Source organism: Ekhidna sp., from assembly GCF_964218185.1.
Lineage (GTDB): Bacteria > Bacteroidota > Bacteroidia > Cytophagales > Cyclobacteriaceae > Ekhidna.
The window spans coordinates 1-57,671 of the sequence record NZ_CAXPLV010000003.1; the positions used below are offsets into that span (position 1 = coordinate 1).

A 57,671-nucleotide genomic window follows, 5' to 3' on the forward strand; every position below is an offset into this window, starting at 1 on the left:
GATTTCCATGACCATGGAGCGGGCCACGACGTCACGTCCGGCCAAATCTTTGGCGTTAGGCGCATAACGCTCCATAAAGCGCTCGCCATTTTTGTTGATGAGATAATCGCCTTCACCGCGGCAACCCTCGGTCACCAACACACCAGCGCCGGCGATGCCTGTCGGGTGAAATTGCCACATTTCGATGTCTTGTCAGACTTTACGGGCTTAGGCGATCAGACGGTATCGGTGACGGTGACGGATGATGATGCTGCCGGCTTTACACTGTCACCTATATCGGGGAACACAACAGAAGCTGGCGGTTCAGCCACATTCACAATTGTGCTGGATGTCCAGCCGATTGGCAGTGTCAGTTTGAATGTTTCAAGTAACAATCTGAATGAAGGATCTGTTGATAGTCCATCGATAACATTTACAAATGGCAACTGGGACATGACTCAGTTGGTTACCGTTACCGGAGTGGATGATAATGTTGATGATGGGGATATTTCTTTTAATGTTATTATCTCCATTGATGATGCTTCCAGCGATGATTATTTTGATCCCTTACCTGATCAAATGATATCTGTGACTAATGAAGACGATGATACTTTTGGTGCAATTGCCAGCGCGATAAGTGGTAATACTAGGGAGGAGGGTACAACGGCTACTTTTACGATTGTACTTAATTCAGAACCCACTGATGACGTGGAGTTCGGTTTAAGTTCCAGTGATGTTGCTGAGGGAACGGTGAGTCCATCAAGCATAACATTCACTAATGCAAACTGGAGCGATGAACAGATCGTGACAGTGACAGGAGTTGATGATGCCGTAGACGATGGCGATGTGAACTATTCGATAATCATTGCTCCTGCAACATCCACAGATATTAATTACAATGGATTAGATATTCCTGATATTTCGCTGGCAAACGAAGATGACGAGAATACTCCTCCCGCCATCGTAGGACAGGTTGCAGCTCATTCTACCAATGAAGATACACCGTTCAGTATTGCGCTTAGTGACCTCCTTGTAAACGATCCAGACGACACTTATCCGGAGAGCCATACTTTGATTCTTGAAAATGGAGCGAACTATCAGGTTGATGGGGTAAACATAATTCCTAGTGAAAATTTTTACGGATCACTTCAGGTCAAGGTCAAGGTCAGTGATGGCATAAATGAGTCCAATTTCTATGATTACTCCGTAGATGTGCTGCCGGTGAATGATAAGCCGGATCTGGAAGCAGATGTTTTGATAATTGCGTTTGGAAGCCATGGAGAAGGAAACCTCCTGATAAATGATTCTGATATTGAAAATGACAACCTTGAACTGACTGACATAGACCCATTGCCAGAGGGACTAACGTTTAGTGCAAATGGTGATTATTCATATGAAGGAAGATCGGAGATTGGAGTTTTTGCATTGGATTATGTGGTTTGTGATGATGGGGATCCTTCGGAGTGTTCACAGTCAACATTTACATTGACCATCGAGGATGGTGACCTTGATTCTGATGGAATACCGGATTCCTACGAACTTCAATTTAAAGATGTGGATGATGATGGAACACTAGAATACCTGGACGAAGACTCTGATAATGATGGCATTTTAGACGCAATCGAAGCAGGCAGTGATCCTAGAAATCCCGTAGATACGGATGGCGATGGCATACCGGATTTCGTGGATTTAGATAGTGACAATGATGGAAGATCTGATCTGGAAGAAGGTGTTAATGATTGCGATTACGATGAAATTTTGAATTATGTGGATAGCGATGATTTATGCGATATAAAAGTGGCCGTTGCTATCTCGCCTAATGGAGATGGAAAAAATGATGTGTGGATTATTCAGGGTATTGAGAAATACCCTAATAATAGAGTGATGATTTTTAATCGATGGGGAACCAAAATCTATGAAATAGATGGGTATGATAATGGGAGTAAAGTTTGGGGCGGAGAAATGAACAAGAGTTTGGGGGCAGGCAATGAGGCGGCCTATTCAACCTATTATTTCATAATAGATTTTAAGGATGGGTCCAGACCACTGGCAGGAAATATCCTAATTAGCAGATGATGGTTCGAAAGTTTCTATTTATCATCTTCCTCTTGATCATTGTTCAGTCAATGGCGCAACAACAATATGTGATTTCCCAATACATGTTCAATGGTTTGGTGGTCAATCCCGCCTATGCGGGAATTCACGAATCATGGAGTTTTACCATGATGACCAGGAGCCAGTGGAGTGGGATTCCAGGTGCTCCAACCACACATACCTTTTCCGCCCATGGCCCAATCACAAGAAATAAGGAGTCCTCAGCTGGGTTAATTTTTGTAAAGGATGAGTTTGGAGCCATTTCATTCAATAATGTATTTGGTGTATACACCTATCGAATATCTTTTGACAGAGGGCAGCAACACTTGTCTATGGGATTACAAGGTGGATTTTCAAACTTTCATGTTGAACTTTCACGAGAGGACTTGATTGACCCGGATGATCCTGCCCTGAATAGTGATTACAATTCGACCTTTCCAAATTTTGGAACCGGGATATACTACAGCGATAAAAAATTCTATGCTGGATTATCCGTGCCATTTATCGTTAATAATCGGTTGAACCAGAATGAGCAGGATTTAAGTCGTCAGGTGAGGCATTATTATCTGACAGGCGGAGGAATATTCATGCTAAATCATGACATTAAATATAAACCCAGCTTTATGGTTCGGTATCTGGATGGAGCAGCTCCGGATATAGATATTACCAATAGTTTTCTTTTAAAGGATATCATCTGGACAGGCATCACTTACCGATGGAGTAACTCAATTGATTTCATTCTTGAAATTCAATTCACCGATAATCTCAGGTTCGGATATTCCTATGGGTTGATCACGTCCGAGCTTAGTCAGGTTAGCACAGGATCACATGAGTTGGTAATTAACTACAGAATAAAAAAGCAACATCCAAAAGTCAATCACCCAAGAAGATTTAGATGAAGTTGGTCTATCATATCACGTTTTTTATTCTACTCATTCTTGATGTTCAGGGGCAGCATATTAAGCTTTTGAAAAACCTTGACCCGATCAAAGAGAGGGCCGATCGTCTGTATGAGACAGGCCACTATGAGGAAGCCGCGCTATTGTATGAAAAGGCATTTGAGAAAGACACCTCGGAATTGAGTATCGCCATTGCGACGGGTCAAAGCTATTATCATATCGATCAGTATAAAACATCTGAAAAATGGTTCCAGACTGGTATGAAGGAAGACCACACCGTCGAGGAAGACATCCTGGGTTTTGTTCAGGTATTGATCGCTAATCAGAAGTATGATGAAGCGAAAGAATGGCTTCACCGATACAAGGCGTTGAAAGGGGAGGATATTTTGATCACCAAAAAACTAGATGCCATCAATGAAATCCATTCACACTTCGAAGATTCTACAATCGTGGATTTTCATCCATTGAGCATCAATACAAAATATGCAGAGTTTAGTCCTTTTTATTATAAGAGAGGGATCATATTCTTGTCAGATCATCATTCAAATGATGTCACAAACGTGATGAATTGGAGTGATGAAGAATACATTTCGATCTTCTATACCGAAGAGTTAGAAAGTGGGCGGATGACTGACCCCATTGAGTTTCACAGCGGATTAAACTCTAACTATCATGAGGGACCATTGGTCTTCTTTGACACAAACAAAATCATTTTCACGAGAGCTGGAGTTCCCAAAAAAAAGAAGGATGAAAGTCACCTTGAATTGCATTATGCTGAATATGATGAGGCGCGTGACAGGTGGGTCAACATGGAACCATTGCCGTTTAATAGTAAATATTATTCCGTTGGTCAGCCAGCAATTTCGCAAGATGGCTCTGTTCTGATATTCACCTCAAATATGCCAGGTGGATACGGGGGAGCTGATCTTTATATCTCAAAGAAAGTAGATGGAGAATGGAGCGTGGCAAAAAATCTTGGTTCCTATATTAATTCATCAGGTGATGATATGTTTCCTTTTCTGGTTGATGATCAGTTGGTCTTTGCTTCTGATGGACATGGCGGTCTTGGCGATCTGGATTTGTTTCGAACACCGCTAAATCCCACAACTCACGATGAAGTTAAAAACCTGGGTTATCCCTTTAATTCACCTTATGCTGATTTTGGATTTATCTCAGATCCGCTTGGTAGGTCAGGCTACTTCACCTCCAATAGGAAAAACGGAGGGATGGATGATGATCTGTTCAGGTTTAGAATAAAGTGGTCAAAGATTAGATGCTTGGTGCTGGATGCTGAAAGTCAGAAACCGATTGAAAATGCTATCGCACAATTTATTTCAGGTGAATCCCTTTTAGACACCAGATATACAGACTCTACCGGAATGGTTGACTTTTTGGCAAAACCTGGTGAGGAGCTACTTATTGAATTAAAAAAAGAAGGATATGTATCCAATGCCACCACAATTTTGACCGATGATTTGTTTGCGGGTAAATCTCATGCAACAACTGTACTTTTAGAAAAGAAGGTAGAAGTTGCGGAGAGAGAAATGACCACCAGAGAAAAGCTGGAGCAGCTCTACAATAGAAAGAAGGCCATGATTCAGGTAAATGGTCGTGTATACGAATATCGGGAGATAGGAAATAGTAGCTTCATTGTAAATGCCGATGAGAGCATCTTGCTTTCTCACGATCCCCCCAATCCCGAATTGACATTGGAAGAAAGAGCACGAGCTTCAGTGGCTGCACAGGGACTCCAAATGGAGGAAGTTTACATGGTAAAGAACATCTACTTTGATCTGGCATCTGCTGAGCTTTCGGAAGAGGCAAAAAAGGAATTGAGCAAGGTTGTGAAGATTATGACTGTCGATCAGAAAATTGCCTTTGCAATCAATTCATATACGGATAGCCGTGGTAGTCTTGCAGCCAATGACGAGCTTGCTTTCCGCAGATCGCAGATGATAGCCAGGTATTTTTTGGAGAATGATATTCCAGGTAGTCGATTGATTCTGGATAGCTATGGTGAGCAGGGGCTTTTAAATGATTGCGATGACGATACGGAATGTGAAGAATTGTATCATGCCGTTAATAGACGTGCTGAATTTGAACTTGTAATGCGAAAAATTTATAAAGGAGAATGAGAAGAGTTTGCTTTCAGTTTTTGATTTTACTTGGAGCGATTTCTTTTGGAGTTGGTCAGGAAAATGCGGTGAGCTGCAATGAAGCTGAGATGGCGTTCACCAAATTTAATGATCCCTGTGTCAGTCGTATCGCTTCCAATAACTGCGTGAATCTGGACATTACCGACTCATATGATTTTGAAGGAAAGGAGTTCACCTTCATTTGGGATATGGGGGATGGAACTGTGCTGGAAGGGTTAAATATTGATCACTGCTATAGAAATCCGGGTGCCTATCAGGCTAAGCTGAATCTCAAAGATCCGATAACTAAAGTGATCATTCGTGAAGAAGCGGTTATCGACATTATCATCAAAGGTTCGTTTGAACTAACGTTAGATCAGTTGGAGGATGTACGTACTGAAATTGAGGAGACGACTTCATACGAATTGGATTACCCCGACTCTGCCTATCAGGTGAAGGAAATCTATTGGGATTTTGGAGACGGCATATTCTCATGTGAGCCTAGGCCTGCACACACCTATGCCCAAACCGGAAACTATCAGCGTACATTACTCATAAAATTGACTTCAGCTATTGATAGTTTAGTGCTGTGCGCAACCGATAGTATTGAAGTGAAACTATCAGACCCAACCGCAGGGTTGCTGGTTTCTACCATGAATGGTATAGCGAGTGATTCCCGATTTTTGGAAGACAAACCAAAGTATCGATTATTAAAATCAGATTCCGATCAATACACTGAGGCTACAAGTTTGGCAGAGCTCTTAGATAGCCAATTTCTTCGTGTAATTACATTTCGTGGTAACCTGATTTTCGACTCGGGACAAATCGATGTGTCTGCGGAGGAGGACATTAAAAGCATCCAAAATAAAATCAGTGAAAGAACAATTCAGCTTGCGGAATCTGTGCCATCTAAAATGGATCCTATATTCTTTGAGCTGGATCAAGATGAGCTAAGCAGGAAAAATAAGAAGACCCTGAAGGACAATGCCGAGCTTTTGCTGAATCTGCCGATGCTTAAAATCGGCATAGGCGTGTATACGAGTTCGGGAGGCTCATACAACAAGAGCCTGTCACTATCAATGAAAAGAGCTGATCTGATCAAATCCTTTCTAATGGAAAGTGGAATTGAAGAAAATAGAATTGTCATTTTCAACCCAAACAGTGCAAGAACTTTAATTAACACCTGCATCTCCGGAGATTGCGACTATGTGGATAAAGCTTTGGATAGGAGAGCAGATTTTAAATTTTTGGAGAGCATCCCTTGATGAATAAAGTAAAAACGATATTGTTTACTCTTTTGATTTTGGTGGGAAGCTTTGCGTCTGGTCAGCGGATACCCAATGAGATTGAGAATATAGATTACCTGGTCACTTTTGGTAACGAGGCACCTGCTTCCTGGGGAGATGATGATCACGTTCAGGTTTTCTTTTTCCTGATCCCCGATGAATTTACAGAGCCAATCTATTTGAGAGTTTTTGATCCTGATGTAGGCGGAGAGATTGATGAAATTAAAGGAGAATGGAACTCAGCACATAGGATATCGATCTACGGAGGTCAAGGTGCTCATTCAAATAAAGATGCCAAGAAAGTTGATCCTGTGGGAGAGTATAAAAGTGGCAATCTTCTCGCATCAAAAGTATTTAAGGACAATCCTGAGTTTGATGGAAAGTGGTTTACTTTCGGCCCGTTCAACCCGATTGAAGGAGAGTCAGATCCTACTTTACCAAATGGTCGAATTTTCAAAGTGATCATGGAAGGAGTGAAGGGAGATGATGGAAATCTTTACCAATACTTTTTAAGTGCCGATCCTGATGTGAATGAAGAGGTAGAGGGCTCAAACGCATTTACCTATGAATATTCGTTCCGACTACCCGTAGCAAGTGGAGAGATTAGTCACATCTATCCATTTGTAGACAAGAATGTAATATCCATCACACAGCACAATTTTGATTTTGATTATGACGGGGAATTGGTACTCTATTCCGTGGTGAAAAATCGCCATAAAATCAAAAAGTCGGGAGATCTCAAGTGGGCAAGTTCAGTTCATGAGATCACACCGGAAGAGCAAAATTCAACCATTGAAATTCAGATCATCAAACAAGGAAAGCCGAACAATAATATGGTTTTCTTTCTTCGGAATCAATATGAAGAAGCCATTCGATTTTACGGAATTCCGATCGGGGGCCCACCTAGATATAAATATGTTGTTAACCTGAAATATTACCAGAAAGATGATAACTAGAATCAAAGCTTCTTTCATCGGTATATTTTCATGTCTGGCGCTATCGGCATCTCTCCACCAGTATGACATTCGCCATTTCAATCCTGAAACTGGACTAAACGGGACATACGTGTATACCACCATTCAGGGGCCTCAGGGATACAAATGGGTGGGTACTGACTATGGCCTTACTCGATTTAATGGATTGGATTTCGAGTTGATGGATGGAAATGATTCTACAAAGAAAAACTTCACAACGGCCGCCTACAGCGATCAAGGAGAAATCTATTTTGGCTACTTCAATGGACAGATCAAGCGATTCAATGGTGTAGGTTTTCAAGTCCTGTATAAACCGGAAAATGAACAGAATTCAATTGTGGGTATTGTGAGAAGTAATGATCAGCTAGTTGCACTTACTCAAAACAATGGGCTTCTTCTTATTTCAAAGGATTCTGTAAGATATGCACAGTTTGCCGAGCTTAAAAATCAAAAAGCCAACTTCATTTATGAATTTCAGGATTTCTTGTTGATCGGTACAAACGAGGGATTGTTAGTATTTGAATATCGCCAAGGTACAATTCAGTTTACCGGTCGTATTTCTGGTCTGGAGTATATGTCAGTTCAAACCCTTGAAAAGAGCAAGGAAGTTGATAATGCTTTTTGGGTTGGGACTGATTATGGGGTCTATCACTTGGAGCTGAATGGTGATGGTAGAGGTGGAGAAACATATAAGACCGACTACCTCGAGACAGCCTCAATCACATCAATAAAGGAGACTGCCAATTTTGATCTTTGGATTGGCACAAAGTATAGCGGGCTGGTCAAAATAGACTTTAATCGCAATAACTCAAAGTCTCGACAGTTTACCTACTTCAATCGAAAGGGTGGGTTTCCGGGAGATCAAATTTCAACACTATACAGAGATGCTGATGAGAGTTTATGGATAGGAACGATCGGAGATGGGCTGATTCAGGTTAGAAAAAAAGGTCTCCTCTTTTACAATTTTGAATCGTTCAGGGCACGATCAGTAAACTCCATTTCTGGAAACTCAAGGCATGAATTTTTCTTCGGAACCGATGTGGGACTGATTAAAGGTTTTTATACCGGGCAGTTGGATAGTGTGAATTTTGAGCTGATAGAGCACCGAGCAACCTTAGGCAATAACATTTCAGCAGTTTTTGTAGATAAGAAAGATCAAATCTATTTCGCGGCAGATGATAAAGGGCTTTACGTTTCGGACGCCACGCTGAGGAATTTTAAGAAAATCAATTTCGATCATGGTAAAGGCTCCTTTAAGGTCAGACAAATTTTGAAGGATTCTGAGGATAACTTATGGTTGTCATTACATCAGAAGGGGGTGTATGTGCTTGACTCACAGCATAATGTCATTAATCATTTTTCTACCCGAACAGGATTTTACCACAATGAAATCTATCATATTCATTTTGATAAAAAAGGAAATACATGGTTTGCGGCACATGGTGCGGGATTGGCCATTATGAAACCCGATAGTTCTATTGTCTATATGACCAAAGAAGGTCTATTCCCAGCTCATGATGTCAATGACATTTCGGAAGATGAATACGGAAATATCTGGATTGGAACACATGGAAATGGGATTTATGAATATACAGGTGATGAGTTTGTGCGAGTTTCTACGGAGGAGGGATTATTAAACAACTATTGTAATTCAATCATAAGTGACAAGAACAATCATGTTTGGGCTACCCATCGAACAGGGCTTAGTAGGGTGGATGAGTTTACAGAAGCGGTCTCTACCATTCAAAAAAAGGATGGACTAATGGTGACTGAATTTATCCACAATTCCATTTACAGAGATGTCGATCACAATATCTGGATTGGGAATAGAAATGGAGTCACCTTTTTGAGTACACCGGATGAGATTTTTGAATCACAAATAATTAAGCCGATTATCTCGGATGTTAAAGTGAATTATGCACCGATGGATCTATATCGATTCAGCAAGCAAACTGAGGCGACAGGGAAGGTGCCTGAAGGTCTTGTTTTTCCTTATAACTACAACAACCTCACCTTCGAGTTTATCTCTATCAATCTGAGAAACCCTACTTCAAATCTGTATCAGTTTTGGCTGGAGGGGCAGGAGTCCGAATGGTCCCCAATAACGAATGACAATCACATAACATTCACAAACTTGAAGCCCGGTGATTACACTTTTTATGTTCGTCAGTCTGACAATCCTAATCATTGGGGAGATAATATCGCCAGTCTGAGTTTTCAGGTGAAACCTCCATGGTGGAACACCTGGTGGGCCATTTTACTTTTCATTTTGGTGGGCTCTTTAATGATTTATTCCCTCATAAAATGGCAGACAAGTCGATTGAGAAATCGAATGAACGAAAAAATGCGATTGATTTCAATTACGGAAAGTCAAAATAAGCGGTTGAAGGAATTTTCATTCATCACCTCTCATAATACCCGATCCTCCGTTTCAAACATTATGGGGCTTATCTCTGCGTTGGAATCGGATCCTAGTAATAATGAGTTTATTAAAATGCTTCGGACTTCTTCAGATCGGCTAAACCTAACCATTCGTCACATAAATGATTTGTTGAATTTTGAAAATGATCGGGAGAGTTTGGATCGGGTTCCGTGCAACGTAAAAAACACGATTGAAAACATTTTAAGTGCGAATGATGAACTAATACAAGAAAAGCAAGCTCAAGTTGTAGTGAATGTTTCGGATGATCTTAATGTATTTGGTGCACCTACCTATTTGCAAAGCGCGCTGAATAATTTGATTTCAAATGCGCTTCATTATGGTATTACAGATGAGTCTAAAGTGGTCAGAATTAGTGCTGAAAAGCAAGTTGATGAAGTGGAAATCCAAATCGAGGATCATGGAATTGGGATCGATTTGCAGCGATTTGGTGATAAGCTGTTTAGTCTGGGTGCTCGTTTCCATCAGAAAAAATCTCAGGGTGATGGTTTGGGTATGTTCATATCACGAAACCAGATTGAAGGGATGGAGGGAGAGATCTCTATAAGCAGCCTACCTGGGAAAGGCACAACCGTTCACATTCATCTCAAGAGTGCTGGGTAAAATGCCTTTTGGCAGGGATGTTTCCGTACTTCAGAAAGTCGGTTTAATTCAATTAAAATATAAACACATTGAGTATTTTGGATGTGAAGTATGATGAGTGAGACGAAGGTGTTTTTAATAAGATTTCAACTAGCAGTCTTATTTCTTTTTTTAGTCTTTCATTCTAGTGGTCAGGTCACTTTGAATGAAAATGAGCCAATCTATCAGCTCAATTCAAATTGTTCCGTATTTACCACTCCTGATACCTTGAGTGGACAAGCAGCCTGGAAAGCAATTACAAATAATTCGCTTAAAATCGTCAAAGACCGAACAAATCCTGGTATAAGTAATTCAGCTTATTGGATTCAAATCCCAATCATCAATCAATCTCAGGAGACAAGCTTCTATTTAGAGATAGATTATCCTCAATTGGATTACCTACAGCTTTTTGAGATACAAGAAGATACAGTGTTGAAATTATATGAGACCGGAGATCGGTTTGTTTTTGATCAGCGTCCGGTGAGCTACAGAAATTTCGCTTTTCCTCTCACCATCCCGAAAGGTCAGCAAACGACCTATCTGCTAAATGTGGACAAGAGGCTTTCTGCTTCTCGCTTCCCACTGACCCTTTATAGGGAATCAGCATTTTGGAAGATGTACAATCAAGAAACAATTTTCTATGGATTTTGCTTCGGATTTATAGGTTTGGTAGCTCTCATGTCCCTCATCGTAGGCATCCGCATGAAGATGTACATTTTTATATGGTATGCTCTTTATGTGCTCACGTTTGGTTTGAGATGCTTCGCAAAACTGGGCTATGGGTATCAGTACATCACATTTAACCATCCTGAGTTCAATACCCATTTCTTTCCGTTCACCACTCAGCTGGCGATGTTTTTCCTCATCATGTACATTCAGAGGTACTTCAATTCGGAGAAACACATGCCAGTTTTTAATCGGGTTATGGATGTAATTCTTTTCCTATTTATTTTAAGCTCTTTAGCTTGGGTACTCTTTCCTGGATTCATTATTACTGCCGGTCCAGTTTTGATTTCGATAAGGTATGTAGTCCTGATCCTTACGATCGTTTTTGCCTACAGCAGTGCGATCAACCATCTTAAAATCGATGCATTCAGGTCAAAAATATTTTTGGTTGCATACTCTGTTTTCTTTTTGGGAGTAGTAAGCCAAATACTAATCGAATATGGAGCCATTACTTCTTCTCTAGTACCTGGAGATCCGTTGTTTGCCGGATTTTTCATCGAGGTGGGTGTGCTTTCATATGCTATGATATTTTTAATTCTGGAGATCATCAAAGAGAAGAATGAGCTTTTTAAATCAAACCAAAAACTCAACGAACTGGTAAAGAAGCTGGAGGAAAAATCACAGGAAGAGGAGCAACAGTTTGTAATACTAAAGAGTAAAGCCGTGGTGGATCCGGGTCGTATCCGCTATATACAAGCAGATGATCATTACCTGGAGTTTTATTTGAATGACAAGGATCGACCGGAGGTAGACAGAAATAAACTAAGTGCTATCCTGGAAATTTTGCCGGCACAGTTCGTACAGATACACCGGTCCACTATCGTCAATCTGGAATATGTGAAGACGATCTATGGAAGCTACCTGCTTCTCAAGAATGGAGAGGAATTGAAGCTATCCAGGACATACAAGCCAGAACTGGAGGAACGGCTGGCAAAGTGATTATGCATTTCGCGTTGGCCTTTGTGTCATTCACGACAAAAATTGCGAAATACCGAAATAGAGCTACTTAATTAGGGGTATAAATCAACCACTTAGTTTTTATGCCACTATCCAAATCTACTATTGAGGACAACCTGACCAACCGTGAAATTCAGCTCATCAGATGGCTGAGAAAGGGGTACACTCGAAGTGAAATATCCGACAAGATGGCCATGAGTGTTCATACCTATGATGGCTACCGTAAGAACATAAGAATAAAGCTACAAATCAAGAGCCAGGCGGATTGGGCTCGAGTGCTAATGCAGGTGGCTTGATGATCAGTTAACCGAGTAGAAATTTTCTTTAGCTTTCTCCAAATGAGCCGACTTATCATTGGCTTTTTCATTCATTTCAAAATGATCTTTTGACCACTTGGAATCATAAAAATCGATTTTATATACTTGTGGCTTTTGAAAAAATAACCCAAGAAAATAACGATGAAGAAAGTACTACTGATGATGTGCATCATGACTGGTCTAAGCACAGCAAATGCACAGGAAGAATCCAGCTTTACGGACGATGAGCTCAAAACATATGCGACAGTGATGGTGTGGGCTGAGGTGGAGAAGGAGCGAATGACGGAGACCTACAATGACTGGATCAATAATGATGAGACATTGGAGGCAGCACGCTTTGTGAAAATTAAATCAGCAAAAGGAGATTCGGTTAAGCTTCAGGAGTTTGAGGTAACTGATGATGAACTAACTGCATTTGAGCAGATACAGGCAAGCTATGATAGCATGACCTCATCTTTCAAAGAAGTATACATAGGAAAGATAAAAGAAGATATCGGAGTTGGACTGTATAATTCACTCAAAAAGGAGCTGAAGTCCAACGCTGAAGTGAAGTCGAGATATCAAACCATTTATGATGGACTGTTGGAGGAGACCACCTCTGGCGAAGAAGACGAGACAGAAGAGTAATTAATGAAGGCCCTGATTTATCGGGGCTTTTTTATGCTTTGGTTATAAGCTCTATTCCATCTTTCTTCAATGCAATGAGCTTTTTCTTATACAGGATTCCAACGGATCGTTTAAAGTTTTTCTTGCTCATCTGCAAGAGGGATTGAATCTCCTCAGGGTCACTTTTGTCATGCAGTGGAAGAAAGCCATTGTTTGACTTCAATTCATCCAATATTTGCTGAGCTCCCATTTCCAGGTTTTCCAAGCCTTCTTTTCTAAGGCTCACATCTATTTTTCCATCTTCACGGATGGACTTTATATATCCCTTTATCCGATCGCCTTCCAATACATCATGGAAGAGGTCACTTTCATAAATAAGACCTCTATGGCTGTTGTTGATCACCACGTTTACTCCTAATTCTGTGGTATTAGCAATGAGTAGGTCTACTTCTTCACCTTCTTCAACTGTAATCTCTCGCTTGAAATATTTAGCAATCTTGGCTGTGGCGGCCAGCCTGTCAGTTTTTACATCCAGGAAAAGATAGACCAGACACCAATGGCCTCTTTGCAGTTTGTTGTTTTGCTCTCGAAAGGGCACTAGCAAGTCTTTATCGATCCCCCAGTCCAGAAATGCACCAACACTGCTGGTGTCCTTCACTTTCAGATAAGCAAACTCATTGACCACCGCATATGGTGTCTGTGTAGTGCAGATGATTCGATCTTCAGAGTCACGGTAGACAAATACTTTTAGTTCATCGCCTTCTTTTGTGCCGTGAGGAATGTATTTGGTAGGGAGAAGCACGTCCGTCTCACCGTCTGTAAGAAAAGCTCCGGGGCTTGTGATACGATCTACTTCAAGGGTGTGATATTCTCCAATGGTCATGTGAATGCAAAAATACCTAGTCCCGCATTACCAAAAATGAAAAAAGGTCTCGGATGACCAAGACCTTTTCTATAGATGGCTGTTTGTAATCAGGAGAGTGCTAGCTGTATGTTTAAGTCAAGCTTAACCTCATCACCAACTACTACTCCTCCGGCCTCAGTTACCATATTCCAGGTCAGCCCAAAATCTTTTCGGTTGATTTTACCTTTAATTTCGAATCCCGCTTTTGTGTTGCCATATCCATCTTCCATAGTACCGCCGTATTCCACATCAAGCTCAAGTTCTTTGCTTACATCTTTGATAGTAAGCGGTCCTACAAGCTTATAGTCGTTCCCGTTCTTTTGGAGCCGTCCTTCGAAAGTGATGTTTGGATAATTTTCTACTGAGAAAAAGTCATCGCTCTTTAAATGATTATCCCGATCCTTTACATTGGTGTCGATGCTGTTAACATCGAGGCTGAATGAAACTTCAGCATTATCGAAATCTTCTTGCTCTGTTTCTAAATGTCCTTCAAAGCTCTTGAATGTGCCGGTTACTGTAGAGATCACCAGGTGCTTTACTTTAAATTGAACCTCGCTATGTGTTGGATCAATTTTCCATTGTGTTTTAGTTAAAGTTTCCATTTTTATTCTATATCAATTTTAATATGTATTAACATTAAATGTATATACATATAAATGAATAAAAATGTTTCAAACTCTGCTAAATATTTTTAAATTTTCATTTCGGGGATATCACCTTCTACTACCAATCGGCCAGCAGTGGCATTTTTTATTTCCTCTACTGAGATACCGGGAGCTCGTTCTATTAGTTTGAATCCTTGGGGTGTTATATCTAACACTGCAAGATTGGTTACTACTTTCTTAACACATTTCACTCCCGTAATAGGTAGGGTGCATTCGCTGAGGAGCTTGGATTCTCCTTCTCGATTTGTATGCATCATGGCAACAATGATGTTTTCGGCAGAGGCAACCAGATCCATAGCTCCGCCCATTCCTTTCACCATTTTTCCTGGAATTTTCCAGTTGGCTATGTCCCCATTATCGGCAACTTCCATAGCGCCGAGCACGGTCAGTTGAACATGTTGTCCTCTTATCATTGCAAATGAGGTGGCTGAGTCGAAGATGGACGCTCCTGGCAGTGTGGTCACTGTTTGTTTTCCCGCATTGATTAGGTCAGCATCGACTTGCTCTTCGGTGGGAAAAGGCCCCATTCCAAGTAATCCATTTTCAGATTGAAACTCCACATCGATTCCTTCAGGAATGTAGTTGGCTACCAAAGTAGGGATGCCAATTCCAAGATTTACATACCATCCATCTCTCAGTTCCTGTGCGATTCGTTTCGCTATTCCGTCTTTATCTAACATTTCAATTTGATGATTTGGAGATTAATAGATTTGATGATTTGGCTCTTTTACTTGTTGCAATAATTTTGGAGAGCACTTTTATTATTGAAGTTAATTCACTTCTTAAGTCTTCTGTATTTGGATATGAATCTGATTCCTGACAAATAAGAAGCCAGTATTCAGTTTCATCGGCCTCTTTTGCAGCTATCTTAAGCTTGTGAATGAAGTCAGCTTTACTTTCTGCATTTTGAGATTCCCTAACATTAGCACCAATCGATGTTCCGGATTTAATGAGCTGCCTTGCAATAACATATTTCTTATCACGTTCCAGATTTTCTGAGAATGCGACAATTTTCAAAGCAAACTGAAAACTTAGTTCTACAATAAGATTTTCTTTATCACTTCTCATTTCCAAATCATTTCATTTCCAAATTGATTCATCGAGTAGTTCTCTGTTCAATTCTCTTTTCGTATTGCTCTCCCTGGAAGATACGCTGCACGAATATGCCGGGTGTATGAATGAAGTTGGGATCCAGCTCTCCAGGCTCCACGAGTTCTTCCACTTCTGCAATGGTAATCTTTCCTGCCATTGCCATAGGAGGGTTGAAATTTCTCGCAGTTCCTTTATAAATCAAGTTTCCAGCCTTATCACCTTTCCATGCCTTCACAATGGCGAAATCTGCAGTTAAGGCAGACTCAAGGATGTGTGGCTTGCCATTAAACTCCCTCACTTCCTTCCCCTCAGCTACTTCTGTTCCGTATCCGGCAGGAGTGAAGAAGGCTGGGATGCCTGCACCTCCGGCCCTGCATCTTTCGGCTAGTGAACCTTGTGGTATGAGGTCTACTTCAAGTTCTCCGCTAAGCATCTGCCGCTCAAACTCTGCATTCTCACCAACATAGGATGAGATCATTTTTTTGATTTGTCGCTTATGAAGCAATAGTCCTAAGCCGAAATCATCTACTCCTGCATTGTTGGAAATACAAGTGAGTCCTTTCACTCCTGACTTTACCAGTGCGGCAATTGAATTTTCCGGAATACCGCATAGTCCAAAGCCACCCAGCATAAGGGTCATATTATCTTCTATTTCGCGGATTGCCTCCTCCGCATTAGCTACTACTTTGTTAATCATGATTTGAAGTTAACCAGTATGCAAATTAAAAAGCCATTCGTTGTTGGACGAATGGCTAATAAAATTATTTGATTAAAAAGACTATTCGTCTTTCAGGCATTCAACGGGATTGACCCGAGTCGCTTGTAAAGTTTGATATGCAATTGCCATAAGAGTCAATAGCACGGCAATTACAGCTGGCATTATGACCAGCATAATAGAGATGTTGGTTCGATAAACAAATCCCTCTAGCCAATCACTCATGAACCAATAGGCAACTGGTAACCCAATCAAGAATGCAACGCCGATGAGAATCAAGAATCGATTGCTAATGATTAACCAGATGCTTTGTGTAGATGCGCCCAGTACTTTTCGCACACCTATTTCTTTAAGTTTTGTTTCGATTATAAATCCGACCATTCCAATAAGTCCCAAACAGCTAATGAGAATTGCAATAGCTGCAAATACTTTGATCATGGTGCCGAGCCGTTCTTCTTTTTGATATTGCTCATTGAACAGGTCATCTACAAATCGATAGTTTGGGTCACTTTCAGAGTCAAATTGAGCGAAGACATTTTCAATGTAGTTGAGTGTTTCTCGTAAATTTTCCGAACTAAGCTTTAAACTGATACGACGATACCTATCTCTTGTAAGAAACAATGTAGGAACGATAGGACTATGTAAAGATTCAAAATGAAAGTCTTTCATTACGCCGATGATTCGTCCTTCTGATGGGCCGTAACCTAACTTTTTACCTACAATTTCAGTTGGGTCATTAAATCCAAGTGCTTTTGCTGCCGCCTCGTTAATAATGTAATGTCCTGTGACCATTGTATCAGGCAGTAGATTGGTTTCCATTCCATCTCTAAAATTTTCACCCGCCAAAATGTCAATACCATACGTATCCAGAAAATATTTATCCACAGTAACCACAGGGAGTCTAAAGTTGGTAGCAATGGCAGAGTCTCCTTTAAAGAAACGGGAACCCCAATTATCGGCCAGCCTTCCGGTTGGTATCCTGGAAGAAAAGGTAGCCTTTTCAATTTGGGGGTTTTTCAAAAGCTCATTTCTAAACGTTTCATTATTGTGATCTCCTCTTGGCAAATTCAGCGTGACCATGTATTGCCTGTCAAAACCCGGATCTGAATTTTGAATAAATTTCATTTGACTTTCAATCACACCTATCGAAAACAAAAGTCCAATTGTCACAATATATTGAAACGTAACAAGGAAGGATCTGAAATTCCATTTGCTGGCATTCATAGATTGCTCGCCTTTCAATGCCTGAACCAGATTGATCTTTGAAAGAAAAAGAGCTGGATAAAGTCCGGCCAGACTACCTACCGTGATCAATAGGATCAATAATCCAAAGAAAATATCTGTTTGGATGAAAGGATTGAAAGCCAGTTCCTTGTCCATAAAGTTATTGAGGTAGGGGAGTGCCCATAGGATCAATATTATTGCCAGAGGTAAAGACACGGCGACTACCAACACAGATTCAGATAGAAATTGTTTGATAAGGGAGGACTTAAAAGCTCCAATAACCTTTCGTACTCCCACTTCTTTCATTCTTCTGGAGTAGTGTGATGTGGCAATGTTCATATAATTGACACAGGCGATAAGCAAAAGGAGTACACCAACTATTCCAAATATATAAACCTGTTCAATAGAACCATTTGTTTCATACTCGCCTTCCAGGTTTGATTTCAGGTGGATATCCAGCAATGGTTGAAATTCGAAATCATAGAAGTTCCTAGCATCAACTCCTGAATCAAATTGACCTATGTATTTATCCCAAAATTCTTCATTTGCAGCTTGAGTTAAACGAGGAATATCAGCCCCTGGATTGGTGCGAATAAAGGTCATCCAATTGTAGTTACCACCAACATTATTAGCGGCATCTTCACCCATAATCATTTCCACAAATCGGATAGGCGCTAGATAATCAAAGTGGAAATGCTGCTGGGCAGGCATATCCTCAATTACCGCTGTTACTTTGAAAGGAGCTTCATTGTCATCTCGTGAAAGGGTGACAGTCTCTCCAATAATATTCTTTTCTTCCCAGTCATTACCAAAAATTTTAATGGCTGTAGCTCGTGTTAATACAAGCGAATAGATGTCAGGAAATACAGATTCTTCAGCGCCAGCCAGAAATTCAAAATCAAATATTTCGAATGCATCCGGATCGCAGAAAACGACCTGTTCACTTCTAAAAGTTTGATCTTTATATGCCAGATCTGGAAGAGCCCATGCATAGAATCTTGTTGCATGAGTAATCTCACTGTAATCTTCTTTTAGCCGACTGGCATGTCCGGCAGAAGCAAATGCCCATTGCCGACTTAGATCACCATCTCGAGTATAATTTTTTACTGTGACTCGATAGATGTTTTCGGCATGTTCATGATGCCGATCATAACTGAGTTCATCCTTTATAAAAAGGGCGATGAGCACAAAGGCGGCTATCCCTGTAGATAGGCCTATTACATTGATAACCGTACTGGATTTGTATTTCCAGAGGTTTCTTAGTCCGATTTTAAAGTAGTTTTTAAACATAGTAGTTTCCTTTTCAATTGAGTTTTGAGCTTCGATTTTTTTTGCCATGTCTGGCTTAAATAGCCGAATGATTTGCCAGTTGTACCATCTCCTGGCCCGGCTTAGTCCTTTGCTTTTAATTAATAATTGATACTCCTCCTCCAGATCTCCTTGCACATCCTCGTAATAGTCTTCCTTTAGAAACCATGCTAGGAATTTAGTAGACCAGGATGGGGGAGAATGCCGCTGCTTATCCATGCTTTTGAGTATTCGTATGATATATCAGGGATTGCAGACCAAAGCTTCATTCGAGTTTCTTTGGTATAGTCCAGAGCCGCTTTCCCCGTTTTTGTGACCTTAAAATAACGTTTTCTTTTTCCTCCGCGAATTGCTGTCGCTTCTCCAAGTTCTGATTTTAAATACCCTTTTTTTTCCATTCTTCTAAGAGCGGTTTGCAACGCACTTACACTTACACTTCTATTCAGGCGTGCTTCTATATCCTCTTTAATGGATACACCGTAGGCATCTTCGTGGAGAATGGCCACTGTGAGTAACACTATCTCTTCGAATTCACCAAGCTGATATTCTTTCATATTTCTTTATTTACTAAATGTAAATTAAATGATAAAATTTCTAAACGTAAATAATATGATTGGGTTATAAAAAAAGCCGCTCCGAAAATCAGAGCGGCCTACAAATTGATCTAATTACTTAAAACTAGATTGTTAGCTTAAAGTTAACAGGAACTGCTATTTTTCCTACTACTGCTTCGCCCTCTTTATTTTTAGCAGGAACGAAGGTCAAATCTTTCAAAACTTCTTTTACGGCATCTCGAAGGTCAGTGCATGGGTACGAATCAAATTCGTGATTGATCACTTTTCCTGCCTGGTCTACCTTCAGGGTTACAATTACTTTCCCTTCAACGCCTTTTTCCTTGCATACTTGAGGATATTCTATTTTGGAGATTACTTCTTTGTAGTTAGTAGCTTTTGGGCTTTCAGATTTGTCATTCCCATTGTTAGCTAGTGCACCCAGTACAAAAAACACCATTGTTAGTGCGAGTAGTTGCTTTTTCATATCTCCGTCTCTTTTAATGTTTCCTAAATGTTACGTTATCAACACTGTAATGTTATCTTAAGTTTATCTAAAATCAAAAGAAAGTGTGTTAAGTCTTAACATTAACATAACATTGGGGATTTTTATCGATAAATAAGCCCTTATAAGCGCCCAAATAGAGTTTTGTGGATAACTATTTTTGATTCGATGACGAGATAATTTGGCTCGACGCTATTTTCGTATCATGTCACTCACCATTTATCGGTCTTCCGCTGGATCTGGAAAAACATACACGTTAGCTAAGGAATATCTCAAGCTGGCCCTTAGATCTCCCGATTATTATCAGCGCATCTTAGCGGTAACATTTACCAACCGTGCTGCGGAGGAAATGAAGGAGCGAGTTCTTGAGTTTCTGATTGATATTTCGAAAGGAAAACACGAGCTAATAAGAGTGTATGCTCAGGAGCTAGGTAAGTCTGAGGATCAAATACAGGCGGCTGCCAAGGATGCCTTGACCCATTTGCTGCATCACTATGGTTATTTCAATATTACCACCATCGACACCTTTTTTCACCGGGTGATTCGGGCGTTTTCTCGTGAGATAGGATTGCAGGGGAGTTTTGGCATAGAGCTGGATACAGACAAAGTAGCTGAATTCATCACTTCCAATGTTTTTCAGGGAGTGGAGGAGAATAAGCAGCTGCGAAACTGGCTGGTTGATTTTTCAATGAGCAAATTGATAAACGGGAGCAGCTATGAATTTAAGAATGATGTGGGTGAGCTTGCGCGTCAACTTTTCAAAGAAGACTTCAAGAAACTACCCAAAGGTCAGTTTGATGATGATGCCCGTGAAAGAATAAAAATTCTCAAAGATGACTTACTTAAGCGTAAGTCCATTTTTGAGGATAGGCTGAAGAAGTTTGGCGAGGAGTTTTTTGAAAAGCAGCGAGCATCTGGCATTGGACTTGATGATTTTGCTGGCGGAAAGAAGCAGACCATCCCCAATTTTTTTAACCGACTGATGGAGGGAGACTCAGCTCTTAACAAGACCATGCAAAGTGCCGCAGAGGATGCTTCAGCCTGGTCTACAAAAACGAGCTCGAAGAAGGATTTGATTATTCAGTTTGCAGAGAATACCGGCATCCCGTTGCTAAACCAGATCACAGAATATGTCGAAAAGAATGAGAAGGATTACCTCACTGCTAAGGCGATTTTAAAGCATCTTTTCACAGTTGGCCTGATCACCAATTTATCCCAACAACTACAAGAGTATAAAAAAGAGGAGGAGGTGATCATGATCTCAGACCTTCCTGATTTTCTCTCTCAGATCATTGACGATTCAGGATCACCTTTTATCTATGAAAAAGTAGGAACTCGCTACGCTCATTTCCTGATTGACGAGTTTCAGGACACTTCGCAGTTTCAGTGGAACAACTTTAAGCCACTCCTCGAGGAAAGTCTTGCCAATGGCAATGAAAACATCATTGTGGGAGATGCTAAGCAGTCGATCTATGGCTGGAGGGGAGGAGACCCTACACTGCTCTTGAAAGGAGTAAAAAACGATCTGCCACAGGCACAGGTGGATCCATCAAAAAACACCAACTGGAGGAGTGCTAAAAATGTGGTTCATTTCAATAACCACCTGTTTGCCTCATTGCCCAAAATCATGACCGACGAGATGGGTGATGTGATTACTGATGAAGAGCGAGCTATGATTTTATCTACGTATGATGAAGTGGAGCAGGAGGTAGCGCCATACCATCAAGATGTGGAAGGTCTGGTTCAGGTTGAATTTTTGGATGCTGAGCGGGGCGAGTGGAAAACCAGAGCTATGGAGCGATCTGTGGAAACCATCGAACACTTGTTAAAGGAGGGGCACAAGCTCAATGATATTGCCATTCTTGTTCGATCTAATAAGGATGCCGCGGATATCGTGGAGCATGTATTGGAATACAGAAGAAACACGGACACCCAGGTGGAAGTGATTTCTGCGGAAGGCATGTTGCTTTCCAATTCATCCGTTGTTCAGTTGCTGCTCTCGGCCTTCAAGCATTTGCTGCACCCGGATGACGATAGTATTCTTGCAGACCTGGTTTTTAGATATCAGCAGGATAGCAAAGGCAATACCTTTCAAAGCCATCAGGATTTTGCAAAACTGGGTTCCGGAGCTTTGCCTTCCAGTTTTACCAAATTCAAGAAACATTTACTACACCTACCTATTCTGGAGTTGACGGAGGTTTTGATCCGCTCTTTTGAGCTAGATAAAGTCTCATCTGAATTTGCCTACCTGCAGGCTTTTCAGGATGCTGTGCTGGAATACACTAAAAATCATCGTTCTGATCTAAGGCTATTTTTGGAGTGGTGGGAAGATGCCGGAAAGAAACGTTCAGTTCAGCTGACAGGCACGCTGGACGCTGTGGAAGTTATCACCTCGCACAAGTCGAAAGGGTTGCAATATCCGATTGTGATTGTGCCGTTTTGCAACTATCGATTTGACGCAATGTCTCAGCCTACCTGGTATCAATCACCGTATGATGCGAGTGAAGCATTGCCTGTTGATTACAAGTCTGAGCTGGACAAAACCCACTTCTCATCAAGCTATAAAAAGGATTTAGCTAAATGGCATCTGGAAAGCCTGAATGTGCTTTATGTTGCCTTCACCCGTGCAGAAAATGGATTGTATGCCTTCTGCGAACCACCACCCAAAAGTCAGGAAGGCATGTATGGTACAGCTTCGAAACTTCTGTGGAAGTATTTTGATTTGAATAAGCCTGACGGGTGGCAGGAAGGAGCCAGCATATTTAAGAGAGGGTCATTACCCGTGAAACATAGGGAGTCAAAAGATGAGTTGATATCACTTGCAGGGTATCCTACATTCAAGTGGAGCAATAAGCTTTCTGTGAGAAAAACAGGAAAGGCCTACTACGACGATGAGGTAGAGAAGCAGCGAAATGAGGGGATACTTCTTCACCAGATATTATCTGAAATTTATCACTGGGAGCAGACAGGCGATGTACTGGACAGGTACGAAAAGCGAATGGAAATTACATCGGAGGACAGGTCTCGATTTGAAAGGATCATCTCCAATCTTTGGGGTAATGAACAAGTGAAACAGTGGTTTGATGGTGCCGGCGAAGTGAAAACAGAAGTGGTGGTACTACCGAAAGATGGGGACACTAAGCGAATGGATCGCGTGGTGATAGATGGAAACAACGCAACGGTGATCGATTTCAAAAGTGGGCTGCCAAAATCTCAGGACAATAAGCAGCTAAACGAATATACCCAGCTACTCAAAGAGATGGGATATGAGGTAGATGGATATCTGCTGTACTTGAAAACGGGGGAGGTGAGAGAAGCTTAGAGGTTGGTTTGCGGCTTTCATCCTCGTTACAAACGAGGACGAGAAGAGGGTGCGGAATAATAAAACTCCTTCCCAACGCTGAGAAGGAGTTTTTTAAAAACCAATTCTGTTTTAATCTTTGTCTAATGTCTTATCAATCAAATAGGTCAGGTACTCCCTATGACCTTTTGTTGAGATGTCAGGAGATTTTGCTTTGGATACCATCTTATTAATAGATTTTAGCTGTCGGAAAGCTTCTGCTTTGGATATGCTATTGTAATTATCACCCTTCATCACCTCCGCTAGTCGATTGACATATTCTGTTTGCAGGTTTTGTCTTTGATAGTTTACGCTTCCGGAAATATCATCTTTGAATATTCCGTTTGTCAAGTCGGTAGCATATTCTGCCAGCCTGTAGGTGTTGCCATACATCTCAGTATCTATAATCCTTTGCCATGTACGTGCATGCATCATGTGATTCAGAATGTTTTGCTGAAAAGCCAGAATACGATCATGAATTTTTGGATCTTCAGTCTGCCCCCAAAAGTCAAACCCTCTGCGCTGATTTTGTAGATAGCTATACACTTCCGATGGAGTTTGTAGTGCATTAGGACTAAAGCCATAAGTGTTTAAAGCATTCATTGCCTGTTTTTGCACAGCATATGGCACAGGAGTGAATGGCTGGGAAGCACCTTCCTGCCCAATAAAAGATCGATCCACATAAACTCCACCCGGGTATCTACTGATGGCCGTAAGCCCTTGCCACCAGTCTCCGGTAAGGAAGTAGTAGCAATTATTAAAATACTGGTAAGAAGTATTCTCTTTAGCTACCTTATCCATAAGGCCTTTTAGTGATTGATCAATCAGTTTGAAACGGTCAATGGCATATTGGATCGGCTGATTGGTCTGATCCCAGGTTTGGGCACGTGGATCAATTCCTATCCCTGGTGAACGCATGTCATCAGCATCATTGCCAAATAGGAGCTCCGGCTGAGTAGAACGAGACAAGATATCATTTAGCCCTGCTTCTTCTTCTTTGGGATCAAATACTTTATAGCCGTATTCAATTGCCCATTTATCGTATGGTCCTGGAGTCACTTCATAATACAGTCCTTGCTTCTCAGGATCCAGCGCAAGGTTTACCCCGGAGTAATCCATTACTGAGCCAGTCATCCCATAGGTGCTGGTGAACTCTTTATCATGAATCTTTTCATTGTCTAGAAAGTGACTTGCTTTAAAGTTGTGGTTCAACCCAAGGGTGTGACCTACTTCATGAAGGGAAAGCATCATCAACGATTGATTGATCAGTTCTTTTTCTTCTGCCTCTCCACGTCCAAGTGCCTGGATCATGGTTCGACCCGCATTGAAATTGGCTGCCAACTCTGACGCGAAAGCACAATGTTTGGCATTGAATCGTTCTGGCTTAGTGGAAGCTGTACGTGTATAAATATCACTCTCTGTGATCTCAGCACGAATAAATCCATAGTACATGATTACATCTGCTCCCAGCATCTGTCCAGTCCGTGGGTTGAAAAAGCTGGGACCAAAGGCACCACCATATAGTCCACGGGGTAGTGAAACCCATCGAATCACATTGTAACGGATATCGTCTGCATCCCATTCGGCATCATCTGGTTGAACCTTTACTACCATTGCGTTTTTAAAACCTGCTTGTTCGAAAGCCCGGTTCCAGCGGAGTATGCCTTGCCTGATTGGCTCTCTGAAATCTTCAGGTGTGGTGTTTTCAATCCACCATACGATGGGTTCTACAGGCTCTGATAGTTCAGCGTTCGGATCTTTTTTTACAAGGTGCCATCGAGAGATCATATCTCTGTACGGTGTAGCAGAGCGATCCACCATGTCAGTAACACGTTGGCCAAAATAGCCGACTCGTGGATCATCAAAACGAGGACGATAGTCATTCTCAGGCATCTTGATAATGGTATTGTAAACTTTGATACTTAGGAACCTGGGATCCGTTAAGTCATCATCCCAAACCGGCCAAAACATGCCGGCAGTGGAATTTTCATAAACCATTTCTACCCGGAAGTCTGTATTCTCTTCAAAGCTTTTGATTTGCAAAAACTTTGTTTTGCTGTCACTAAGGCTGCCGAACTTCAAGGCATTGGGGTTATTGTTGGTCGGATCAGGTCTGGGGGTTATTTGCACAAATGCTTCTTTTAAGAATAAAGGCTCTGCTTTAATAAGATGCGTTTTGCCATCTTTCGATGATGCCTCGATCTTTTCTGAATAGATAATTGGTCGATTCAGGTTAGCATCTTTCGCCCTGCTTAGAGGGTCATTTACATCAAAATAGGCCGTAATGTTTTCCAGAGTGATCTCAATTCGTTCGTAGCTCTTACTAATTGTAAAAACCTTCTCATAACCATAGCTGCCCCTCTCGTAAAAATCGAGCGGCGCATCCATAATCTGAGAAAAGTGGATGTACTCAGGGCCCATCTGATCCTGACGCACTTCCATGTAAACACTGCCTTTGACGGTATCCTGATAGACTTTGAAAAGCCCATCGTAAACCTTACATGTCTTGGTGATATCTTCGATAGTTTTCTTGTCAGATTTTTCTTCTTTGTCTTTTTCTTGAGATTGAACAGTCATGTAAAGTCCCAGCCATAGAAAAGCGATAGCAATTTTTTTGATCATGAGTGAAAATGGTGTTTGGTAAGTGGTTCAAGTTACCTAATTCTATGCTGTTATTTACAAGATTGTTTTTTTGAAAACTGCTTATGGTTAAGTTGTGTATTTACGCGCAACTATTTCTGCTTTGTGAGGGTGGGTAGTTAAGATATTGGCCAGCGAGGACGAGGAATAGAATGTGAGTATTGTCCCGATCCTTAAGATTGTTTCCATCTGAACTTTGATTGATGGATATGTGAAACATAACATGAGGATTTCCGATATAGAGCTCAGTGGAAATAATTGATCTACGAGCGGTTCTATCTGATTTATTTAAAAACGCAGTTCTTCCTTCTTGTATCCTGATAATTCAATCGGGAATTAATCGGGAATTTACTAACCTTGCCACATGACCTTCCTCTCACAAGTTGCCGAGCATTTGATCACCCATCACAATGAAAATCTGGGTGATGTTACGGTAGTTTTTCCAAACAGAAGGGCTGGTCTTTTTCTGAAAAAACACCTCTCTAAAAAGGTGGATAAGCCAGTCTGGTCTCCCACAGTTTTGAGTCTGGAAGATTTTCTTTTCCGCTTTTCTAAAACGAAGAAAACGGATACCCTCACACTTGTCTTTGAGTTGTTTGAGGCATTCAAAGAACACCAGCCTGCCAGCGAGGGGTTTGAATCATTTTACTTTTGGGGCGAAATGCTTCTGCGTGATTTCGAGGAGGTAGATCACTATCTGGTCAACCCAAAACAGCTTTTCCACCACATTAAAAGTGACCGTCAGATTGCCGAAGACTTTTACTTCCTTGATGAGGAGCAGGAGCGTTTGATTCAAAAGTTTTGGCAGGAGTTTTTCCCATCAGCAAGTAAGTCTCAGGAGCAGTTCGTAGAAACGTGGAGAATCCTAGCACCCGTGTATGAGTCATTCAAAGCACGGTTGGAGAAAGATGGAGTAGGATACACGTCTCACATCTACCGGGAGCTGGTAGATCGTTTGGATCAGGAAAAATTAAATGTAAAGGGAAGTATTCTATTCGCTGGGTTTAATGCTTTAACGCCTGCTGAAGAAGTTCTGGTTAAGCATTTTGTGAGCGAGCACAATGCGGAAGTTCTTTGGGATGTGGATGCGTATTATCTGGAGAGTGATATACAAGAGGCCGGTGGGTTTTTGAGGCAGTACCAGAAGGACAGCATACTCGGGCCAACATTCCCGGAAAGCATAGATGATCAAATTAATCGAGCTAAGCAGGTAGAGGTGACGGGTGTTTCATTGGAAATTGGACAGGCAAAGGCGATAGGGGAGTGGGTGGATGAATTGGTGAAGCAAAAAGTTCCTCTTGAAGAGATTGTCATTGTATTGCCGCAGGATTACATGCTGTTTCCAGTCCTGAACGCCATTCCCGAAAATGTCGACAAGCTGAACGTTACCATGGGGTATCCTCTGAAAGAAACACCACTGTTTGGATTGCTGGAGGCGGCTATAGAGGTGCAGGAGCATCTGCAATTATCGGCGGAAAACGGAATCACCTTTTATCATAAGCCTACACTTGACGTATTAAGTCACCCTTACCTATACACCGATGAAAAGGGGCCGCTGAATAAGCTGATTAAGGATATAAAGAAGAAGAATCAGGTACGCATCTTTCATCAGGATATCCTTGACCTGAATTCTACAATCTTAAACACCATATTCCGTCAGCTAAAGGACTCAGAAACTCTGGCGGGCTATCTTAAAAGCATCGTGGAGGTGCTTGGTCAGTTTGTGGTAGAGCGCTTCGGTTTGGAAAGGGAGTACCTTTATCATTTTCAGCAACTGCTGAGTCGGTTGCAGGAAATCCTGGAAAACCAGACAGTGCAAGTTGACCTCAAGACATTCAAGAGTCTTTTCAGAAAAGCCACACGTTCAGTTAAGATTCCATTCAGTGGTGAGCCTGTGGAGGGCTTGCAAATTATGGGTGTGCTGGAAACCAGAAATCTGGATTTCAAGCATGTCTTCATGCTTAATATGAATGAAGACATTTTCCCTGCCGCACAGCGAAATGGGTCGTTTGTTCCCTATCGAATCCGAAAGGCGTTTGATCTTCCTACCTTCGAGGTTCATGACGCCATTTTTGCTTACCTCTTTTATCGACTCTTTCAGCGATCAGAGCAGCTTTCCTTTTGCTACAACATGTACGCCGATTTTGGCATGAGTGGTGAGGTCAGCCGGTTCATCAGACAGCTGGAGCAGGAGTCTAAATTGACCATCCAGCGAAAGAAGCTTTCGAACTCAATCCAGGTAAAAGAACGATTTCCGATTTCAATAGAAAAGACAAATGAAGTGATAGATCGGCTGATGATCTATACAGACAAGGTGGAACCTAAGGAGCGGAAGAGACTCTCAGCCTCTGCGCTTAATACGTACTTTGACTGTAAGCTCCGGTTCTATTTCAAATATGTGCTCAGGCTTTTTAGTGGGGATGAGTTGGAGGATGAGTTGGACGCTAGAAACTTCGGAAATGTGCTGCACATGACCTTGGAGTATCTATACCTCGATGCAGTTCAAGGTAAACCTGATAGAACCATAGATCAGAATGATTTCTTTAAGATGAAAAACTCGGTGGATGGAGCAATAGAGAAGGCTTTCAGAAAACACTTTGGGATGGGAGATAAGCGAAAGTTTACACTAAAGGATCGTAATCTGGTGATGGCAGATCTGATCCGGAAGTTTGTAGAAAAAATCCTTGCCTTCGATGAGGCGTATGCTCCATTCACTATTGTCAGCCTTGAAAAAGAAGACAGCTACGAGCGACTATTTACCATTCAGCCAAATGGCACTCCTTTCAATGTTCGTCTGGGTGCAGACATAGACAGAGTAGATAAAAAGGATGGGGCTGTTCGAGTCATCGACTATAAGACGGGTAGAGACAATAAGGAGATTGTGAGTGTAGAGAAAGTATTTGACCCAACTCCAGGCACTCAGTGGAAAAAAGGAAGGAATAAGGCTGGCTTTCAGACGCTATTTTATGCATGGCTATACACCTCCAAACATGGAGCGAATGATTCTATCACTCCGGGGCTATTTAATATGCAGGAGCTTTTTCAGCAGCACTTTGACTATCGGTTGACGCTGGAAGGGGAGCCTCTGTCTGACGCTAGGTCGTGCCTGTCCGAGTTTGAGGTACACCTTTCTAACCTACTATCTGAAATATTCGGTAGTGACGCACCTTTCAATCAAACCGAAGATCAAGGCAAATGTAAGTTTTGCGATTTCAAAGGAATCTGCGGACGATAATTTTCGCTTTTAACACTTTTTAAGAATCACTGGCATTCTTCTTGCCAATATATTCTTGCATGATTTGTTATAAATAAAACTAAGTAGAGTTAGGTTAGGTTGGTAGTTGACCTCTGTCTGTGATGCAGGCAGGGGTCTTTTTTATGTAAAGAAGAATATTCTGAAATAGAATTTAAAAAGAATGCCAATCGAAAAATTATTTCGATATCAATCGAACATTAAGAATATATGAATATTTAATGGAGTGGTGCAACTTTTCAATGGGTTGCTTCATCTTTGTATTAAATCACAACAAAAACAATTGACCGCCATGGAATTATCTAAGTCTTCATCCTTTAAAATCAGAATTGGGATGCTCGTAATGATCAGCATCTTCTTGATTCGAGCTTATGCGGAAACACTACTTTAAAGACAGAAAAACAATCCTCTTCATACTTATATGATTAAGTTCTTGCAGTCTTTTGCAAGGACTTTTTTTGTTTATACCTCAAGCAATTCTTGGTGTCTTTTCATTATTATCCATAACTTGGAGGAGAATCATCAGCTTGGAAATACATGTTAGAGAAACTCAAAGAATGGCTTCTCAGGGATTATAATGTCCCAAAATCAGAAGGAGTCCAATTTATCACTATCCTTATCCTTACCATTTTAACGGGGCTATTGGCAATCGGGGAATTTATTGTAGATCTCAAAGCGACTACCCTTCCTTTAATCCTTTCCTTGTTCGGAGCAAATATTACTTTACTCATACTTGCTAAAAGATACAGTAGGATTCAATTGATTGGGAATGCTCAATTGTTGGTACTGTATTTAATGTTTCAGTTTACTTTCTTTTTACTTCCCAATGTGTTTCATGCCATTATTTATTGGATGCCGTCCATTCCTCTTCTGGCTTTAATTTTTGGTAATCTGAGAACATCCCATATATGGTTGGTGGTGATCTTGGTCACCCTTGCATTTAATGCATTGTATGGAAGCAGTGTAATGGGAGACTCGTATATAGCAGACATTCCATACTTGCCGTACGCTGTTGCAGCATCCATATTTACTATTACACTCGTGGCTTGCTTCTCTATCTTGTACAATCTTTTAGGTAAGTCCTACAGTCGTCTGATGTCCAAGAACAGAGAAGTGGTTAAACTCATACGCCAACTGAAGGAGATGAATGAATCTTTGGAGGAAAGCGTGAGAGATCGCACAAAGGATATAGAAGAGCGAAATGAGAAGCTGAAACGATATGCTTTTATGAATTCTCATATGGTGCGTGCCCCGCTAGCAAATATATTGGGAGCTGTGAAGCATCTGGATGACAATCATGATGAGAGGAAGACCAAAGAACTGATGGATATTGTCAAAATATCAGCAAACAGTCTGGATGATGTAATAAAGGAGATCGGAGAATCTCTGGCAGAAAAAGCTTAAAGTTTTTGAGTGCATTTCTTTGTCTATTCCTTTGATGTCATTTTAAAAAATAGTAAATTCATTTAAGGGTTTAGTTATACCTGACTAAGTCCAACAGGAGGTTAGATTGGACCTGGTAATCTTGCATTATTCAGGCCACACCAACCCAAAGGCGAGCAACCCTCGCCTTTGGATTTTTATAGCCACCATTCAACATTAATTTTTTACCGATCTCTTTTTTTGGTGTAACCATTGTCGTTCATCGAGGTATTCATAGTGTGATGCAACTATTTGGGATTTTCTGCATCCTTATTAAAACACCTGAAAATTACGATCATGGAAATATCTGCTTCATTATCCACAAAACTAAGAATAGCAATGCTCCTATTGTTTAGCATTTTCGTTATTCGTGCATTTGCTCAAAATACTGTTCAAGCTTCTAAAATCATGGAAGACATTAGAGACGGAAAAAGTATTGTGTACGAGAATACCGTCATTGTTGGAGAGCTGGATTTTACCTACATGTCAGAAAAAATGCCTGACTTACCGCAGAAATCGAAGTGGTGGAATAACGGAGGAAGCAATACCGTGGAGGAGTCTATTGATGTGATCATCTCATTCAAAGGGTGCACCTTCGAAGGGGATGTGCTGGCGTATATTCATGATGATCCTTCAGGCTACACCTTCACCGCCGATTTCGATAAAGAGGTGACGTTCAGCAACTGTGAGTTTAAGAAAAACGCAATGTTTAAATACTCAGATTTTGATGACCAGGTAAATTTTTCAGGTTCTCAGTTTCAACGTAAGTCTACATTTAAGTATGCAGAGTTTGATGAAAAAGCAGATTTTTCCAAAACTCGATTTGAAGATGATGCCACGTTCAAATATGCTCAGTTTGATGAAGGAGCAAGTTTCAATAGTGCCGTTTTTGAGGAATCATGGAACATTAAATATTTGAAGGCTAGAGGTGAGTTTGACATTGCAGGACTGGATGTAGGGGACGATATCGATGCGAAATACACCAAAATCAACGGAAGAAGCTTCACCAATTATTTAATTGAATCCAGAAACTAATTCTCTCTTCATATATACACGACACCAACTCGTGACTTTAAGCCTTTACCGATTCGTCGGTTTAGGCTTTGTTATTTTCTTGCGTTCCGTTCCCAAATGATACCCTGAGTGGTACAATCCGCATGTACAATTCCAGCTTCTTTGAGTGAATACAATACACCCTCAAGCATTTTATTACTAACCCAGCCATTCACTGACCACTCCGTAGCGTGATACCATCGCTCAGCATCTTTAATGTTCAAATTATATCTTTCAGCCACAAGCGTGGGTGCATCGTTCAAATCCATAAAGTGCTGATTGGCTCGGTGGATGATTTTCAAAAGTATAGAAAGTGTCTGGGCCCTTTCAGTAATCATTTTATCAGTAGCCGCAATCATAAAGCAGGGCCAGGGTGAGATGAATTCACCGATTTTCTTCAACTTACCATTCTCTACAAATGGTTTTGTGGTGAATTTTTCCCAGTAAAAAATGTCCGCACGCCCTTGTTCCAAAGATGATATTCCTCCATGAATGTCGCTCACTTCCACGAGCTGTTTTTCTTCGATGGATTGATCCTGCATCATGGCATGCACGATAGGCATGAGGTGCGAGCCGGATCCATATCGGCTTATCGCAATGTTTTTGTCAAAAAAGGAACTTGAGTCAATCTTGGTTTCATCAGTTCTTGTATGAATACCCCAGGTCAAAGATGTTTTAACATGGCCACTTACGATTTTTGATGAATTGCCCTTTAGGATGTCGGTGACAATCCCTTCCGTAAGTAGGATGCACATATCCATATCTTCATTCCTGAGTGCCTCTTTCATATAGCCTGAGCCACCGGGAAAATCCTGCCATTTCAGATTTATGTTTTCACTTTCAAACCATCCGTTTTCAATGGCCAAATGTATTGGGAGGTTGAAGTGCTCAGGTACACCTCCGATTCTGACGTTTTCCATGAATTTGCTAGATATGAATATAATTAGGTAGTAGCACCCCCACAGCTGGAACCAGCGCCAGCCGTACAGCCATAGCAGTGTTGGTTCAAAATTATATCTCTTTTCTGAAGGGCTTCTATGTCAAACTCACTAATATGGCTAGGGGCATTGACTTTGAGTTCCAGCATTTGATTGAAGTCGCAATCGTAGAGGTAGCCATCCCAGCTGACACTCAGGGTGTTCCTACACATCACACCTTCAGCCGCCATTGGGTTAAATGCATTAACCAACTCGTTCATGTAGTCTTCATATTTCTCTGTTTTTACCAGATACTCTAAGAACCGACTAACCGGAAGATTAGTAATGGCAAACAAATCGTTGAAGACAATATCGTACTCCAGAAGTTTTCGCTTGAATTGAGAAGTAAGTGTATGCTGATCACCAGGTAGGAATGCTCCAGCTGGATTATATACCAAATCCAGTTTCAAACCTGATCCCTCTTTTCCATAACCTACTTCATTAAGCATCTTTAAGGCTTTTATTGATTTGTCAAAAACGCCATCACCCCGCTGAGCATCCGTTCTCTTTGCCGTAAAGTATGGCAGACTGGAAACCACGTTTACGTTATGCTTCCGAAAGAACTCGGGCAGGTCGTTGTATTTAGGATTCGCAAGGATAATGGTGAGATTGCATCGCACAATAATGTGCTTGCCAAGCTCTGAAAGTTCTTCTACAAACCACCGAAAGTTTGGATTCATTTCAGGTGCTCCACCAGTTAAATCAACTGTTTGTATGTTCGTATCTCTAATAGCATCAATACAGGCTTGCATTGTTTCCCTGGTCATTATTTCCTTCCTGTCAGGGCCTGCGTCGACATGGCAATGGGCGCAAACCTGATTGCACATTTTCCCCACATTCACCTGAAAGATTTCTATATTGGTTGGTTTTAGGGGATACAACCCAATGCCTTCCATTTTATCTTCAAACGATGAAATATTGATTGATTCAATATCATCTAATACTTCAATTTGACCCTCAGGGGAGGATAGTTTATGATTTTGTCGCTTTAGAGATTTTAGCATCCTTACATTAGTTTATCATTCACCTGGTTCATCATCTGCACTCCATGAACCAAGGCTGCTCCACTTTTGATGGCGGCTGTCACATGCACGGCCTCCATCATTTGCTCTTCATCCACACCTTTGTTTAGCAAATCAGATGTGTAGGCTTCTATGCAGTAGGGGCATTGTACCGCATGTGCCACAGCAAGGGCTATGAGAGACTTCTCTCTGCTGGTCAGGGCCCCCTCTTTAAAAACACTACCATAGTAATCAAAAAACTTGTCTCCAAGTTCTTTTTGCCACTCGGTTATTTCACCAAATTTTTTAAGATCTTCTTTATTATAATAGGTCTCTTTCATGATCTGATTTTTATCCTTTAGGTGAAGTTAAAACATTAAATTGCCTGCTCATTATTAATCACCATAAACGTCAGGTAAATTACGAATGAAGGTATATCAACTACGAAGAACAGGTAAGCCCCAGATTTTAAAGATGGAGGAAATCGCAGAACCAAGCCCTAAATCTGGTTCAGTAAAGGTTAAAGTTGAGTGTATCGGGATAAACTACGCTGAAATCCTTTCAAGGAAAGGGCAATATAGTTGGGCACCTAAAAAACCATACGTGATGGGCATGGAGTGTTTTGGGGAAGTGGTTGAGCTTGGAGACGATACTTCAAAGTTTAAAGTAGGCGATAAGGTGATTGTTGGTCAGCAATACGGATCCTATGCAGAGTATGTGTGTGCACCTGAGCACCTGTGCTTTCCTGCTTTTGATAAATTTTCCCCAGAGGAAAATGCCGCTTTTTTGGTGAATTTTATGACTGCCTGGGTTGCTCTAAAAAAGATGGCAAGGGTTGAGACTGGTGAGCGTATTTTAATTCAGGCTGCAGCCGGCGGAGTAGGTACTGCGGCTGTTCAAATAGCAAAAGCGCTCGGTTGTGAGGTGTATGGAACGGCCAGCAAAGACGAAAAGCTGGATCTCATCAGGAAACTGGGAGGCACGCCGGTGAATTACAGGACTCATGATTTTCATGATGAGATATTAAAAAATGGTGGAAGAGTTGATTGTGTGTTGGAAACAGTAGGGGGAGAGGTGTTTAAGAAAAGCAAGAAGCTTTTAAATCCTTTTGGGCGACTGGTTGTGGTTGGCTTTGCTAGTATGAATCTTAAAATCTGGAACCCTTTTTCATGGGTAAAAACATACTTAGATGCTCCTAAGGTGAATATGATGAATATGGCTATTGAGAGTAAAGGAATATATGCCACTCATATTGGCTACCTCACCGAAAATGAAAACCTGACTGCTTCGATTTGGGATGAACTTTATAGTTTTGTGAATCAGCACAAGCTTAAGCCAGTAGTAGGGAAGGAATTCCCTTTTTCAGAACTCCCTGAGGCACACAGATATATGGAATCTCGAGATTCCGTTGGAAAGTTGGTCGTAAAACTTTAGCCATCCAACGAAAATAAAGTTTTATCTAAAATACCTCTTTTGTATTATCATTTGATAAAAAAAATCTCATAATCCTTTGTAGGATTATAAAATCCTTATAAATTCGAGTATAGATAGTGAGTATCTATTTTCCATAGCTGGTTCTTAATGATGAAGGGTTGCCGATAAGCAATCCTTCTTTTTTTTACTCTTCATAAGTATTTATTAAATTTATCACATGATAAATGATCGTATACATAAGCTCATCAGGGTTCTTGACATGAATCCTACTTCTTTCTCGGAAAGCTTAGAGGTTAGCGTAACGGTGATTTTCAATATCATAAAGGGAAGAAGAAGCAAACCCAGCTACGATTTAATCTTAAATATCCTTCAAACCTATGAGAAGCTCAATCCGGCGTGGTTGATCAAGGGGGAAGGATCCATGTGGAATGATGATATTGTCACTTCTGCAGAAATAGCACCCTCTCAGGTTAATCTTCAATCAAGAATTCGAGAGTTGTTTGTGAAAATGAGATTGGATCATCCTGATTCTCACGAGGTTTTTGAATTGGAGGAGCTTGTGACTTTCATGATGGATGAAACTGTGGAGCAAAAGCACAAACTGATTCTACTGCACGAAAGACAAGAAGGAATGCTGAAGGTCTTGAAAGAGAGGCTGAAATTAAAAGTCTAATCTATTACTTTGAGTGCCATAAGCTCTCGCACAATACCCTTTCTCATCTTTACTTTTTGATACCAATTGAGGCCTATAGTAAATAGAAGTAGTGCAAGTAGGCTGCCTGAAATTAGCTTTGAGTAGAAAAGGATGGAAGCGATCCGTTCTTGCTTGGCTACCTCATCAAAGTAGCGTTTCGTGATCAAATCCATATTGTATTTCTTATCTGAATCTTGAATGTTTTCTTGAAGTTCTAAATACTGATTCAACTTAGCTGCGTAGGCATCCTCAAAAAATTTCGCATCATTATACCTTTCTAACTCAAACAATGCATTGGCTTTGAGTTTATAAACATCTATCTCAGAAGGAATAGATGTTTTATTGTCAATTATTTCAATAGCTAAGTCAAAATATTCGATTGATTCAGCTACTCTGCCTGATTCGAGCATAAATCGTCCCAAGTCAAAATAACTTGAAAATAGAATCGTGTTGTTATCGTGCTGTTTTTTCAGCTCAATTGATTTTCGATATAGATTTTCAGTATGGTTTCTATCTTCCCCAAGTCCTTCGTAGGCTAGGGCCATATTGTGATATAGATAACCAAGCATCTCATAATTTTCATTCGAAGTAACGTCTTCCAACAAGCTGTAGTAGGTCAATGCCTTTTCATAATCCTCAAGTTTCAGATAGACACTGGCTATACGATTGTAATGATCATCAACTTTATAATTAAGCTTCTTTGCCAGTGTGAGATTTTGATTCAATGAATTTAGTGCTTCTTCATAGAGCTCATTGTCAATGTAAACGCCTGCAAGGTTAAAATTCAGGAGATTTATCATTTGCTGATCTCCAATCTTATGAGCAAGTGCTATACCTTTTGTATAATATTCGGTTGCTAAATCGTAAGCCTTGAACTGCCTGTATATGATGGCACATCTATTATAGAGAGATATCAAATCTTCGGTGAGATCAGCACTAGAGTTTTCAGCTAGTCTTATCGATTCAAGGTAGTATATGATTGCCTTCCCAAAATCTCCCTCTTCTTTATATATGTAGCCCAGCAGGTAATTAGTTCTAAAATAAGATTCTCCTTCTGCGGAGGTTTTTAACTTTTCTTTGAGGGTGAGAGCCAGTGATTTGGCTTCAGATAAGTCATTCTTAATCAAACTTCTTATCTGTTTAAGGTCATCTTCATCACTTGCAGAAACAAACGTAGAAGATAGCAGAAGGCAAAAGAGTAGAATAAATTTCCTCATTCCTAATAACTGATCTACCACAATTATAAACAGAAACGCCGAAAGAATTACTAACTCTTTCGGCGAATGTCTTAACTAATTAGTCTAATCAGTAATTATATAATTCCAATATACTTTCTGGGACTTGTTAGCCAGGAAGATTAATCGGAGGAATGTCACCATCATCATCCGGATCATCTGGATCACCAGTAGTTGCATTTAGTTCAGTATCCTGAATCAATTCTTCCATAGCTGCATCTTCTTGGCAAGCTGTCAATGACATAGCTCCTGCAATCACGAGGGCTGTAAATAGTTTTCTTTTCATAACTCAATAAGGTTTATAATGATATTTCAAATATAACTTAAAAAATTAATTTTACACATAACTAAAATAAATTTTTAATTTTATTTCTGCAATAAGGTAATTGATTGATTATAAGTCAGTTATTTGCAAAATAAATTCAATTTGCAAAGACTAATTTGTTAATGAAATAAGTCTTTTATCTTCGCATGAAATATGAAGAATATGAGATATACCTTTCTACTACTTATTGTTGCCTTTGCCTGTAACTCTGTGAGTGAAAAATTCAGTACACATGGCTCAGAAATAACTTCAGATAATGCCTTATCGATTAAAGATTTTCTTCAAAAAGTAAATGAGGAGGAATCGACTTTTAAAGTGCGGGGAACGATAGAAGAAGTTTGTCAGATGAAAGGTTGCTGGATGACGCTAAGAAACGAAATGGGAGAAAATGTGAGAGTTACATTCAAGGACTATGGCTTTTTTGTGCCTAAGGACATAAGTGGACGTGAAGTAATCATTGAGGGAACGGCCTCTAGAGAAGTTTTGGAGGAAGATGTGGCCAGACACTACGCCGAAGACGGTGGAAAAGAATACGATGAGTCTATGAGAAACTCAATATCATTTGTGGCTCATGGTGTCCTAGTGAAGGAAGGCTGATTTAACTATATAGGCTTCTCTTCTTTTGTTTTAGAAAGAGCTGACGAAAGGTTGTGCCCGATAGTGATGCAAATCCTCCTGCCAACCCCCCAACTAAACCTGTTGCAAAAACCAGAAAGACTGGATCACTCAGCTTCATAATTTCTGCAATGGTGGTGGAAAAACTGGATTCGTTACTCACATCTATACTCCAGGCGTGCCCCATCCAAACAAGTCCAACACCTAAGAATCCTGCAACAAATGCATTCAATCCAGAGGAAGGTGACACATAACAAACGATAAATGAAACAATCATAGCAAGCCACCAAACAGAAAATGGAGATAAAAAGTAGGTGAGTGAACCAATGACGATAAGTCTTATAATAAGTTTCATTTATTAGGTGTTAATGTCACGTTATACTTTATTTCAGGATCATTAGGAGACAAGGTTTTTCTAAAAAGCAGCTTGTTGTATTCACCACTAGCCCAGTCATCAATCATATGGCCGTAGGTTGGATTGCCGGGATTACCGGATTGGCTGCCTGGGTATACCCCCCATGCATTTACTTCCCCATCTCCCAGCTCGACCACCATTCTCCAGGATGGGCCATGTGTAGCTGAAGCAGCATTTACAATTGATCTATTTCCTCCAATTTTAACCTTTTCCTTATTAAAAGGGCTTATTCTCAGCAAATGTCTGATGGTTGTGTTTTTAAATTGATACCATAAAAGTGAATTATCTTCTTTTTCTAGATACTCTTCTAATGATTCAATTGTTTCTTTGAAAGTTTGTCTATATAGATCTCCGGAGGTCTCCACCACTTCGGTAAACTGATTATCTATCATCTTGAAACCTGGCTTATTCTTAAGAATATCGACGGTGTTGTACCAGTTTGGTCTGTAGACTTTCACATCGCTACTATCTATTTCGTCCCAAAGTTTCGAATTCAACTTTCTCCACCAAACTTCATAAATAGATGGTGCTTGTCTGTCCGCTTCATTGAAGTAATCCCATGCTTTTAAGCGATTGTAGTAATTCCACTCCAGATCTGTAAATGAAGCAGAATCCAGACTGTCAAGCATCATAGGGAGCGCTTCAAAAGCATTGTAATTGAAATTGTCATGTTGAAGCGCCATCATGTCTTCAACCTCAATATCATCCATGACTCTTAGGCGGTCATTGATTCTTCTGCCTCGGTAGTACTCATAATTGTAGTCAAATTGGTAGTATGGGTAGAGCGTATCCGCCGCATGCTGATTCGCTGAACTCACAAAATTTTGAGGAGGATTCTTTACGTGAAGGTTGTGAGAGTGGGGCATGTATGACTTCCATTCATGGTCAATATTACTCCCATCCATAAGGAACTTACCTTGCTCTTCCCACTTTACAGGAAATTTGCCATTGATCCAAAGTGCAATATCTCCATTGACAGCTGCAAAAGAATAGTTTTGAGGAGGACCCGCGAAGTACTGGAAAGCTTCTACAAACTCATCGTAGTTTTCTGCCTTATTGCCTAAATAGAGTGCTTTAATTTCTTTGCTGGCCTCATGAGCTGTCCATTTCATTGCCAAATTGGTTATATCGCTTCGTTCTCCATTGAAGGTTCTATCATAAACAACAGGCCCGTGATGGGTGTAGACTATCGTATCATAGTAGCTAAATGACCCTCTTACTTTTATTTCCTCCACTACTTTCTTCGTTGGCACCCAGTTGCCATTGTAGAGATACTCGTCTCGTTTTTGATCTTTAAACTGAATGTAATACCAATCTACAAGATCTCGTTTGGCGTTGGTATTACCCCAGGCGATAGAATCGTTGAAGCCGATAATTACTCCAGGCCCTCCGGGTAGAGTGGCACCCATTACGTTTATAGTAGGTGAGTTAAGGTGCATGATGTACCAGATACTAGGTGCGTTTAAGCTCAGATCAGGTTCGTTGGTAAGGATTACCCTACCATTGGCTGTTTTCTCACCATTGACTACAAAGCTATTGCTCCCATTGTCAGGATCTGGCTTGTTTATGATTGGATTTGTAAATTCTAAGGGGAAAGAAACATCAGGTTTTTCAACCACTATTGGGTCAAAATCGAATTTAGTGCCGGATGGAATTACCGGGTCTACTACCTCTGGTCTTTCGGGGTATAAAATGTCAAAAGTTTCTCTTCCCCATTTTTTAAGAGCATTTGTATGCTCCAAATCCATTTCTCCTCTGGACAGCATGTTATTCATGTTGGCAATGAGCAGGAAGCACTTTAGAGGGGTCCACTCTTCCGGTTTATAATCAAGTAGCTTGTATTCGATAGGTAAGTCTTTGTATGATATCTGGTCGATGTAAGCATTTACGCCTAGTGAAAAAGATTCGATTAAAGCATAGACCTCTGGTTCCTCCTTTTTAAACTTTTCCTCAGATTGTTTTGCGCCATACATCAAACCGATTCTTCGCATTTGCCGATCTATCTCAACTAAACTAGTGCTTCCGATTTCTGGACCCAGAATTTCTGCAAGCCTTCCGGCAGCCGAATAAAGCTGAAACTCCATTTGCCATAGGCGGTGATATGCAGTAACATACCCTTGAGCGAAAAAAAGGTCACTCTCATTAGTTGCAAAAACATGAGGAATGTAAAGCTCATCGAAATAGATATTGACTGAGTCGGTTAAGCCATCATTCACCTCATTTGATGAAAGATCGATCGGTTCGTTCTCGGCATTTTGCCAAAAACCATGAAATGGACTCAGGAATTTCCCTAAAGGCGGGACAGAACCTATTTTAGTATTTAAAGCAATTCCCAAAGCAAGTGCGAGACTGAAGGAGAGAACGAAACGAAGTGTTTTCATGTGATATATGGCCTACTGTCGGCCTGTTTCTAGCTGATTGATTTGCGAACTTAATTTGCAGGTGAAAAATATTAAATAAATAGGGTAATGCCTATTTTAACGAGATGGGATACCACAATTTCTATTTATCTGTGATGAAACCAATTCTGGATTGGGTCTCAGCCATACTTATACTACTCATTTTATTCCCTCTAATTTTATTCATTGCATTGATCTTGTTCGTCCACTTTAGGAGAAATCCCTTTTTTGTGCAAAAGAGAATTGGGAAGTCTGAGCGAGCTTTTAGATTGATCAAATTCCGATCTATGAGAGAAGATGAACTGGAGAGTTCTACCACTAGAATAGGGCGTTTTATCAGGGCAACATCGCTTGACGAGTTACCGCAATTGATCAATGTGTTGAAATTTGAAATGTCGTTGGTAGGGCCCAGGCCATTACTCGAGGAGTATCTACCATATTATAATGAGAAAGAAAAACTACGTCATACGGTGAGACCTGGTATTACAGGGTTAGCTCAGGTGAATGGACGAAACTCGATAGATTGGGGCGAAAGAATGAATTATGATATTTCCTACGCAAAAGAGGTTTCGTTCCTGTTAGATTTGAGGATAATCGTGCGGACTTTCGGGCAATTGACACAATTGGATAAAACGACCTACAAAAAAGGAAGTACGATCAAATTCAGTGAATACGCGAAAAACAGGTGAATAGCAAGAGAATATATCTTTCACCACCGAATGTGGATGAATTGGAGAAGAATGAGGTTGCCAAGGTGTTGGATTCAGGATGGGTAGCTCCCGTCGGGGACGCGATCGAAGAGTTTGAGCGAGAACTGGAAGTTCACTACCCAGAAAAGCATGTGTTGGCTCTGAATTCTGGAACCTCGGCCCTGCACCTCGCACTTGTTTTGGCGGGGGTTGAAGATGGAGATCAGGTGGTAGTTAGCAGTTTTACTTTTGCAGCCTGCGCAAATGTGATTTTGTACGAACGAGCAGTTCCTGTTTTCCTGGATAGTGAGAGAAAGACCTGGAATCTGGATCCTGATCTCTTAGAGAGATATCTATCAGCAACTGATAAGTTACCTAAGGCAATCATAGTCACTCATCTTTATGGTATGCCTGCCCAGATCGAGCGTATCGTTTCGGTGGCTTCAGAGTATAAGATTGCTGTGATTGAAGATGCGGCAGAGGCGGTCGGTTCTAATATTAATGGCAAACATGTTGGTGGTTTTGGTGCATATGGCATCCTATCTTTTAATGGTAACAAAATCATTACAACGAGTGCTGGTGGGGCATTAATCTGCCACAAAGAAGGTAAAGTCAGAGGGCTACACCTTGCCACTCAGGCTAACTTGGGTTCATTCGGATATGAGCATAAGGAGGCTGGATACAATTATCGAATGAGCAACGTATTGGCCGGAATCGGAATTGGTCAACTTGGAAAACTGCAGGATTTTGTGAGAAAGAAGCGATTAATTTTTGAAAAATATAAGAATGCTTTTTCAAATGATTTTGATTTTTTAGAAGAACCAGAAAACTATTTTTCTAATAGATGGCTGAGTGCAGGTATTTTGAAAGTGGGAGAGGTAGAAAGCCTAATAGCTTTTTTAGATAAAAAGAACATCGAGACTCGCCGCTTGTGGAAGCCTCTTCATTTGCATGAGACCTATAGGTCGGCAATGTTTCACGGATCTGGCGTGGCAGCAAACCTTTATAAAAAAGGAGTTTGTCTACCTTCAGGAACAGGGATAACAGATGATCAGCAATCTTATGTTATCGATCAAATTTTAGATTGGCTCAATAAGCAGAGGGCTTCTTAATAATCGCCTTATTCTTTCTGGAAAACAGATCTGGTGGTAAGAAAATCTCAGCTCTGATACTGATTTGCAAAAAACTATCATTATTGTCTGGATTTCCTCTAGGAGAACCAGGTTGAATTTGATCGTAATATTCTGGATTTGTAACCCCAACCTCATCTTTACGATCGCTAAGTAATTCTGCTGTTGAGTTTGGAAACTCCATTGCGTACGTATTAGATACGTCATCTATGTAGTCTGTAAAAGTGAAATGATAGGACACTTCCGCATTCACATTAAGGAACTCATTCACTTTGAATTTTGCACCAACACCTACTGGAATTGTAGTCACCCACTTCTTATAATCCACACCCTCCGTGCGGGCCTCTCTAAGTAAATATCTTTCCCCCCCCAGCTCGGCAGTAGGGTTATATTTCAAATATCCAACTCCGGAAAATAGAAATGGATCAAAGTTCCAACGTTTGTAATAATCGCCCTGATATGGTTTTAAATAATAAATAGTATGGAGTTGGAAGTGTAAATTTCTTGAGTTAAAGGAGAGATTTCTTTGTCTCTGAAATGAGCTGTCTGCTGCATTTCTATCAGCACCAGATAGCGTAAAATAACTAGCATCAATTCGTGCTCCTATTCTATTCAATAGCCTTGCTTCAATAGCAGCACTTATTTGAGAAAGATCGTCATTGATACTTTTATTGTAGTTGAGTTCACCGAAATAAGTTGATGTACCAGTCCCTATTGAGAATGAGAAGTATCGATCGTTGAACTGCCAGGAAAGAAAATTCTGAGAGCTAGCGGCAATACAGATTAGCAAGAAAAATGCTGTGAGGAGTTTTCTCATTAGGATTCAAAAATATTGCAGAAAAGTTTCCGACCATTGCTGATCGGAAAACAATTTCTACAAATAATCACCCTAATCGTTTGCTTTTGCGAGTAAACCATGCTTGTTCTGTTGCTACAAACACGGCTACTAATATTAATGAGAAAATTAATGTTGCCATAACTAATTGTTACAATACAAGGTTAGCGGATATTGTCTAGAGGAAAGTTGGGGGGATTATCCTAAATATTATTAGGTAAAATGCTTATAGTCCTTGTAATTATCCAGCTGATTTCTAGGAGAGTCTGAAAAACCGTCACCTTCTCTGATCTTTTTCCGTTACTTTGTAATAAATCCTGGGATTACGGTACTAATTACTAAAAAGTGAAATCATGAATAAAACTCACCAATTGAAAAGTAAGGTAAAATCATTTTTTCTGGCTTTAGGATTTATCGTTAGTTGCATGATTGTAATGGAAAGTCTCAGCCAGGGAAGGAACGAGTTAACATCTACCAAAAATTCCTACGACTCACTTAAGAATACGATCCAAACAAACAAAAGCATTATCGCTAATACCTACCTAATAGGTCTGTCAGTATATAAAAAGACAATGGAATAGGTCAATCATCCTTCGAGTATGTAACCTTTCCCATGCACATTGGTAAGTTGCACATTTGGATCCGCGCTCAGGTATTTGCGTAATTTCGAAATGTAAACATCCATGCTTCTGCGTTTGAAGTAGTCGTTCTGACCCCATAATTCTTTTAAAATGTGATCGATTTCAACGAGTTCTCCATAGGAGATGCAAAGCATGTGCAAGACTCTTGATTCCTTCTGCGTCAGTTGGATGGTTGTTGTGGTCTGATCGTTTTTGAGTTTTTGTGATTTTGGGTCGAAGGTGAATGAACCAATTTCGAATTGATTTTTCACCTCTTTCAAATTATTACTTCTTCTAAGTACGGCATGTATTTGAGCAATTAACTCCTCTTCATCTACTGGTTTTACAATGAAGTCGTCACAACCGGCTTTGAAGCCTTTTAGCTTATCGATCTTTAATGATTTGGCAGTGAGGAAAATGAGAGGCATTTCAGGACTCTTAGCTTTGATCTCATGAGCAACCTCAAATCCATCTTTTTTAGGCATCATGATATCGAGAATGCACAGATCAAATTTCGACGATTCAAACATCTTAATCCCTTCTTCTCCATCTTTGACCCACTCCACTGTCAAATCATTCATCTGGAGATACTCTTTTAGAATGTATCCTAGGTTTGCATCGTCTTCTACAAGCAAGATCCGGTTCATGAGGAGATTGGTAAAAATATTTTGAACATACTTCCTTGTCCGGGCTCACTACTTAGACTAATGGTTCCTTTGTGAAACTCTATGATTTTTTTAACATAGCTTAATCCCAATCCAAAACCTTTAACGGTGTGAACATTGCCTGTTTGAGCACGATAAAACTGATCAAAAACGTATTTCTGAGCGGTTTTGTCCATCCCGATACCGTGATCCTTAATTGTCAGGAGTACTCCGTTTTCAGAATCCTCTGTGATGATCTCAATATCTGGTTTCTCATCCGAGTACTTTTGGGCATTGTCAATCAAATTGAATAGCACATTGTTTAAGTGTGTTTCATCCGCCACTATCTGATGATTGTTGGCATGCAGATTGAATTTGATGGATCCCTGCTTTTCTGATATGATCATTTGAAAACCTTCCGCCACATTTTGAATCGACTCGTGCAAACCGATCACTTTTTTGTCTAGCGTGAGATTTCCGGAATCCAATAAGGCCATCTGCAGAATCTTGTCTACCTGCGTTTGCAGGCGCTTGGTTTCGTTGTTAATCAGATTAAGATAAGCATCAGCTTTTGGAGCTTTTTGTACCCCTTCCAATCCACCAAGTGATTTTGAAGCGAGTGAAATTGAAAAGATGGGCGTCTTGAATTCATGTGTAAGGTTGTTAATGAAATCCCGCTTCAGGTCAGACAGCTTCTTTTGCTTGCCAATGGTTCTGATCGTAAACCAGAATGAAATTAGTATGATCACTATTAAAAGAAAGCTGGCCTTTAATATGCTCGCTGAGTTTCCAAGGACTGTTTCGTCCTTATTGGTATAGGTCATTGAGATGTCCAGCGTATTAGGTAGGATCATGCAAAAACACATGTGATTATCAGCCTCCATGACCTTTTTCGCTTTCGGTAATTCCGGTCTATGCCCTCGGTGGATCATGCAGCCATATTCATTGGAGACAAAACCATCTACCTGATATTCCAGGTGTGGATAGTTCAATGAAATCACCTCATCCAATCCGTTTTTCAAAACAACCTGTAGGGGGTCAGAAGGTTGAGAATCAGATGAAAATTGAAACGACTCGGTTCCTTCATGAATTCTGACCAGATTATCTAAATCTCGATTAAACATCATGTTGTCATAGAGGTCAGAAAGGATGCCCGGAATAGCGAGCTCCATAGTGCTTCGATTGTTTTTGATGTCTTTATCCAGAATTTGAAACTGAATAACCAAGAGCACTCCAAGTGAGCTGAGCACTACAATAAAGAGAGCAGTGAGTGTGTATTTATTGATTTTCATTTCCAGTAGATTATTCGAAATTAACCCTATTTGAGACTTAAATAGCTGATTTTAACTTTTTCTTAACGCTTTTAACATTTGCTTAAGTGACTTTAACGTGGGGTTAACGCAATACTGATTGGTTGTTTTACAAATTGCTTGAAAAACACAATCATCATGCAAAAACTCAAATTACTAATCTTGTTTTCATTGCTCATTCCTTGTCTTGGAGTGGCTCAAAAATCTTCCATTTTGGTCGGTCCCGAATGGCTGGATAAGCGAATGCAAAATGAGAACCTGGTCATTTTTCATATTGGCAAAGAGGAAGACTTTAAAGAAGAACACATCCCCGGAGCAATTTATCTAAGCTCTCGGGATTACACCATTGGGACGGAGGACCGAAGCATTGTATTCGATCTACCGACCGATGAGGATCTAAAAGCTCTTTTCGAGAAAAACGGGCTAACCAACGAGACAGATGTGGTTATTTACACACCCGCAAACTGGATTCCTCTGGTGACTCGATTATACTTCACACTGGATTATCTTGGCCATGGCCATAAAACCTACATTCTGGATGGAGGCATTGTAGCCTGGAAAAATGGTGGAAGGGCGATAAGTACGGATGTAATCTCACCAAAAAAAGGCGTGTTTAAGATCAGTCCGAACAAAGCATTGTTGGCAGATGAGGACTACATGCTGGCCAGCATTGAAAACACTGGTAACACGATTGTTGATTGCCGTTCTGAGGTTTATTACAAAGGCATTGAGCCTACCCATGGTGCAAGACCAGGTAGAATCCCGACAGCCAAAAACATCCCCTATACAAGCTTGTATGAGCCATCTGATATAGGTGCATACCAATTCAAATCACTTGAAGAGTTGGAAACCATTTTCAAAGCGCAAGGGCTAAGTAAAGATGAGCCATTGGTACTTTACTGCCACATTGGGATGCAGCTTACGGTGGTGTATACCACAGCCAAGTTGCTGGGATACAAAGATGTACGGATGTACGATGGTTCCTTTCATGAGTGGGGACCAAATGAAAATCTACCAATTGAATTGGACTAATGAATAAACAGATGAAGAACCCTAAGCCTTATTGGAATCCCTACATCTGTGGGATTGGTCTGGGACTAGTATTGCTTGCAGCATTCCTGGTAATGGGGCGGGGCATAGGAGCTTCCGGGGCTATGACTTCAGTGGTAGTTACAGGCGTTCATACGGTCTCGAAATCGCATGCGGAGGCCAGCGCTTTTTACATGGGCTATCTGGGGGATGGAACCATTCACCCACTTAAGGACTGGTTGGTTTTTGAAGTGTTAGGAGTGCTGATCGGTGGTTTTATCTCTGGCAGGCTGGCAGGAAGAAACAAAATTAAAATTGAGAAAGGACCTCTTATCTCGAATAACCGAAGGTTTCTATTCGCTTTTATTGGTGGCATTATCATGGCATTCGGAACAAAGCTGGCCCGGGGATGCACCAGCGGACAGGCACTGACTGGCGGAGCGATGATGAACGTAGGCAGCTGGCTGTTTATGATAGCACTATTTGTGGGCGCATATGCTATGGCTGGGTTTGTAAAACGACTATGGATATGAATGGACCATTTTATGACTTTGGCTGGATAGGTGAGGAAGCGAGTCTTGCTTTTGCACTTGTTATCGGGATCGCCTTTGGTTTCTTTCTTGAACGGGCCGGTTTAGGTAGCGCTAAAAAGCTTTCTGCTCAGTTTTACCTGAAAGACATGACAGTCTTCAAAATGATGTTCACTGCGATTATCACGGCAATGATCGGGGTGTTTTGGCTCAACTGGTTTGGTTTGCTTCATGCCGACATGATCTACCTGACTCCAACCTTTGTGTGGCCTCAGGTAATCGGGGGACTGGTCTTTGGAGTTGGATTTATCATTGGCGGTTATTGCCCTGGAACATCATGTGTGGCATCTGCCACCGGCAGTCTGGATGGAGTGATGAATGTGGCAGGCTTGCTCCTGGGAATCCTTGTTTTCGGTGAAGTATACCCGTGGATTGAAGGGTTTTATACTGCTGGAGGTATGGGTCAAATCACCTTTGTTGAGTACCTGAACCTACCCAGCGGATTGGTGGTGTTTATGCTAGTGATTATAGCTCTGGCTGGATTTTGGGCTTCAGAATGGATCGAATCAAAAAATGCAATCAAATGAATGATATATCTATAAATAAGCGTCTGGCATTGATCGGGTTTGGCATTGTATTGGCCGGATTGGTAATGGCACTGGCATTTCCAGATGGACTCTATAATGTCAACAAGCAGCCTTCATTCATTGGAGTGGTTGAGCTGGCTGAGAAAATTAAGAATCGTGAAAAACTCAATATCATTGACCTAAGAGATGGTGAGTCATTCGAAGAATTCCATATTCCAACGGCAACCAATATTCCATTGGACGAATTTGATCTTGCATCCATTAAAGAACAGATCATTGTTTATTCCGGAGGTGATTTGCTAACGCGAAGACTATGGGATGCCCTGCCTGATTCTCTAAGAGAACGCACGGTCGTCGTTTATGGAGGCGTGAATGACTGGTATGATCGGGTGTTATACCCAAAACTGCCCTTTGGCAAAGGAGTGACCAATAAGCGCATGGTTGATAAGGTTCATAACCTCTGTCAATTCTACGGAGGCTTTGCAGATTTTGAAAATGATGCTGCTTTAATAGCCTATTATGAGCGAGACTTATCAAATGCATCCTGGCCTAAGGTTCATCGTTCGGGAGGATTAATTCGAAAAGGATGCTGATATCTGATTCACCTTTCACCGCTACTGATACCTCACTCGAATCGTATTTCGATAGTTTCCGAGAAGGAATTATTGGTCAGGATCAATATATCGAAACGAACGAAAAGGTGGTGCAAATGCTCTATGCAGACTGGACAGCAAGTGGCAGATGCTATCAACCAATCGAAGATAGTATTCAAACTGAAATACTTCCATTTATTGCCAATACGCATACAGAAACGAATTATGTTGGTTCATACATTACGGAACAATATATATCTGCACGAAACCAAATAAAACGTCATGTAAATGCCAGCGAAGATGATGTTTTGATCTCTTATGGATCAGGAATGACAGATGTCATCAATAAGCTGCAACGACTGCTTGGATTAAGGATGCCTGATTCAAATCAGTGGGTAACACAAACTTTGGTGGATGAACCTCCTGTGGTATTCATCACACACATGGAGCACCATTCGAACCATACCAGTTGGCTGGAAACGATTTGTGAAGTGGTTGTAGTGCCTCCGGACGAAGATGGACTGGTGTCGATCAATAACTTCCGAAAGACGGTTGAGAAATTCCCGGAAAGATCACTCATTGCGTCAATCACGGCCTGTTCCAATGTGACAGGAATTGAGACTCCTTATCATGAAATTGCACAGCTCATGCATGAGAATGAGGGATTATGTTTTGTGGATTTTGCCTGTTCTGCACCTTATGTCGATATGAATATGCACCCTGATGATGCATCTTATCTGGATGCTATTATGTTTTCACCTCACAAATTCTTAGGTGGTCCTGGTGCTTCAGGAATTTTAATCGTTAATAAGAATCTTATTAATCATGCCATTCCGGATGTAAGTGGAGGAGGCACGGTAGATTGGACCAACCCGTGGGGAGGACGAAAATACGTCGATGACCTGGAAGCCCGAGAAGACGGTGGGACACCTGCAATCCTTCAAACCATCCGATCGGCAAAAGCCATTGAGCTAAAAGAGCAAATGAGCACGAAAATGATCCGTCAAAGAGAAGTGCAGCTCATGGAAATCCTGTGGGATGGACTTGCTGACATCCCGGAACTGGTGGTATTAGCAGACCAGGTACGTGACCGATTGGGCATCTTTTCATTTTACATAGAGGGCGTGCATTACAACGATGTGGTGCAATATCTCAACGATCATTATGGCATTCAGGTGAGGGGCGGATGCTCATGTGCGGGAACATATGGGCATCATTTATTAGGGATAGACAGAAAAACCTCCAAGCGAATTACAGACCAAATTGATAATGGGGATTGTTCACAAAAACCCGGATGGGTCAGGTTGTCTATTCATCCAACTATGACAGATACTGAGGCCTACTATGTTTTGGATGCCATTCAAAACATAGTAGCATTAAAGTAAGATCGATTTACTTATTCTGGCTTTGATGCTATTTTTCTTCCTCGTTTTTTTTAAAAGGTCTCACAACTGGTATGTAGCTTACTCATTGACCGCTTCCTTTACGGCTTTTTGATACTCCGATAGATCGCATGCTAAAGATTCAAGAGACCCGCCTCCACTCAATATATCCATGACCTTGCTATGATCTGTAGAGGGGTCTTTTGAAATAATTTTTGCGCCTGTTTTTTTCTTGATCAAATTGAAATTTCCATCATAAACGAAAGTTTGAGGAACAGAGGTACTTTGAGATAATTGTCTTAATAGTTCTTGATTCGGGTCAAAATAAGCATCGAAAGGCCAATTGTATTTGTCGATCATTTTCTTTGACATACTTTGCATTTTCTCATTATCGATAGAGACAATAATGATTTTAACACCTGTTTCTTTTTGCCATTCCTCATAAACTTCTGCCATTGAATGGTATTTGATAATACAAGGTTTACAAAAGACTCCCCAAAAATCAATAATAAGTGGTGATCCTTGATTATCAAATGTATTGCTGTTGATTTCATTACCATTAATATCTGTGAGCAAAGCGCTGTATGGAAAGGACTCTTGAGCTTTGACAGACAATGAAAATAGAATAGTAACAGCGATGAGTGAGATGAAAGACTTCATGAATTAGATTTTGTTGTTCACCAATTTAAGGTTTTGATAACAATTTCTATTTCTTTCTACTTTATCGAAACAAATAAAAACCTCCTTTCGTATATTAGTCTGCAAAATAGAAACTAATGAAGGGAACCAATCTAGGTGAATTTGAAGAACTCCTGCTTTTAGTAGTTTTAATACTGCAGGAGGAGGCATACATGCTTCGCATCAAAGACGAAATTAAAAATCAGGTGAATCGGTCCATTTCAATGGGCGCTATACACACCACACTTGCGCGTCTGGAGCAAAAGGATTTCTTGAAATCTGAAATGGGAGGAGCTACCAACGAACGAGGAGGGAGAAGGAAACGCATTTACGAACTTACTACTGCTGGGAAGGCAGCACTCAATGAGGTAAAAGAAATGCGTGCCAGCTTGTGGAATCAGGTGCCTGCAGTGGAATTAAAATTCAGCTATGCCTAAGGATCAGCATCCACCGAAGCTTTCATTAAAACTGGTTCGCTGGTTGTGCAAAAGTGAACTGGTGGAAGAGCTGGAGGGGAATCTCCACGAATACTATACCACCCACAATCAATCGACTTTCAAAGGACTAAAATATTGGTACCAGGTATTGAACTACCTGCGACCATCCACACTCAAATCATTCAAAAACTCAAACTCCGGAGCTATGTTTATATTCAATCCAATCCTCACATTGAGGAATCTCAATCGTCACAGATCCACTTCGCTGATCAGTATTTTCGGCTTCACGTTTGGACTGGTGGCCACTATTTTTCTATACTTCTATATTCACAGCGAGCTCACTGTAGATGCATTTCATGAAGATGGAGACAAGATCTATCGAGCTGTCCGTCAATCGGAAGTGAATGGTACCCCATACGATATTGGTGTGACTTCAGGTCCTTTTGCAGGGGCCCTTGCCAATGATTTCCCTGAAAGTATTACAGATGTTACACGAGCAATGACCGAATCAGGCCTGGTATCGGCTGGTGAGCGTAAGTTTTATGAAGATCGCATCCTGATGGCTGATGCCAATTTCTTCGATTTTTTCTCCTATCCGCTTGTATCAGGTGACCCGAAAACGGTTTTGGATAAACCCAATTCAGTGGTTCTCTCCAGCCAGATGGCAAAAAAATACTTCGGTGATGAAAATCCGATTGGTAAGGAAATTAAGGCAGACAATATGTTTACATTCATTGTGACTGGTATCATGGATGAAATGCCTGCAAAAACACACATTCCATTTGATTTTGTTGCTTCCATAGAGTTATACAATCAGTTTGACTGGTTCAAAAACTGGTGGTCAAACGGGCTTTTAACCTATGTGAAGATACCATCTCCACAAGTGGCTGAAAATGTGAAAGCACAGCTTCCGGGGTTCATGGATAAATATTTTGGGGAAGATTTTCAGAAGTCCGGACGAAGGATCGATTTGACGCTTGAACCTTTAGAAGAGATCTACTTCAATAATAAAACAAGATATGATTTCGCACTGCATGGAAATATCCGATCGATTTACATTTTGGGTGTGGTCTCCCTTGCTATTCTATTTATCGCATGTTTCAATTATGTAAACCTCTCAATCGCTCAATCTTTCATGCGAGCTAAAGAGGTAGGAGTGAGGAAAGTGTTAGGTGTACATAAAAAAAGGTTGATTCTTCAGTTTTTTGGGGAATCATTCATGATATTATTATTCTCTATTCTGTTGGCCATCGCTTTGTGTCAGTTGCTTTATCCACTTTTCAATCAGGCGTTCGGAATTGAATTGGACCTTAACTGGACGGACTTTAATGTACTCACCTTCTTTGCTGCTCTTATTGCTTTGGTATTGATTACTTCTGGACTGTACCCTGCACTATTACTTTCTTCCTTCAAGCCAACCGCCATTATGAAAGGTAACCTTGGTACAGGAAAAAATGTGGGGTTGAGAAAGGGACTTGTTGTGGTGCAGTTTGCCATCTCCATCTTCCTAATTGTGGCAACTGTACTCATTTCAAGACAGAATGCTTATATGAATAACAAGGACCTAGGCTTTGATAAGGAGGCCGTAGTGGTAGTGCGACTATATAATGAGGAGATTCGAAACAATAAGGAGACGTTTATGAAAAATCTTCGCTTATTGCCGTCAGTAAAAGCCGTATCCAACATGTCAGGTGAGCCGGGGGGCTTCCACGATGTGACTGTTTTTAAGATCGCAGGAGTGAATGAGGACTTTCGTTTTCGAACGGTATTTACAGATACTGCATATCTGAGTGTTTTGGGTATTGACGTCTTGGCTGGAAGATCATTTTCTCCGAATCTGGCCTCAGATGCTACAGATGCGATGCTTATCAATGAAAAAGCCTTGGTTGAAACCGGTCTTTCTGCCAATGAGATTATAGGAAAGAGGGTGAGCTTGCCTAGCTGGAATGATATGCAGCGAACAATCATTGGTGTGGTTCCTGATTATCATTTCAACTCTCTAAAAGATGAAGTGGAGCCAGTCGGGATTGTTGCAAGCCAGAATTTTGGTGGACGAGTGGTGGTAAAAGTGAATAGCAGCAATTTGAAAGAAGCCATGATTGCCATTGACGAGACTTACCGGGAGTTGTCACCTGGGTTCCCATTACAGTACGATTTTCTGGATGATAGTTTGGAGCGATTATATGAAGAAGAACAAAAGCAGGCACGTCTATTTAGCGCCTTTTCAGGAATTTCTATTTTTCTCGCATGTCTGGGTATTTTCGGACTGGCGACCTATTCTGCACAGCGCAGACAAAAGGAGCTGGGCATACGTAAGGTGCTGGGCGCAACAGCACAGCAAATCATTGGATTGATCTCTAAAGAATTTGTTTGGTTGGTCATCGTGGCTTCAATGGTAGCCATTCCAGTGGCGTGGTATTTCATCAGCCAATGGTTGGGAGGATATGCCTATCGCATTGAAATCCTCGACTATTGGTATGTGTTTGTAGTCGGTGGTTTAATGGCCGTTGTTATTGCCTTGATTACGGTAGCCTTTAAAACGTATGGTGCAGCCATTTCCGATCCTACTGAGAGTATCAGGAATGAATAGTTGTCATTCTGAACGAAGAGAAGCGGAGTGAAGGAACTATTATTTTGGTTGCACTTAACAACCCCCTGCCCCCCTTTTATTAAGAGGGAATAGCTCAAAAAGAATAGTTCCTTTATGTATCCCCCTTTGGAGAGGGTTGGGGGAGGATTTATACAGAATGGAGACAAACTTTCCAGATGCGAACACTCACAAACATTTCGCGGTAGACGTCCATTCATGGATGCCAACCAGAATGAGCACCATCGGGAGGTAGATATACAAGCTCCTGATCACGAACTCACCGGGTGAATGAGAGCCAAGGATGTCGATAACTCCCAGACTGAAATTAAAAGTCAAATGAAGCAACACGATCACTAAAATGGATCCCTGCGAATGATTGTAAATCATGGACATCAGGATACTCAATAGAACCACATTGACAGCAAAAGCCCAAAAGGGAATCTTTGCCTGTGGCGAATCCAAAAACCAAAGTGGGGCATGCCATAAAGCCCAAATCACTCCGACAAGCAGGGCGGCACCCATCCACCCATAGCTAAGCTTAAAAGTCGGGTACAACAATGCCCGCCATCCCAGTTCTTCACCAAGTGGACCCATGAACAGGTTGATCACTAAGAGTGGCAAGAGGTAGCTCATCTTAAAGTTCGACCATTCAATGGCATGGCCTTTTCTCGCCTCGATAAACAAAAGCAGCCCGGCCACAAGGATTGGAATGAAAACCAAAAGCATACACCATGAAAATGGTGGAATTGAAAATGCTTGTCGTATACTCGACATCACCTTATCCTGGGCGATCCAGATGAAGATAGCAGCCACATTCGGGCTCCAGATAGCAATAAGCCACACGGGCAAACCTGTCAATGATTCCGGAGATTGAGCTCCGGGAATCTTCAGCATCAACATGAAAGAAAACAAAGAAACCAGAAGTGTAATCAACAGGAATCCATATACCGGATATGTAACAAGAAAATCATTAACCTTACTCATCGTAGTTTTTCAATGTTATATTATTGGTGTGAATCAATAAATTGGTATTGTAAAATCATTGTGTTAAAGAACAAAAGAGATGACCTTCGTCACCTCCTTTTAACCCAAACTACAAATGTAGCAATCATCCAAAGTCCGGTCCATATCACATCGTTCAATGGCCGGTTCATTGTTTCTCCTACCAATCCCACATTGGAAATCTCTGCACTGATATTGACTGCCCCGTGGAAGATCACCGGCACCCAGATTACGCGCTGTTTGTTGAAAGCCACACCAAATGCAATGGAAAACAGGACGGTCACCATAGGCATGAGCACGATCCCTCCAAGCACCGGGTAGTCCGGATAGTTGTGGCCCAGCAAAATACCCGGCAGGTGCCACCAGCCCCATATCACACCAATGATCAGGAATCCAAACAATGAGTTGGTGGATGCCCATTCCTTTTGCAGATAGCCTCTCCATCCAAACTCTTCTCCAAAGGCAATGAACAGGCTGTAAAGTAGCATTCCCACAAAATAAGAGAGGATGAAATTAGGGACGAATACATACCAGGGCTGTGGGGAGGCACCCAACAGCATGGCCATGCCTTTCAGGGCAACCAGCCCCTCTTCCATGGTGATAAATCCCTCCTTGAGTTGTGCTGCTCCTGTGAGTACGCTAATAATGATGGTCAGAATCTCAATAGTAAACGGAATAAATGCCGCAAGCAAAATCCATTTCCAGCCTTTGAATGGGTTCCAAACCAGATTACTAAATAACCCTTCCTTCTTAACCAACCTAAGAATAATGGCTGCCAGTCCCGGCATCCACATCAGCAAGAGGGTCCAGCTGGTGCCGGTATCGCCATCGCTGATGATGAAGTAATATGGAATGGAGGATAGTGCCACCGTCAGAGCGACAAACTGCCATCCTTTGTTGCTGAGTTGTTTTAGCTTATTCATTGATCTTCTTTAGTTTGTTACCAAATGCTTTGATGATTCCGTCGTTGTAGGTGATCGATTGTCCACCGTATCGGCCCAGCCCAAACACCTTCGCACGTTTATCATCGATGATGTCCATCACCATTTCGATTTTCTGACCATCAGCGGTTGTTTTGAAGGCGAACACCAGCAGTCCGTCTTTTTCAATGATTTTGAAGTCTCCAAAGAAGGGGATTTCACCGGGAAGCGGATTGACAATCTCATATTCACCTGCTCTGGAAGACCAGACTTCCGGTATCTCTTGCTTATCAAATCGGGTCGCAATCAATTCTTTGGGACTTCCTTCCTCCAGATTGGTCATGAGCGGGTAGCCATCCACTTCTTCGAACATCACCCGCTGGTCACCCAGGCGTATGGGAATCAGGTGGAGGAGGATGACTTTAGGGATAAACTGGTTGTTCTCCACAGGGATCAGCTCCAGTCGCAAACCTTGTAACTTCATGAATAGCTTTTTGTTTTTGCGATACAAATCGAAATAAGCTCCTGGTGCGGCATAGATGCCGGTATATTGATCCAGCTTTTCTGGGGCCGTTTTAACTCGCTTCTTGGCTCCCATTACTACGGATTCACGCTCAGCTTTTGGCAGTCCTTTACTTGCTGCCACCTTATCAATGATGCTATGCACTTCTTTGTACACACTTCGGCCATTGGCTGAGTTCGTCAAAATGATAACGCCCACATCAGCCGATGGAGAGAAGGCCATGGCCGCATTGAAGTACAGTGTAGTGCCGGTATGGTAATAGATGTCTCCGGCATGTGGACGGCTGGTCATGCTCCAACCCAGGGCATAGCGATCACCAAAGTCCAATGGGGTGTCTTTGTGCTGCTGCTCCAAAATCTGCTGGTAGGTGTCGGGTTGCAACAAATCCGAGGATTGACTTAGGAAGGCTTGCAGGAATTTAGAAAGGTCTTTGGATGAAGTGAACAATCCGCCTGCAGGGGTGTCTCTGAGGTTCACATCTGACTTTTGCTTGCCTTTGCCGTCATAGGTCTCACTGGCTTGATCCAGCATATTAAAAGCGGAGCTTTTCATGCCAAGGGGCTGTAAGATGTTGTTTTGAACATATTCCGGGTACTCTATTCCGCTCACTTCGGCAATCATGTGTCCCAGCAGGGTATAGCCAGGGTTTGAGTACGCCCTGATTTGATTCGGTTCACCAGCCATGTATTCCTCGTTGATGTAGTTGACCAGATACTTGTAGTCTTCCGGCTGCTCGCTAAACATCCCTTTGAAAATGTCTGAAGGCAGTCCGGAGTGGTGGGTCAGCATGTTTCGTGGAGTCACACCATCGGAATGATCCTTCATTTGAAAGGAGGGTAGGTATTGACTGAGGGGTTGGTCAATGTTTAGCTTTTTCTGCTCTGCCAATTGCATCACTGCAGCAGAGGTGAATACTTTCGTCACCGAACCAATGCCAAACAGCGTCTCTTCGGTAATCGGTTTTTCATTTTCAGCATCTGCATAGCCGAAGTTGTCGATCCAGAGTACACCATCGGAAGAAACCACTGCAACAGTAGCGCCCATAACCTTGCGTTTTTTCATGCTTTTGGTGATGCGCTCCTTAAATTCTGTCTGTATGGATGCAAGATCGGTTTGTGCTGTCAGGATCTGCTGGCAGCAAAGTAGAAGCAATAGTAGAATGGATTTTTTCATCGTTTTATTGAGTTTAACCCAAGGTTCGAGGGAATATTCAACATCATAAAATGAGATACACCAGCCTTTCTGTTTTCATGATGAGTACCCACAAGAAATTGATCGGTGTGTTCGCGTAGTTTTTGGATGTGTTCATCAAGTATGCGCACGTGTTGATCAACCACAGACCGTTCGAAAGTGGATACGACGTATTTTTGG

Annotated in this window: 49 protein-coding genes; 25 read left to right on the top strand and 24 right to left on the bottom strand. The window is 41.2% G+C overall.

What is annotated here, in order from left to right:
- A partial coding sequence (locus ACEQZT_RS03120) for an FAD-binding protein (RefSeq protein WP_370087138.1) occupies nt 1–180 on the bottom strand: 180 nt, incomplete at its 3' end.
- A gap of 378 nt (nt 181–558) precedes the next feature.
- Between ACEQZT_RS03120 and ACEQZT_RS03125 the strand changes: the two genes are divergently transcribed.
- The 9 genes from ACEQZT_RS03125 to ACEQZT_RS03165 all read left to right on the top strand — a co-directional run bounded on the left by ACEQZT_RS03125 (nt 559) and on the right by ACEQZT_RS03165 (nt 13,055).
- The gene (locus ACEQZT_RS03125; RefSeq protein WP_372530132.1) at nt 559–2,055 is read left to right on the top strand and encodes a gliding motility-associated C-terminal domain-containing protein; all 1,497 of its coding nucleotides are present in this window, start codon (nt 559–561) and stop codon (nt 2,053–2,055) included.
- Nucleotides 2,052–2,972, top strand: a complete 921-nt coding sequence (locus ACEQZT_RS03130) for a type IX secretion system membrane protein PorP/SprF (protein WP_370087142.1) — start codon at nt 2,052–2,054, stop codon at nt 2,970–2,972. The genes ACEQZT_RS03125 and ACEQZT_RS03130 overlap by 4 nt, the downstream gene beginning before the upstream one ends.
- Nucleotides 2,969–5,107 carry an OmpA family protein gene (locus ACEQZT_RS03135; RefSeq protein WP_370087144.1) on the top strand — a complete coding sequence of 713 codons (2,139 nt, stop codon included), beginning with the start codon at nt 2,969–2,971 and terminating at the stop codon, nt 5,105–5,107. Before ACEQZT_RS03130 ends, ACEQZT_RS03135 begins: the two co-directional genes overlap by 4 nt.
- Entirely contained in the window at nt 5,104–6,372 is a 1,269-nt protein-coding gene (locus tag ACEQZT_RS03140; RefSeq protein WP_370087146.1) for a PKD domain-containing protein, read from the top strand. The genes ACEQZT_RS03135 and ACEQZT_RS03140 overlap by 4 nt, the downstream gene beginning before the upstream one ends.
- Nucleotides 6,372–7,349 (top strand): hypothetical protein, encoded by a 978-nt coding sequence (locus ACEQZT_RS03145; protein WP_370087148.1) that lies wholly within the window; start codon nt 6,372–6,374, stop codon nt 7,347–7,349. Before ACEQZT_RS03140 ends, ACEQZT_RS03145 begins: the two co-directional genes overlap by 1 nt.
- Complete coding sequence (locus ACEQZT_RS03150; protein WP_370087150.1) at nt 7,339–10,410, top strand: two-component regulator propeller domain-containing protein; 3,072 nt, start codon at nt 7,339–7,341, stop codon at nt 10,408–10,410. Before ACEQZT_RS03145 ends, ACEQZT_RS03150 begins: the two co-directional genes overlap by 11 nt.
- 90 nt (nt 10,411–10,500) lie before the next feature.
- Nucleotides 10,501–12,093, top strand: coding sequence for a 7TM-DISM domain-containing protein (locus tag ACEQZT_RS03155; RefSeq protein WP_372530127.1), 1,593 nt, complete (start codon nt 10,501–10,503; stop codon nt 12,091–12,093).
- A 101-nt stretch (nt 12,094–12,194) separates the two neighbouring features.
- Nucleotides 12,195–12,407: a response regulator transcription factor gene (locus tag ACEQZT_RS03160; RefSeq protein ID WP_370087154.1), complete on the top strand. Its 213-nt coding sequence runs from the start codon at nt 12,195–12,197 to the stop codon at nt 12,405–12,407.
- 162 nt (nt 12,408–12,569) lie between these two features.
- Nucleotides 12,570–13,055 (top strand): hypothetical protein, encoded by a 486-nt coding sequence (locus ACEQZT_RS03165; RefSeq protein WP_370087156.1) that lies wholly within the window; start codon nt 12,570–12,572, stop codon nt 13,053–13,055.
- Nucleotides 13,056–13,086: 31 nt separating this feature from the next.
- On the opposite strand, the gene ACEQZT_RS03170 is transcribed toward ACEQZT_RS03165, so the two are convergent.
- The 8 genes from ACEQZT_RS03170 to ACEQZT_RS03205 form a co-directional block, all read right to left on the bottom strand.
- Nucleotides 13,087–13,917, bottom strand: coding sequence for a S1 RNA-binding domain-containing protein (locus tag ACEQZT_RS03170; RefSeq protein WP_370087158.1), 831 nt, complete (start codon nt 13,915–13,917; stop codon nt 13,087–13,089).
- Between the two features lie 89 nt (nt 13,918–14,006).
- A complete protein-coding gene (locus ACEQZT_RS03175; protein ID WP_370087160.1) occupies nt 14,007–14,540 on the bottom strand; it encodes a YceI family protein in 534 nt (177 codons plus the stop codon).
- An 89-nt stretch (nt 14,541–14,629) separates the two neighbouring features.
- Nucleotides 14,630–15,283, bottom strand: a complete 654-nt coding sequence (locus ACEQZT_RS03180) for a 3-oxoacid CoA-transferase subunit B (RefSeq protein ID WP_370087162.1) — start codon at nt 15,281–15,283, stop codon at nt 14,630–14,632.
- 1 nt (nt 15,284) lies between these two features.
- The gene (locus ACEQZT_RS03185) at nt 15,285–15,671 is read right to left on the bottom strand and encodes a four helix bundle protein (RefSeq protein WP_370087164.1); all 387 of its coding nucleotides are present in this window, start codon (nt 15,669–15,671) and stop codon (nt 15,285–15,287) included.
- Nucleotides 15,672–15,699: 28 nt separating this feature from the next.
- Nucleotides 15,700–16,392 (bottom strand): CoA transferase subunit A, encoded by a 693-nt coding sequence (locus ACEQZT_RS03190; RefSeq protein ID WP_370087166.1) that lies wholly within the window; start codon nt 16,390–16,392, stop codon nt 15,700–15,702.
- An 81-nt stretch (nt 16,393–16,473) separates the two neighbouring features.
- Nucleotides 16,474–19,161 carry an ABC transporter permease gene (locus ACEQZT_RS03195; RefSeq protein ID WP_370087168.1) on the bottom strand — a complete coding sequence of 896 codons (2,688 nt, stop codon included), beginning with the start codon at nt 19,159–19,161 and terminating at the stop codon, nt 16,474–16,476.
- Nucleotides 19,113–19,496 (bottom strand): PadR family transcriptional regulator, encoded by a 384-nt coding sequence (locus ACEQZT_RS03200; protein WP_370087170.1) that lies wholly within the window; start codon nt 19,494–19,496, stop codon nt 19,113–19,115. Before ACEQZT_RS03200 ends, ACEQZT_RS03195 begins: the two co-directional genes overlap by 49 nt.
- Nucleotides 19,497–19,620: 124 nt before the next feature.
- Nucleotides 19,621–19,980 carry an energy transducer TonB gene (locus ACEQZT_RS03205; RefSeq protein ID WP_370087172.1) on the bottom strand — a complete coding sequence of 120 codons (360 nt, stop codon included), beginning with the start codon at nt 19,978–19,980 and terminating at the stop codon, nt 19,621–19,623.
- A 223-nt stretch (nt 19,981–20,203) separates the two neighbouring features.
- On the opposite strand from ACEQZT_RS03205, the gene ACEQZT_RS03210 reads away from it, so the two are divergent.
- Nucleotides 20,204–23,320 carry a UvrD-helicase domain-containing protein gene (locus tag ACEQZT_RS03210; RefSeq protein ID WP_370087174.1) on the top strand — a complete coding sequence of 1,039 codons (3,117 nt, stop codon included), beginning with the start codon at nt 20,204–20,206 and terminating at the stop codon, nt 23,318–23,320.
- Nucleotides 23,321–23,431: 111 nt separating this feature from the next.
- On the opposite strand, the gene ACEQZT_RS03215 is transcribed toward ACEQZT_RS03210, so the two are convergent.
- Entirely contained in the window at nt 23,432–25,960 is a 2,529-nt protein-coding gene (locus ACEQZT_RS03215) for a zinc-dependent metalloprotease (protein WP_370087176.1), read from the bottom strand.
- A 382-nt stretch (nt 25,961–26,342) separates the two neighbouring features.
- Between ACEQZT_RS03215 and ACEQZT_RS03220 the strand changes: the two genes are divergently transcribed.
- The 3 genes from ACEQZT_RS03220 to ACEQZT_RS03230 all read left to right on the top strand — a co-directional run bounded on the left by ACEQZT_RS03220 (nt 26,343) and on the right by ACEQZT_RS03230 (nt 31,688).
- Entirely contained in the window at nt 26,343–29,213 is a 2,871-nt protein-coding gene (locus ACEQZT_RS03220; RefSeq protein ID WP_370087178.1) for a PD-(D/E)XK nuclease family protein, read from the top strand.
- Between the two features lie 555 nt (nt 29,214–29,768).
- Nucleotides 29,769–30,635, top strand: a complete 867-nt coding sequence (locus tag ACEQZT_RS03225) for a hypothetical protein (protein WP_370087180.1) — start codon at nt 29,769–29,771, stop codon at nt 30,633–30,635.
- A 315-nt stretch (nt 30,636–30,950) separates the two neighbouring features.
- The gene (locus tag ACEQZT_RS03230; protein WP_370087182.1) at nt 30,951–31,688 is read left to right on the top strand and encodes a pentapeptide repeat-containing protein; all 738 of its coding nucleotides are present in this window, start codon (nt 30,951–30,953) and stop codon (nt 31,686–31,688) included.
- A 71-nt stretch (nt 31,689–31,759) separates the two neighbouring features.
- Here the strand turns inward: ACEQZT_RS03230 and ACEQZT_RS03235 are convergent, their stop codons facing one another.
- The 3 genes from ACEQZT_RS03235 to ACEQZT_RS03245 are packed head-to-tail and all read right to left on the bottom strand — an operon-like array spanning nt 31,760 to nt 34,025.
- Entirely contained in the window at nt 31,760–32,626 is an 867-nt protein-coding gene (locus tag ACEQZT_RS03235) for an ABC transporter substrate-binding protein (RefSeq protein WP_370087184.1), read from the bottom strand.
- Between the two features lie 23 nt (nt 32,627–32,649).
- Complete coding sequence (gene arsS, locus ACEQZT_RS03240) at nt 32,650–33,687, bottom strand: arsenosugar biosynthesis radical SAM (seleno)protein ArsS (RefSeq protein WP_370087186.1); 1,038 nt, start codon at nt 33,685–33,687, stop codon at nt 32,650–32,652.
- 2 nt (nt 33,688–33,689) lie between these two features.
- Entirely contained in the window at nt 33,690–34,025 is a 336-nt protein-coding gene (locus ACEQZT_RS03245) for an arsenosugar biosynthesis-associated peroxidase-like protein (RefSeq protein ID WP_370087187.1), read from the bottom strand.
- 85 nt (nt 34,026–34,110) lie between these two features.
- Between ACEQZT_RS03245 and ACEQZT_RS03250 the strand changes: the two genes are divergently transcribed.
- Both ACEQZT_RS03250 and ACEQZT_RS03255 read left to right on the top strand, forming a co-directional pair.
- The gene (locus ACEQZT_RS03250) at nt 34,111–35,118 is read left to right on the top strand and encodes a zinc-binding alcohol dehydrogenase family protein (protein WP_370087189.1); all 1,008 of its coding nucleotides are present in this window, start codon (nt 34,111–34,113) and stop codon (nt 35,116–35,118) included.
- A 217-nt stretch (nt 35,119–35,335) separates the two neighbouring features.
- Nucleotides 35,336–35,791, top strand: a complete 456-nt coding sequence (locus tag ACEQZT_RS03255) for a hypothetical protein (protein WP_370087191.1) — start codon at nt 35,336–35,338, stop codon at nt 35,789–35,791.
- Here the strand turns inward: ACEQZT_RS03255 and ACEQZT_RS03260 are convergent.
- Nucleotides 35,788–37,029: a tetratricopeptide repeat protein gene (locus ACEQZT_RS03260; RefSeq protein ID WP_370087193.1), complete on the bottom strand. Its 1,242-nt coding sequence runs from the start codon at nt 37,027–37,029 to the stop codon at nt 35,788–35,790. The two genes, ACEQZT_RS03255 and ACEQZT_RS03260, sit on opposite strands and share 4 nt — an antisense overlap.
- Nucleotides 37,030–37,156: 127 nt before the next feature.
- Nucleotides 37,157–37,333 carry a hypothetical protein gene (locus ACEQZT_RS03265; protein WP_370087195.1) on the bottom strand — a complete coding sequence of 59 codons (177 nt, stop codon included), beginning with the start codon at nt 37,331–37,333 and terminating at the stop codon, nt 37,157–37,159.
- A gap of 201 nt (nt 37,334–37,534) precedes the next feature.
- Between ACEQZT_RS03265 and ACEQZT_RS03270 the strand changes: the two genes are divergently transcribed.
- Nucleotides 37,535–37,969, top strand: coding sequence for a DUF4920 domain-containing protein (locus tag ACEQZT_RS03270; RefSeq protein ID WP_370087197.1), 435 nt, complete (start codon nt 37,535–37,537; stop codon nt 37,967–37,969).
- A 1-nt stretch (nt 37,970) separates the two neighbouring features.
- Here the strand turns inward: ACEQZT_RS03270 and ACEQZT_RS03275 are convergent, their stop codons facing one another.
- Together ACEQZT_RS03275 and ACEQZT_RS03280 are read right to left on the bottom strand one after the other, a co-directional pair.
- Entirely contained in the window at nt 37,971–38,342 is a 372-nt protein-coding gene (locus ACEQZT_RS03275; RefSeq protein ID WP_370087199.1) for a hypothetical protein, read from the bottom strand.
- Entirely contained in the window at nt 38,339–40,783 is a 2,445-nt protein-coding gene (locus ACEQZT_RS03280; protein WP_370087201.1) for a penicillin acylase family protein, read from the bottom strand. Before ACEQZT_RS03280 ends, ACEQZT_RS03275 begins: the two co-directional genes overlap by 4 nt.
- 134 nt (nt 40,784–40,917) lie before the next feature.
- On the opposite strand from ACEQZT_RS03280, the gene ACEQZT_RS03285 reads away from it, so the two are divergent.
- Together ACEQZT_RS03285 and ACEQZT_RS03290 are read left to right on the top strand one after the other, a co-directional pair.
- A complete protein-coding gene (locus tag ACEQZT_RS03285) occupies nt 40,918–41,490 on the top strand; it encodes a sugar transferase (protein WP_370087203.1) in 573 nt (190 codons plus the stop codon).
- Nucleotides 41,487–42,602 (top strand): aminotransferase class I/II-fold pyridoxal phosphate-dependent enzyme, encoded by a 1,116-nt coding sequence (locus ACEQZT_RS03290; RefSeq protein WP_370087205.1) that lies wholly within the window; start codon nt 41,487–41,489, stop codon nt 42,600–42,602. Before ACEQZT_RS03285 ends, ACEQZT_RS03290 begins: the two co-directional genes overlap by 4 nt.
- Here ACEQZT_RS03290 and ACEQZT_RS03295 read toward each other — a convergent pair.
- From ACEQZT_RS03295 to ACEQZT_RS03305, 3 genes are all read right to left on the bottom strand, one after another.
- Nucleotides 42,580–43,437, bottom strand: coding sequence for a DUF6089 family protein (locus ACEQZT_RS03295; protein WP_370087207.1), 858 nt, complete (start codon nt 43,435–43,437; stop codon nt 42,580–42,582). The two genes, ACEQZT_RS03290 and ACEQZT_RS03295, sit on opposite strands and share 23 nt — an antisense overlap.
- A 604-nt stretch (nt 43,438–44,041) precedes the next feature.
- On the bottom strand, nt 44,042–44,722 hold the full coding sequence (locus tag ACEQZT_RS03300; protein WP_370087209.1) for a response regulator transcription factor: 681 nt from the start codon (nt 44,720–44,722) through the stop codon (nt 44,042–44,044).
- Nucleotides 44,719–46,011: a sensor histidine kinase gene (locus ACEQZT_RS03305; protein ID WP_370087211.1), complete on the bottom strand. Its 1,293-nt coding sequence runs from the start codon at nt 46,009–46,011 to the stop codon at nt 44,719–44,721. Before ACEQZT_RS03305 ends, ACEQZT_RS03300 begins: the two co-directional genes overlap by 4 nt.
- A gap of 156 nt (nt 46,012–46,167) precedes the next feature.
- Here ACEQZT_RS03305 and ACEQZT_RS03310 point away from each other — a divergent pair, with 156 nt between their 5' ends.
- The 5 genes from ACEQZT_RS03310 to ACEQZT_RS03330 are packed head-to-tail and all read left to right on the top strand — an operon-like array spanning nt 46,168 to nt 50,153.
- Entirely contained in the window at nt 46,168–47,061 is an 894-nt protein-coding gene (locus tag ACEQZT_RS03310; RefSeq protein WP_370087213.1) for a sulfurtransferase, read from the top strand.
- Nucleotides 47,062–47,072: 11 nt separating this feature from the next.
- A complete protein-coding gene (locus tag ACEQZT_RS03315; protein ID WP_370087215.1) occupies nt 47,073–47,591 on the top strand; it encodes a YeeE/YedE thiosulfate transporter family protein in 519 nt (172 codons plus the stop codon).
- The gene (locus ACEQZT_RS03320) at nt 47,588–48,175 is read left to right on the top strand and encodes a YeeE/YedE thiosulfate transporter family protein (protein WP_370087217.1); all 588 of its coding nucleotides are present in this window, start codon (nt 47,588–47,590) and stop codon (nt 48,173–48,175) included. The genes ACEQZT_RS03315 and ACEQZT_RS03320 overlap by 4 nt, the downstream gene beginning before the upstream one ends.
- Nucleotides 48,172–48,768, top strand: a complete 597-nt coding sequence (locus ACEQZT_RS03325) for a rhodanese-like domain-containing protein (protein ID WP_370087219.1) — start codon at nt 48,172–48,174, stop codon at nt 48,766–48,768. Before ACEQZT_RS03320 ends, ACEQZT_RS03325 begins: the two co-directional genes overlap by 4 nt.
- Nucleotides 48,762–50,153 carry an aminotransferase class V-fold PLP-dependent enzyme gene (locus tag ACEQZT_RS03330; RefSeq protein WP_370087221.1) on the top strand — a complete coding sequence of 464 codons (1,392 nt, stop codon included), beginning with the start codon at nt 48,762–48,764 and terminating at the stop codon, nt 50,151–50,153. Before ACEQZT_RS03325 ends, ACEQZT_RS03330 begins: the two co-directional genes overlap by 7 nt.
- Before the next feature lie 78 nt (nt 50,154–50,231).
- Here the strand turns inward: ACEQZT_RS03330 and ACEQZT_RS03335 are convergent, their stop codons facing one another.
- A complete protein-coding gene (locus ACEQZT_RS03335; protein ID WP_370087223.1) occupies nt 50,232–50,810 on the bottom strand; it encodes a peroxiredoxin family protein in 579 nt (192 codons plus the stop codon).
- 116 nt (nt 50,811–50,926) lie between these two features.
- Here ACEQZT_RS03335 and ACEQZT_RS03340 point away from each other — a divergent pair, with 116 nt between their 5' ends.
- Nucleotides 50,927–51,265 carry a PadR family transcriptional regulator gene (locus ACEQZT_RS03340; RefSeq protein WP_370087225.1) on the top strand — a complete coding sequence of 113 codons (339 nt, stop codon included), beginning with the start codon at nt 50,927–50,929 and terminating at the stop codon, nt 51,263–51,265.
- Nucleotides 51,258–53,855: an ABC transporter permease gene (locus tag ACEQZT_RS03345; protein ID WP_370087227.1), complete on the top strand. Its 2,598-nt coding sequence runs from the start codon at nt 51,258–51,260 to the stop codon at nt 53,853–53,855. Before ACEQZT_RS03340 ends, ACEQZT_RS03345 begins: the two co-directional genes overlap by 8 nt.
- A gap of 186 nt (nt 53,856–54,041) precedes the next feature.
- On the opposite strand, the gene ACEQZT_RS03350 is transcribed toward ACEQZT_RS03345, so the two are convergent.
- From ACEQZT_RS03350 to ACEQZT_RS03360, 3 genes are all read right to left on the bottom strand, one after another.
- The gene (locus ACEQZT_RS03350) at nt 54,042–54,839 is read right to left on the bottom strand and encodes a lysostaphin resistance A-like protein (protein WP_370087228.1); all 798 of its coding nucleotides are present in this window, start codon (nt 54,837–54,839) and stop codon (nt 54,042–54,044) included.
- 89 nt (nt 54,840–54,928) lie between these two features.
- On the bottom strand, nt 54,929–55,780 hold the full coding sequence (locus ACEQZT_RS03355) for a CPBP family intramembrane glutamic endopeptidase (RefSeq protein WP_370087229.1): 852 nt from the start codon (nt 55,778–55,780) through the stop codon (nt 54,929–54,931).
- Nucleotides 55,773–57,473, bottom strand: a complete 1,701-nt coding sequence (locus ACEQZT_RS03360; protein WP_370087230.1) for a serine hydrolase domain-containing protein — start codon at nt 57,471–57,473, stop codon at nt 55,773–55,775. The genes ACEQZT_RS03355 and ACEQZT_RS03360 overlap by 8 nt, the downstream gene beginning before the upstream one ends.
- Nucleotides 57,474–57,671: the final 198 nt, after the last annotated feature.

Coding starts and splice junctions, on each gene's coding strand:
- ACEQZT_RS03125 (WP_372530132.1), top strand. CDS start 559: ATGATATCTGTGACTAATGAAGACGATGATACTTTTGGTGCAATTGCC.
- ACEQZT_RS03130 (WP_370087142.1), top strand. CDS start 2,052: ATGATGGTTCGAAAGTTTCTATTTATCATCTTCCTCTTGATCATTGTT.
- ACEQZT_RS03135 (WP_370087144.1), top strand. CDS start 2,969: ATGAAGTTGGTCTATCATATCACGTTTTTTATTCTACTCATTCTTGAT.
- ACEQZT_RS03140 (WP_370087146.1), top strand. CDS start 5,104: ATGAGAAGAGTTTGCTTTCAGTTTTTGATTTTACTTGGAGCGATTTCT.
- ACEQZT_RS03145 (WP_370087148.1), top strand. CDS start 6,372: ATGAATAAAGTAAAAACGATATTGTTTACTCTTTTGATTTTGGTGGGA.
- ACEQZT_RS03150 (WP_370087150.1), top strand. CDS start 7,339: ATGATAACTAGAATCAAAGCTTCTTTCATCGGTATATTTTCATGTCTG.
- ACEQZT_RS03155 (WP_372530127.1), top strand. CDS start 10,501: ATGATGAGTGAGACGAAGGTGTTTTTAATAAGATTTCAACTAGCAGTC.
- ACEQZT_RS03160 (WP_370087154.1), top strand. CDS start 12,195: ATGCCACTATCCAAATCTACTATTGAGGACAACCTGACCAACCGTGAA.
- ACEQZT_RS03165 (WP_370087156.1), top strand. CDS start 12,570: ATGAAGAAAGTACTACTGATGATGTGCATCATGACTGGTCTAAGCACA.
- ACEQZT_RS03170 (WP_370087158.1), bottom strand. CDS start 13,917: ATGACCATTGGAGAATATCACACCCTTGAAGTAGATCGTATCACAAGC.
- ACEQZT_RS03175 (WP_370087160.1), bottom strand. CDS start 14,540: ATGGAAACTTTAACTAAAACACAATGGAAAATTGATCCAACACATAGC.
- ACEQZT_RS03180 (WP_370087162.1), bottom strand. CDS start 15,283: ATGTTAGATAAAGACGGAATAGCGAAACGAATCGCACAGGAACTGAGA.
- ACEQZT_RS03185 (WP_370087164.1), bottom strand. CDS start 15,671: ATGAGAAGTGATAAAGAAAATCTTATTGTAGAACTAAGTTTTCAGTTT.
- ACEQZT_RS03190 (WP_370087166.1), bottom strand. CDS start 16,392: ATGATTAACAAAGTAGTAGCTAATGCGGAGGAGGCAATCCGCGAAATA.
- ACEQZT_RS03195 (WP_370087168.1), bottom strand. CDS start 19,161: ATGGATAAGCAGCGGCATTCTCCCCCATCCTGGTCTACTAAATTCCTA.
- ACEQZT_RS03200 (WP_370087170.1), bottom strand. CDS start 19,496: ATGAAAGAATATCAGCTTGGTGAATTCGAAGAGATAGTGTTACTCACA.
- ACEQZT_RS03205 (WP_370087172.1), bottom strand. CDS start 19,980: ATGAAAAAGCAACTACTCGCACTAACAATGGTGTTTTTTGTACTGGGT.
- ACEQZT_RS03210 (WP_370087174.1), top strand. CDS start 20,204: ATGTCACTCACCATTTATCGGTCTTCCGCTGGATCTGGAAAAACATAC.
- ACEQZT_RS03215 (WP_370087176.1), bottom strand. CDS start 25,960: ATGATCAAAAAAATTGCTATCGCTTTTCTATGGCTGGGACTTTACATG.
- ACEQZT_RS03220 (WP_370087178.1), top strand. CDS start 26,343: ATGACCTTCCTCTCACAAGTTGCCGAGCATTTGATCACCCATCACAAT.
- ACEQZT_RS03225 (WP_370087180.1), top strand. CDS start 29,769: ATGTTAGAGAAACTCAAAGAATGGCTTCTCAGGGATTATAATGTCCCA.
- ACEQZT_RS03230 (WP_370087182.1), top strand. CDS start 30,951: ATGGAAATATCTGCTTCATTATCCACAAAACTAAGAATAGCAATGCTC.
- ACEQZT_RS03235 (WP_370087184.1), bottom strand. CDS start 32,626: ATGGAAAACGTCAGAATCGGAGGTGTACCTGAGCACTTCAACCTCCCA.
- arsS (WP_370087186.1), bottom strand. CDS start 33,687: ATGCTAAAATCTCTAAAGCGACAAAATCATAAACTATCCTCCCCTGAG.
- ACEQZT_RS03245 (WP_370087187.1), bottom strand. CDS start 34,025: ATGAAAGAGACCTATTATAATAAAGAAGATCTTAAAAAATTTGGTGAA.
- ACEQZT_RS03250 (WP_370087189.1), top strand. CDS start 34,111: ATGAAGGTATATCAACTACGAAGAACAGGTAAGCCCCAGATTTTAAAG.
- ACEQZT_RS03255 (WP_370087191.1), top strand. CDS start 35,336: ATGATAAATGATCGTATACATAAGCTCATCAGGGTTCTTGACATGAAT.
- ACEQZT_RS03260 (WP_370087193.1), bottom strand. CDS start 37,029: ATGAGGAAATTTATTCTACTCTTTTGCCTTCTGCTATCTTCTACGTTT.
- ACEQZT_RS03265 (WP_370087195.1), bottom strand. CDS start 37,333: ATGAAAAGAAAACTATTTACAGCCCTCGTGATTGCAGGAGCTATGTCA.
- ACEQZT_RS03270 (WP_370087197.1), top strand. CDS start 37,535: ATGAGATATACCTTTCTACTACTTATTGTTGCCTTTGCCTGTAACTCT.
- ACEQZT_RS03275 (WP_370087199.1), bottom strand. CDS start 38,342: ATGAAACTTATTATAAGACTTATCGTCATTGGTTCACTCACCTACTTT.
- ACEQZT_RS03280 (WP_370087201.1), bottom strand. CDS start 40,783: ATGAAAACACTTCGTTTCGTTCTCTCCTTCAGTCTCGCACTTGCTTTG.
- ACEQZT_RS03285 (WP_370087203.1), top strand. CDS start 40,918: ATGAAACCAATTCTGGATTGGGTCTCAGCCATACTTATACTACTCATT.
- ACEQZT_RS03295 (WP_370087207.1), bottom strand. CDS start 43,437: ATGAGAAAACTCCTCACAGCATTTTTCTTGCTAATCTGTATTGCCGCT.
- ACEQZT_RS03300 (WP_370087209.1), bottom strand. CDS start 44,722: ATGAACCGGATCTTGCTTGTAGAAGACGATGCAAACCTAGGATACATT.
- ACEQZT_RS03305 (WP_370087211.1), bottom strand. CDS start 46,011: ATGAAAATCAATAAATACACACTCACTGCTCTCTTTATTGTAGTGCTC.
- ACEQZT_RS03310 (WP_370087213.1), top strand. CDS start 46,168: ATGCAAAAACTCAAATTACTAATCTTGTTTTCATTGCTCATTCCTTGT.
- ACEQZT_RS03315 (WP_370087215.1), top strand. CDS start 47,073: ATGAAGAACCCTAAGCCTTATTGGAATCCCTACATCTGTGGGATTGGT.
- ACEQZT_RS03320 (WP_370087217.1), top strand. CDS start 47,588: ATGAATGGACCATTTTATGACTTTGGCTGGATAGGTGAGGAAGCGAGT.
- ACEQZT_RS03325 (WP_370087219.1), top strand. CDS start 48,172: ATGAATGATATATCTATAAATAAGCGTCTGGCATTGATCGGGTTTGGC.
- ACEQZT_RS03330 (WP_370087221.1), top strand. CDS start 48,762: ATGCTGATATCTGATTCACCTTTCACCGCTACTGATACCTCACTCGAA.
- ACEQZT_RS03335 (WP_370087223.1), bottom strand. CDS start 50,810: ATGAAGTCTTTCATCTCACTCATCGCTGTTACTATTCTATTTTCATTG.
- ACEQZT_RS03340 (WP_370087225.1), top strand. CDS start 50,927: ATGAAGGGAACCAATCTAGGTGAATTTGAAGAACTCCTGCTTTTAGTA.
- ACEQZT_RS03345 (WP_370087227.1), top strand. CDS start 51,258: ATGCCTAAGGATCAGCATCCACCGAAGCTTTCATTAAAACTGGTTCGC.
- ACEQZT_RS03350 (WP_370087228.1), bottom strand. CDS start 54,839: ATGAGTAAGGTTAATGATTTTCTTGTTACATATCCGGTATATGGATTC.
- ACEQZT_RS03355 (WP_370087229.1), bottom strand. CDS start 55,780: ATGAATAAGCTAAAACAACTCAGCAACAAAGGATGGCAGTTTGTCGCT.
- ACEQZT_RS03360 (WP_370087230.1), bottom strand. CDS start 57,473: ATGAAAAAATCCATTCTACTATTGCTTCTACTTTGCTGCCAGCAGATC.